Raw genomic sequence first — 47129 nt, 5'->3', positions numbered from 1 at the left:
ACCCAGGCGGCCGGGGCCACCCTCGGCTATGACGCCAACGGCAACCTCACCGGGGACGGGGTGTGGAGCTATGCGTACGACCTCGACAACCGTCTGAAGACCGCCAACAAGACCGGCCTCTCGGCGACACTCGTCTATGATGGGGAAGGGCGGCTTCGGCAGACCGCGATCGCCGGGGTGACCACCAACCTCCTCTACGACAGCCAGGACCTCTTGGCCGAGTACGACGGCTCGGGCAATCTCCTCCGCCGCTACGTCCACGGCCCCGGGGTCGACGAGCCGCTGGTCTGGTACGAAGGGACCGGCACGACCCAGAAGACCTGGCTGTATGGCGATCACCTGGGGAGCCTCGTCGCCACGGCGGATAGCTCCGGTGCTTCGACCGCCATCTACAGCTACGGCCCCTGGGGCGAGCCCAACGTCGCGACCGGCGTCCGGTTCCGCTACACCGGCCAGCAGCTCCTCGGCCAATTGAACCTGTACCACTACAAGGCCCGGATGTACTCGCCGGCGATCGGACGGTTCCTGCAGACCGACCCCATCGGCTATCAGGACGACTTGAACCTCTATGCCTATGTCGGGAATGATCCGGTTAACGAGGTTGACCCCACTGGTGAATTTGGTCTGGCAGGGGCAATCATCGGCGGTGGAATCGATCTGGGTATCCAGTTGGCGATGAGCGGTGGCGATATCTCATCGGTTAATTGGCGGGATGTTGGGCTGTCTATGGTTGCAGGTGCGCTCACGGGTGGATTGGCAAATGGCAATTTCGCTTGGAAGGCTGGCTCAAACGCCTGGAATGCGACACGAAAGTGGCTTGGTAAGGAAGTGTGGAATTTAGCCAAGGGGCAACATGTCCATCACGCCATCATCGAACGTAATAGCACCATCGGAAAAATGATCCCGGATGTGATTAAGAATCAGCCTTGGAATCTCACTCCTATGCCAAGCAGACAGTTTCATGAGTTTTTACATCGGTTAGACCCGATAACCCGGACCATCGTCGGTGCGCCGGGTTATGTGCAAGGAACAGCCGCAGGCATTGCAGTAGCGAATAAGTAATGGATACCAGTAAGGAGGTCCTGATAATTATCGGTGCTGGATCGTCGCAGCAGGTTCACCAGTTCGACGTCCTGGAAAGCGGAGCAGTCATTGTTCCGCTTCACTGGGCCCTTAGAAAGCGGCTTACTGGTGGAACGTTGTGCTTGCCTGACATGACATGTGCGACCGTATCTGATGGTAGGTTTGCCGGTCTAGCGAGTGTGGAGGAGTTGGGAGCGCCGCTCGGCAGCTATATAATTCTGATGTTGATCGGGTTATTCACCTTATCTATTCCAGTTCGAATAAAACTCGTACTAACCGATATCCGACCGATTGACTTGAATGGTTTGTGTGAACTTCTAAAAGAAGCAGTTCATCGAAACCCAAGTCACTATACGCGCGCCAGTGCATCCGACATTGAGCGCCGGTTAAGCCGAGCCAGAACCTTCGCACATGTAAGGAGGGCTTTTGATTGAGTTCTTGGCGCGAATTCAATTTCTGCGTACTGAAATAAAAGAAGCCGAAGTCAGATAAAAAGACTGATCCAACTGGGTACTGACCCAGGCGGCCGGGGCGACCCTCGGTTACGACGCCAACGGCAACCTCACCGGGGACGGGGTGTGGAGCTATGCGTACGACCTCGACAACCGTCTCAAGACCGCCAACAAGACCGGCCTCTCGGCGACACTCGTCTATGATGGGGAAGGGCGGCTTCGGCAGACCGCGATCGCCGGGGTGACCACCAACCTCCTCTACGACAGCCAGGACCTCTTGGCCGAGTACGACGGCTCGGGCACTCTCCTCCGCCGCTACGTCCACGGCCCCGGCGTCGACGAGCCGCTGGTCTGGTACGAAGGGACCGGCACCGCCACCAAGACCTGGCTCTACGGCGACCATTTAGGCTCCATCGTCGCCACCGCCAACGCCTCCGGCACGTCCACCGCGGTCTACAGCTACGGCCCCTGGGGCGAGCCCAACGTCGCGACCGGCGTCCGGTTCCGCTACACCGGCCAGCAGCTCCTCGGCCAATTGAACCTGTATCATTACAAGGCCCGCATGTACTCCCCGGCCTTGGGCCGGTTCCTGCAGACCGATCCGATCGGCTACCAGGATGACTTGAACCTGTATGCTTATGTCGGGAATGATCCGGTCAATTTGACCGATCCGTCGGGGAATTGTCCATGGTGTGCCGGAGCATTGATTGGTGGCGGGATTGATCTTGGAGTTCAGCTAATTTCGAATGGAGGTGATATTTCTAACGTGAATTGGACCAGCGTAGGCGTCGCTGCAGCGTTTGGCGCGGTCGGTAATATTGGAGGTGGCAAGGCAACGAGTGTCATTTTGAATAACGCCTCCAATGCAACAAAAGGAACAATAGGAGAAGTTGCAGCGGCCATAAAGGGATTGGGACAAGGAAGAATACCGTACGCATTCCAGGTCGACAAATCATTAAGTAAGTCTTTTACCAGGGTTGACCAAGTACAGTACGACTTGCTTAAAGGCCAGAGTGTTCTTGTCGAAGCAAAGTACGGTAAAAGTACATTGACTGCACCTCAAAGACTGGCGTTGAAGGAATTGGACAACTATCAGGTGGTGAGGACCTCTCCGGCGGAAATTGTTAACGCTGGTCGGATAGGAGGAAGTGTAGCCGGAGGAGGGGTGGGGTCGGCTCTAAAATAAGGTAAATAGCATCAGGGTATACTGAGTTATGGCAACTCTTACGGTGCTGCTCAAGCGAGCGATAGCTAAGGATTTTGCAGATTACCTTATCTGGCTCGGATTTCGGCCTGAGAAAGAGAACCGCGGAATCCTTCCCTTTCGACGCTCCGGATCGGAACGTGATGATTTAGTCGAGGTACAATTCGATAAATATAATCGTCCGAAGTTTGTCATAAATTTCGGAGTTGCTCCGTCTCACGGAATTATCGATGCTTATGGTCGGTTTTTGCCCACCGCCAAAGTTCAGGTGGCTCATTTGGTCCACAACGGCCGGCTTCACCGCTGGCCGTATTCAGTTGCTTGGTTTAGGCCAAACACCTTTATGGGATTACGGTCGCCGGAATCTTCTGTCAAAAGAGAACTAGCGCATTTGATTCACGTGTTCCAACAAGTAGAGCACTGGTTTAAAACCGGGAAATCTGGACCAAACATATGGATATATATGAATCCAGAGAACGCCCCCGGTGTAAGAAGAAAGTCGATGCAAGAAAGAGGAGTTTGGCCGCCTGACGGATGGACGGAGGAAGACGAGGAAGCAGTAAAAAAGGCAGAATCCCTACCTTTGAGGCCACCATAAACTCAGTCGCGTAAGCTGGGCTAATGTAGGAAACCTAGTGTTTTAAGGCTCTGATGGGCTGCGTTTCCGCAAAACTCCAATCCAGACTACACCTATAACCTCGATAACCGCCTGACCAGCGCCAGCAAGACCGGCCTCGCGGCGGCGCTCGCCTATGACGGCGAGGGGCGGCTTCGGCAGACCGCGATCGCCGGGGTGACCACCCATCTCCTCTACGACGGCCAGGACCTCTTGGCCGAGTACGACGGCTCGGGCACTCTCCTCCGCCGCTACGTCCACGGCCCCGGCGTCGACGAGCCGCTGGTCTGGTACGAGGGCACGGGCACCGCCACCAAGACCTGGCTGTATGGCGATCACCTGGGGAGCCTCGTCGCCACCGCCAACGGTTCAGGCGCCTCGACCGCCCTCTACAGCTACGGCCCCTGGGGCGAGCCGAACGTCGCGACCGGCGTCCGGTTCCGCTACACCGGCCAGCAGTTCCTGGGGCAATTGAACCTGTATCATTACAAGGCGAGGCTGTACTCCCCGGCCCTCGGGCGGTTCCTGCAGACCGATCCCATCGGCTACCAGGATGACTTGAACCTCTATGCCTATGTGGGGAATGATCCGGTTAACTTGATGGATCCCGGTGGCTTGGCGAAGACCACGCTACGGAACTGGGGGGCGGAGTTTCTCACCACGGCGGAGGCGGCGCTCAGCACGCCCGGCGTGCGGACCACTCTGGCCGGCGGGCTGATCGGCGGGGGAGCGGGCTATCTCGCAGCCAGTCCTGCAGGTCCTGCCGTAACGGGCGCTGCTGCTACAATACTGGAACTGCAAGCTGCGGCGGATGGGGTACCATCAGTATGGCGGCTAGGACCCGCACAACGGGGATTTGCGATCGAAGAACAACTGGGCAGTAACCTGCCGCGGAATTTTCCGGTAATCGATCGATTTGAGAATGGTGTAGCGACGAGTATCAAGTCAATCGATCTTGGGGCCGCAACCTATCAGAATTCGGCAACGTTGACCCGTACGCTGAACGGCTATGTCGATTCGGTTGCCGCGTTTAATGGAAGAACGTGGGCCGGTGTAACCGTTGACGCTTCGCAGATCACTGCCCGACAGCTTCAAGTTGTTGTTCCGAATTCGGGCTCAGTAGCTCAGCAAGCGGCAATCAACGCGGCTGTGTCTCGTGCTCAAGGATTAGGCGTTCAATTAGTAGTGAGTCGATTTCCATGATGCTTTGGCACGTCTATCTTAGGAAAGGAATAGTCTTTGTCCCAACTGTGGCTAAGACTGAGGCAGGTTTCTTTCTTGACATTGATCCTGTCGCCGTATTGGAAAGCTCGGATCGCCAACAGGTTAGTGAAGCGATCAAGGCCGCGATCTTGAAGGGAAATCCAACGGTTCCGACGCCGACGCGGGCAGCGTTTCCGAAGCCAGTCGTTTTGAATTATGCCAATGTCAAATCGTGGGCGACATTCGAGAGGAATGCGTATTGCTGGAAGGTCACAGGAAAGGACTCTGCCTTCCAACTTTGTCCACAACGGAAAAATCCATCTGGAGGCTGGGAAGATGATCCTACTAATGCTGAGACCTTTAATGGTCGGACAGCAATTGACGAACTTGCAAACGCCGTCGCTGACAAAGTTCAGAGCGCAGCTTGAATCGACGCTTGACCCACTGCCCATGCAGGGACGTCCATCACCTCTGAGGCAGCTTCAGTTCGGTCGGGCGGGTTAGCCGGTTGCCGTCACCCGCCTTTCGAGGCTACCACGAGCTACGGCTACAGCGCCCGGGGAGGCCTGGCGAGCCTCGGCCACAACCTCGCCGGCACCGCCCAGGACCTCACCTTCAGCTACACCCGCAATCAGGCCCAGGCCATCACCGCCTTAAGCTTCAGCAACGACGCCTACGCCTGGGGCGGGGCGACCAACGGCACCCAGACCTACGCGAGCAACGGCCTCAACCAGTACACCAGCGCGGCCGGGGCGACCCTGAGCTACGACCCCAACGGCAACCTCACCGGGGACGGGGTGTGGAGTTATGCGTACGACCTCGACAACCGTCTCAAGACCGCCAACAAGACCGGCCTCGCGGCGGCGCTCGCCTATGACGGCGAGGGGCGGCTTCGGCAGACCGCGATCGCCGGGGTGACCTCGAACCTCCTCTACGACGGCCAGGACCTCTTGGCCGAGTACGACGGCTCGGGCAATCTCCTCCGCCGCTACGTCCACGGCCCCGGGATCAACGAGTCAAACGTCGCCACGGGCTTAAATTGCTATGTTTCAGTACAAAAACGATCGAGAATTCAGTGGTATTATCTAAGTACTAAGAGCCTATCCCAGTAGGTCCCAAGAAACCTTCGACTGGCTCAGGGTGAACGGCCTACTGAGATAGACCCTAAATACCTAGCGATACCTTAGTGCCATTTGGTCATTTAAATATGGGTGAGCATCATCGTTAGTATCGCGGTGGCCAGTTAAAACGTCAAAAAACGAGCCGGCCAATCGGGTTGGCTTCGAGCTGCAAGGCAATTGGAAGCTTAATTCAACATGGCAGTCACTACCGCTGTTTCGGCATCTTCCACCGATTCTACCGACAGGCTGGTGGAGATCTTGCTGCGAAGACGGCTGATGAGTGCTGAATCCGTAGAGCGGGTTCAGGCGGCGGCACGGTCGTCGGAAACCCCTTTTTCAGCCGTCGCCACTCGGCTCGGATTGGTAACGGAAGACCAGATGGCCGAGATTTTTGCGGAAATGCTGGCCATCGAGGTCGCTAAACGTGCCCGTTTCCCTGCCCGCCTGCCCGAGATCGACGGCGTCAATCTCCATTTTTTTCGAACCAAACGGGCTCTCCCACTGGTAATCGATCAGGACGAAGTGCATCTCGCCATGGCGGATCCGACCGATGATGTAACAGCGGCCGGCGTGGAGTTCCTTTTGGGAAAACCCGTTAAACGTTATGCAGCGCTCGAATCCGAGTTGGAGGATTACTTCTACAAGCTCGACGCCGCCCAGGCGGAAGCGGAGGAGGCAATTTCCCTGGCTTCGATCGGGACGGCCGAGGTCAACGACGATGATGTGGCCAAGCTCAGTGATCACGCCTCTGACGCACCGGTGATTCGCTTGGTACATCGGCTCATCATGTCGGCGAGCGATCTCGGCGCCTCGGATGTGCACGTCGAGCCAGCCGCAAACGCATTGATCATCCGCTACCGGATCGACGGATTGCTGCAGGAAGCCGATGTCCTGTCGGCCCGCTGGGCAGAACCGGTAGCCTCCCGCATCAAACTGATGGCTAGACTCGACATCGCCGAAAGGCGGGTACCTCAAGACGGAAGAATCCGGTTTTCCGCGCGCGGGCGAAGCCTCGATCTGCGGGTGGCGACGTTCCCTACACTGCATGGGGAGTCGATCGTGCTTCGGTTGCTTGGACAAGTATCGGTCAAGCTCGAGCTCGACCAACTCGGGCTATCCGACCACGGCCTGAACGGGCTGCGGAAGGCCTTAAAGAAACCGCACGGGATCGTCCTCATTACAGGACCTACGGGTAGCGGCAAAACGACGACGCTGTACGCCTCGTTGAACGCGATTCTCAACCCCGAGCTCAAGATCGTCACCGTCGAGGACCCTATCGAATACGTATTGACCGGTGTCTCTCAACTTCAAGTCAAACCGGAAATCGGACTAACTTACGCCACCTCGTTGCGCTCCATTCTGCGCAACGATCCCGACATCATCATGATCGGCGAAATACGGGATCGCGAGACCGCTGACATCGCGATTCGCGCCGCGTTGACCGGCCACCTGGTCTTGTCGACGCTGCACACGAATACGGCCGCCGGAGCGGTCACCCGCTTGTTGGACTTGGGGGTGGAAGCCTACCTTCTAGCATCCACGCTCGAGCTTGCCGCAGCCCAGCGCCTGGTCAGGCGGTTATGTCCGCACTGCAAGATACGGCGGTCAGTTACGAAGTCAGAAGCCGAGATGATCGGGCATGGGCTTGGAAAGCATGGCGTTCCGGAAGCGATTTATGGTCCTAAAGGCTGCGAGCATTGCAACGGTCGCGGTTATTGGGGACGCACTCCTTTGTTCGAGGCTATCGAAATCGAGGAAGAAGAGCGGGAAATCATTCGAATGAAACAGGATGAGCGGATGCTCGTCGATGCCTCGGTGCGGCGTGGCGGACGCAATCTCTGGCAACACGGGCTTGCCAAGGTGGTTGCGGGGGAAACCGCCATCGATGAAGTGCTTCGGGTCATGGAATGGCGCGAGCACTGAGCAAGTTCACCGTGAAAGCAGTCACCGGCGACGGCGAGCTGCGGGACCTCCAAATCGAAGCCGTGTCCGAGGAAACGGCGGCGCTTGAGCTCTTTCGGTCCGGGCTGACGCCCCTTTCGATTACCCGCGACGCCAACACCTGGCGCGATGTGCTCAACCGCCCGATCAAGTTAAGCCGGAGCGTGCCGTTAGCCGATCTTGCGCTGTTCGCGGAACAGCTCGCGGAGATGCTCAAAGCCGGCTTGACCGTTGAGCAGGCCCTCAAGGTCTTAGGCCGGCAGCAGGATCGCGAGGTTATGACCGATTTGGTCCAGAGGCTTCTTAGAAGGGTGTGCGAGGGCGCCACGCTGTCCCATGCCCTGGAAGCCGAGCGGAATTTGCCGCGGTATTTGATCGGCATCGTGCGCGCCTCCGAACAAGGAGGGCGCATGGGCGATGGACTGACCGACGCCGCCCGCTATCTGCAACGGCAACTGGCAGCTCAGCGCGGCTTGGTGAACGCGCTGATCTACCCCGTGGTGGTTCTTGTCACGGTCTTCGCCGCGCTGCTTTTCGTGCTGGGTTATGTCATTCCGGAATTCGAGCCGATATTCGCGGGTGAGGAACATCGGCTTCCCAAGATGACCCGTGTAGTATTGACGTTGTCCCACCTGGTCACGCGACAGGGCGCTGGCATTGTCGTGCTCCCGATCACAGGCATGTTCTTGCTGTGGTGGATCGTTCGAAAAAACCCCACCATCGGGGAGGCCATGGCGAAAATGGCTTTGCGACTGCCTGTAGTCCGGTTGATTGCTCAAATCGACGTGGCCAAGACCTTGGGTGTGATGGGGGCGTTGATCGATAATGGCGTCGAGGTGTCGGAATCCGTCCAACTCGCCGCTCAAGCCGCCTCATCGAAACGTCTACGCGAGGCGATGGGCAAGGCATCGCGGGAACTGCGGGAAGGGGCCTCTGTGTCCGCGGCGCTTCGCCGAATCGATCTTATCCCGGAAGCGACCGTATCCATTATCGAAGTCGGTGAACATACCGGCACGCTTGGACACGCCAGCATGCGAGCCGCGCATTTGCTCGAAACGGATTCGACCTTCCGAATCGATCGGCTTATCGCTCTCCTGAACCCGATTGCAATCGCCGTCCTGGGGTTGATCGTCGGATTCGTTATTGCAGGCGTGATGTTGGGGATCATGAGCATTAACCAAATGGCGGTACGATAAGGAAAAATGGTGAATAATCGAACAACACAACGTAGTCGGCATCTTCATCGCCACCAGAGGGCTGGCATGGGGGGCTTCACACTTTTGGAATTGATGGTCGTACTGGTCATCATGGGGCTGCTTTCGGCGGTCGTGGCGCCACAGATCATGAACATGTTCTCCGGGGCAAAGACGGATGCCGCGGCCCTTCAAGTGGACACCTTGACGACGGCTCTGCACTATTATCAGATCGACACCGGCTCCTATCCTACGCCGGAACAAGGGTTGGAAGTCCTGTGGAAGGCCCCCCCAGATGTCGCGCGATGGCGAGGACCCTACATCCGCAAACATGAGCACCTACTGGATCCTTGGGGCCGGCCTTTCCGTTATCGTGTTCCGGGACAGCGCGGTCCTTTTGACATCTACTCTTTCGGGGCGGATGACCGCGAAGGCGGAGAGGGCGAAAATGCCGACGTCGGGCTCTCGAAGGCGCCGTGAACGGGGCGTGACCTTGCTGGAGCTCCTGGTGGTAATCGCCTTGTTGGGGATGCTGGCCGCCGCGGGCGCAGGCGCGTACCGGGGAGGAAACAGCACCCGTTGGGCGGAGGCGGCTCTGACGGCATTGGAAAACGCCAAGTGGTTGGCCCTCTCGCGGGGCCACGCTGTTACGCTTCCGTGTGCGGAGATCGTCTCGGGCGGCGGGAGCAAGGATACGAGCAATGTCGCCGATCAGCCGGACGTGACTTGTACAAGCACGATTCCGTCACCGGCGAGTGGCAGCGCGATCACGTTTTTTCCCGATGGCTCATCCTCTGGGGGCTCGATTATTATTCGACACGACGGCTGGGACGATCGGATTCAGGTCGACTGGCTCACCGGGGCGTTGTCTCGCAACTAGAGGGCCGGAATTGCGGTCGCAGGCTGGATTTTCACTGCTCGAGGTCGTTCTGGCGTTCGTGATGGCGGGATTGGTCCTCGGAATTGCGCTCCCGGCGATGTCACAAACCATACCAAGATTGATCGAGCTACGCTCACACTCGACCGCCGTGTTGCTTGCGCATTCCAAACTGGAGGAGTATTCGATTGATGGTGTGGACATTCCTAGGAATAATGAAGGCACTCAAGGCGAATTTTTCTGGCGAGTCGACGTCGAGGACATCCTACCGGACGGCATGGAAGGCCCCATGACGGGTATCTATGGCTTGCAAAGGATCAGCGTAACCATCGCGCGCGACGCACATTCGGCGCCACTGGTGCGTATGTCGGCCCATAGGTTTAGGAAATGACAGTGGGGTGCGGGCGGATATATAGGCCCCAAAGCGGGTTTACCTTGCTCGAGGTACTCGTGTCTATGGCCGCCGGGGCCTTGCTGATCGGCACGTTATCCCAAGTCCTGATAACGATCAGGGACGGGTGGAGGCTTGCTTCGCGGATTGATCGGCAATGGGCCGAGGAAGCCACGGCGGTTCGACTCGTTTCCCGTCTTCTCCGCGCCAGCCTTCCACCGGAGCGCGGCGGATTCGGAGCCCGCTTCAAAGGCGATGGGGACACCGTGGAGTTCACTTCGATTCCGTCGCAGTCCGCGTTCTCCTCCGGGCGCATGGATGGACGCTTGTATCTTGAAAGCCGTCAGAACGGCTCTCTTGCGCTTCTTTTGGATCTCGTGCCGCGTCCGGCATCGCCGGTATCGGAAAAGCTCGTTCGCACGAATTGGGTTGTACTCGAAGACCTCGAAAAGGTCGAATTTTCATATTTCGCGGGAAGTTCCGGGCGAGCCAGCCGATCTTGGAACGACGCCGAGAAACTGCCCGATGTGATCCAACTTCACGCTGATTTCGTCGACAAGACACGGCCGTCATTAAGGATGGCGATTCGGCTACACCAGACGCTTAGCGGAAGCTGTGTGATCGAATGGACAAGCTTAGCCTGCAGACCAGCGTAACCGATGCGATTTGGCGGTCGACGAATCTCGCGGCCATCGTCCGCCCCGCGTTCCTATGGTGGTGGGTGGGACTTACAGACCTCTTCCCTGGGCTTGGACGACTGGTCTCGAAGCGCGAAAAATCCGTGCTTCTATTGGTTGAACGAGATCGGACGACGCTCGTTCGTCCTCACAATGAGGTCCAAGATCATGGCACGCCACCGGAAGAACTCCATTTTCCCAGTGTTTTTGGAGGGCGTTCGTCGCAGGCGATGGAAGCGTTGCGGCCACTATGCGCAGAGGCCACGACACAGGTTGCGTTAGGTTTGCAAGAGGTGTTTCTCCTGCGGATGAGCTTTCCGAAAAGCGCACAGGCTCGGTTACGAGATGCGGTCGCCTTCAAGCTCATTACGGAATCGCCACTTGAGAAGGCGGCGATTTATTTCGATGTTCGATCGAAAAAGGATCACGATTCCGGGACCCTCGACGTCGAGGTTGCGCTTTGCCGCCGGGAAACCGTACTTCAAGCGCTTAAGAATCTCGATCAGGTCGGGATTTCCGTGGAAGCCGTGGGGTTTCGCCCGTCCTCGTCGGGTATCTTGGATTTTGTTTTTTACACTTCGCCGGGCAGAGAGGCGGCTCGTTCTCGATTCAAGCGACGCTTGATGTTGGTGCTAAGCTTGGCATTGGTGGCGACGTTGCTTATTCCCGCAACTTACCTTTCGGCTTTATGGCTTGAGCACAAGGTAAGGCGGGATATCGAGGCAACTCAGAAAACGGTGAATGCCAGTGCACCCTTGCTGGCGCAACGCGCCCTTCTACAATCCGTAAAAAACGATCTGTCACGTCAAGCCCCCGCATACCGCATTACGCATGTCTTGAACGAGGTGGCGGGCGCGTTGCCGAAAACGGCCTGGATTACGTCCTTGCGGTACGACCACGGCGTGGTGCATATAGCCGGTCACGCCTCAAATCCCCCCGAAATGATGAGGGAACTCGGTAAACTCTCGAAAATCGGCAATGCCAAATTGATTTCGGTCGCCGGTAATAACGGCACGGAAACTCCGCCGCAGTTCGAGGTGGCCCTGGAGCTTAAAAGGCCCTTGCCGTGACCGCTGCACTGTCTCCCCGAGTCCATCGAATCGCGTCTCTCGGCCTGTTGGTGGTCGCTGTATTCGCGGTTTGGGGAGGATTTTTCAAGCCGCTATTGAATCTAGCGGGGCAGGCGATCAGCCAATTGCACGACGCCCGCTTCGAATTAAGCCGGGCACGGCGGCTTTCCTTTGAAGTCGAAACCCTTTCTGAGGCGCAAGTCGCGGCCGATGCCGAGACATTGAAGCCGCTATTGATTTGGACAGATAGCAACTCGGGGACAGAAACCAAATTTCAGGAAATCATCGATCAAATTATTCGCTCGACCCGATTTAATCTGGAATCCATGCGTACCGCGACAACAGTCCGTCAAGGCAATCTCAGCCGTATATCCATCGATTTGAAAGGCGAGGGGCCGGAGGCCTCCGTCATGGGAATGCTCGCCGAGTTCGAGCGGCACAGGCCGTTGATCGTGGTCGATCAGTTGACGATACGCTCGTTGGACAGCGTTCCCACGGAAGCCGGCGGGACTGCGATTTCCAAGGTGATGGCCGAGCTCCGCATTTCGGGATTCGGAGCTGATTTGGCGTCGTTTGAAAGCAGGCCATAAATGACCGACAGGTTTCCTCGAACGCTATGGTTGATTGGGTTCAACACTGTTGTATTCATTGCGGGATTGACGATCGTTTTCTCGCTGCTCTTGGCCGAATCGTCCGAGAACTACACCAATGCAGAACTGAATGAAACCAAGCCCGACTTAAACGTCTATACCCTTATCGAAATCGACGCCTTGACGACAAGTCCATTGTTTCAACCTAGTCGAACCGCGTTCATCGAAAAACCGGAGGAACCGGACAAGTCGACTGAGATTTCGGGGCCGCCTCCGCTTCTGGTCGGCGTCATCCGTGTTGGCAGTGAAAGTATGGCCTTGCTAGAGGATCGAGAGAGAAAAACCTGGCGGTTGGTCCGGCCTGGGGAGAGTTTCGGCGACTGGAGCGTGCAAAGGATCAATCGCAAGTCCGTCACGGTCGGAATCAAAAACGAAGACCAAACTCTCGAAATGCATCTGAACGCCGAGCAACTGTCGGTGAACTCTTCCGCGATTCCACTGCCAGAAAACCATCGATAGCGTATCGCCAACCACTCGATCAGGTCTGAGCCTCACAATTTGGAACCCAAATCCAAGACCTTATCAAATAAGGCATATCGCGCCTGCCTGTAAGGAGCACCTCGGCAGACAAGCGATTGGTCTTGGGAGAATCGGAATGAACCGCAGCCGTAATTCTGAAGACCTCGCCAGCTACCGATAGCCCACCTTCCATCGCCGAAAGCTGTTCCTCGTCGCGCTTTGCTTGGCCTATCATTTTCTTCAAGCGGTCCGACGTTAGCGCCGCACTAGGCTCCAACCGTCCCGAAAACAGCGTGATGTACGGATAAAGGCAGGCAAAATCTTCCAGTGATAGGCTCAAGATAGCGCTGAGATCGGAATAGGTCGTCAACCGGTTATCTTCTTTTCCGTTTTGCTTGTGGACTTGAATACGGCCTGCGATGACAGCGGGAACATCGATTCCCGGCAGATTTGCCAAGAGTCTCTCCAGTAACCGCTGGTCAGCCGTATTGATGTCCACGATACCGTGCACATTCGTGACTGCTAAATCAACCGTCTGTTCGTCGATATAGAGAGTCCGTACCTTCCCGTGGTCACGGACCCATCGGCTCTGCGTCCCTTGCTCCAGCAATTCGAAAACCGCGTCGTAAATGGCCGACTCGGCCGCCAAATCGAGGCGCAAACGGGTTTCATAAGCCGTTATATTGTCAGCTGCTCGACGGCCGATAAGCGATGTCCCCATGACGATAGCGATGACCAGTAGCAACAGCCACAACGTGTGCAAAAGAACGAAGCCGCTACTTCCGGAGCGATGGCCAGAGGGGTTTAGCACGTTCGGTAACCTGCCCTGCCGCATTCAGACCTTCCAGCAGTGCATCGACGACCGCTCGGGTCTCGGCTTGATTTCTCATGACGTGCGGCACGAGCAAGACGATGAGCTCGGTGCGCCTGTTTTCGAATACGTTGTTGCGAAATAGATTACCAATGATCGGGATATCCTTGATGAAGGGCAATCCACTATTGTTTTCACGACCGTTTTCCCGGATCAAACCGCCCAATGCCACGGTGAAGCCATCATTGGTCAAAACGAACGTTCGAATCTTTCGTCGCTGAATGGTCGGAGAATCAATCCCGGATGAGGTGGTTTGTGTGACATCGCTCACTTCCTGAGATACGTCGAGGATGAGGCTGCCATTCTCATTGATTCTTGGCGTTATCTCGAGAATGACCCCGGTGTCCCGCATCTGGACCTGGTTGACGATCGGGGCGTTCGGAGAAATGGTCGCTTGAGAGGTCTGAGTGACGATTGGAACTTGATCGCCGACCTGAAGCATCGCTTTTTGATTATTCAGTACGGACAGCTTAGGCGCGGATAACACGCGCACATCGGTTCGTTCCTGAAGTGCATTGAGCACGACCCGCACATCCGCGCCTCCGGAATAGACGTAAGAAAAGCCGGGGAATAACGATGCGATCGCACCGGTATCGGAAGCACTTAGGGTAACGGTATTTTCTCCGGCGTCGAAGAACCATTGCACGCCGTATCTTAGGCTGTCGTTAAGCGTAACCTCCGCCAGTATGGCCTCGATCATCACTTGGCGCGGAACGATATCGAGCTGCTGCAAGGCGTCTTTGATCACCCGATATTCGTCTTCGGTTCCATAATAAAGCAGCGAATTGGTTTCCTCCACAGCGACCAGCTTGCTGGCGCGGCCCTCGCCTTGCCCTTGGACAGTGCCGACAAGTGGTCTATTCTCGGATTTCTCCATTGACAAACCGTCGGGTCCATAACCTTCTGTGCCTGTCGGCAAAGGGGACGTAGTATCGGTATTGGTCTGCTCGCTTCCCACTTTTTCACCCAACAACTGACGGAGCGCTTTAGCGAGATCCTTAGCGTTGCCGTTTTGGACGTTGTACACGAAAACACGGCGTTCGCTAGTCTTGGTGACGTCTAGGCGCTTAATCCAATCTTCAATGAGTTCAAGATCAGTGCGATCGCGAGCGATGCCAAGTATCGAATGAATGCGGTCCAATCCGACAAAGCGAACCCGGCTGCCGATCACCCCGATGGGAGGTTGAAAGATTTCTTTCAGTTCCGTGATGATCTGGCTGGGACTGGAATTTTCCACCTGATACAGGGCGAAATTCATGCCTTCCAGCCAGTCCACATCGAAACCTTCGACCGTTTGCTGCACTGCGGCTCTGTCCTGACTGGAGCCGGCTATGACCAAGTGATTATGTACGTCGTCCGCTTGTAGAACGGTTCCCTTCGGGACCACGGCTTCGAGAATGTTCTGCATTTCCCTCGCTGGGATATACTTAAGAGGCAGAATTTCCACCGCGAAACCGGGTGAAATGGGACCATAAGCCCTGACTTGGCTCACTCCTTTTACCCACTGCTGAGCCGCATCCAGGGGAATCACGTGATAGGCGCCGTCCTGTTCAATAATTGTGGCGGAAACCGAGTGCAAGGCCGCCTCTAATGCCGGAAGAAGAGCCTCCTTGGTAAGCGGCTTTCGGGTCCGCAAAGTAATCTTGCCCTGTACCGCGGGGGCGATCGTGTAGTCCAGTTTGAGCTCTTCGCCAAGGATCGCGTCAATCACGGCATGAATGTCGGCATCGCGGAATTGGAGGTCAATGTTCCCATTTTCGCCATGGCGTCCTGCCGCCCCAACTTTTTTCACAACGGGCCGGGGTGCTTTCTCCTTGGTAAAAAATATGGCCCGATTTTTAGCCGCGTCAGTCTCTGCGTTAACCGGTTCTGCTTGATCAACGGCCGGCAACGTATTTGATACACCACTGGCTTGCCACGCTAACTTCAGGTGCCGAGCAGGCGGGGCAGTTGTCGAACAACCGATACTGAAACTGGCGAAAATTAAAGAATAGAGAGCATGGAGATTACGCCGTTTTTTAAGCTTCATTTTGCAAGCCCGCATCCAACTTATCCTGATGTCGAAATGAGCCTGAAAATCAGCGTTGAGCGGGCTTCTGGTCAGGGAGCTTAAAACAGTTGCAACGTTCGAAAGGATTAGTTCTTTGTGAAACGGAATTATTATGCGGCGCTGTCATGAGGGTGAGGAATAATCGGGCAAGTAAAATGAATAGTCGAAGTCAAACTTGATCCGTTTTGGAAAGAATGATCTAACTTTCGAAACAAAAAGATTGAAGAACTGGATAAACTCGACCCTCAGCCAACCGATCTCTTTTTTCCACTACCTTGTTTAATATAGTTTGAATATTTACCCCTGCCGAAACAATGCCGCGATTGACTCAACTGGCAATTAGTCCAGCTCCGGATCTTTGCGTAGTACCTGGCTTCCTTCTCGGTAAAAAAAGAGACAGGGCTTTTCGTGGAAATGAGCAAATGAAGAAGTAAATCGCGTTACGCTTTGGGTCGCAAGTCGGAAAATGCGGAAAAAGTTGTAAGCATAAGCTTACAGTTAAAATTTTATACGCATGGCGCCCTAGCAGGCTGGTGAAAGTGTGCCGCAGGCATGCGAAGAATGGAATCTCTGTGCAAAAGCTGTATGGGAGATGAGGGAAGGCCCCTCGGGATCGGTTTTCAGGAGCAGGTCTCAAACCACCTCAAGCCGCTGTGGTTAAGAGCCATGGTGGTGAGCGTTGAGGTAAAGCGAGGGGAAAGAACCCGGAGTAGGTACGGATCAGAGAGACGAACGCAAGTGAACCTTCGATGGGGCGTCGTAACCTGTGAAATTGCTGTCGAAACCAGGGGTGTTTCACCCCTCTGGGATGAGCTTGTCGGGCACCTGATTACTGGACAAGTGGCAGCCGGCGTATAGAGGGCGTGAATCTGATCCAGGCTTCTGTATGGAACTGCGGGAACCAGTCGTTCCGATGCTAAGGGAGACGCGCAAGTGGCAGAACCCACGAGGCAAGAGTACCGATGCGGAGCACTGGGGCGGATCGACCTGTAGTAGTGGCGATGGCCGGTAATGCAGCTGGAGCGAAGAGGTCGAATCAAGCGGTTGTATTCGGCGTTCAACTGGAGACAGGAGGAAACGGGTGGGTGCAACGAAACCCTTTGCCATTGATAAGTGGCGGGTGTACGAAGTGTATCGAGCGGTGAAAGCCAACGCCGGCGCAGCCGGGGTTGATCATCAGAGCCTTGAGGCATTCGAGGAGGATCTAAAGGACAATCTGTACAAGCTTTGGAATCGGATGTCTTCGGGCAGCTATTTTCCACCGCCGGTAAAAGGGGTGACTATCCCGAAGAAGAGTGGTGGCGTAAGGTTACTGGGCGTGCCGACGGTGGCGGATCGGGTGGCGCAGATGGTGGTCAAGCGGGAAATTGAGCCAGAGATCGAGGCGACGTTTTTACAGGACTCGTATGGCTATAGGTCGGGCAAGTCCGCGTTGGATGCCGTAGGGGCGTCACGCGAGCTCGCTGTTGGCGATACGATTGGGTCTTGGAGTTTGACATCAAGGGGTTGTTCGACAATATCGACCATGCGCTGTTGAGTCGGGCGCTGGCGAAACACGTGAAGTGTGATTGGGCCATGCTGTATATCAGCCGATGGCTGACCGGGTGCGCGATAAGCCCCGCCGTTCAGGGCGGGGAAGGATAGCGCGGACGGCGGAGCCGTCCTTGTCTTTGGTTTCAGTGCGGAGTCTGCTGCTGCTCGATGTACTGGCGCACGATGGAGATTGGTGCGCCGCCGCAGCTTGAGGCGAAATAGGACGGCGACCATAGCACGCCTTTCCAGTACCGCTTCTGAATATCGGGCCGTTCCTTGCGCAGCAGGCGGCTGGACACGCCCTTGAGGCTGTTCACAAGGTTCGAGACGGCGACCTTGGGCGGGTACTCGACCAGCAAATGCACATGGTCGTCCTCGCCGTCCATCTCTATCAGTTGCGCCTCGAAGTCGGCGCAGACCTTGGCGAAGATCGTGCGCAGTCGGTCAATGGCGTCGCTGTCGAACACGTTGCGACGGTGTTTCGCCACAAAGACCAAATGGACGTGCATCTTGAAAACGCAGTGCCTTCCATGCCGAATATCGTTGTTATCGCTCATAGACCAAACTATACTGCTCGCATGCGGCGACTCCAAGCCTACCAGTACGAACTCAGACCAGACGGCCAGCAAGAGCGGCAAATGCGCCGCTTCGCCGGCTCGTGCCGGGTCGTGTTCAATGAGGCGCTGAACTTGCAGAAGCGGCGTTACGAGCAAGGCGAGAAGAAGCTCGGCTACGCCGGGCTGTGCAAGGAACTCACGGCGTGGCGCAACGGCACGCCGCTGCCCTCCGGTCGTACCGCGCCTTGGCTGGCCGATGCCCCCGTCCATCCGCTGCAACAGGCATTCAAGGACCTGGAGCGGGCTTACGCCAACTTCTTCGCCAAGCGCGCCGCGTTTCCGCGCTTCAAGAAGAAAGGCCGGTCCGACAGCTTACGCTACCCCGACCCGAAACAGATCAAGCTCGATCAGGGAAATAGCCGCATCTTCCTGCCTAAGCTCGGCTGGTTGCGCTACCGCAACAGCCGCAAGGCTCTGGGCACGGTGAAAAACGTCACCGTATCGGCCATTGGTGGCAAATGGTTCGTATCCATCCAGACCGAGCGCGAGGTGCCGGAACCTGTCCATCCATCGACGAGCATCGTCGGCGTGGATTTGGGCGTAGCAAATTTCGCCGCCCTGTCCACCGGCGAGATCATCGCCCCAGTGGATGCGATGAAGCGCCATGCACAACGATTGGCCCGGTATCAACGAGCCATGAGCCGCAAACAGAAGTTTTCCAAAAACTGGATCAAGGCGAAGGCCCGTATCCAGAAGCTCCACACCCGGATCGGCAACATCCGGCGCGACCATCTGCATAAACTCTCCACCACCATCAGCAAAAACCACGCGGCGGTCGTGATTGAGGACTTGCAGATACGGAATATGTCCAGGTCAGCGTCGGGGACGGTCGAACAGCCGGGGAAAAACACCCGCGCCAAGGCGGGACTGAACCGATCCATCCTCGATCAGGGGTGGTTCGAGTTCCGTCGCCAGCTTGAGTACAAACAGGCTTGGCGCGGCGGGATCGTGGTGGCGGTCGATCCACGCAACACCAGCCTGGGCTGTCCGGTGTGTGGGCATGTGGCAAAAGAAAACCGAATCACCCAATCCCGGTTTGAATGTGCCCACTGCGGCCACACGGCGCATGCCGATGTGAATGCCGCCGTGACCATATTGGCGGCAGGGCATGCCGTCATGGCCTGTGGAGGGGATGTAAGACCCTGCCTGCATCTCGGTGCAGGCAGGGCAGCTCCGGCGAAGCAGGAACCCGCCGAAGCGACTCACGCTGCATACGCAGCATGAGCGCCGTAGGAATCTCCGGCCTTCAGGCCGGGGAGGATGTCAAGTGTTCCCAGAGTTTCACGAATTGTTCACTATTGTTGCGTAATAACACTGCCACCAAACACACCTTTTTTCAACGTAGAATATTGATCGGTGTCATGACGCCTTTCCGTATATCCACATAGGCACCGTGGTGGTTTAATCCACCATGTCTCAGCAGTGACCAGACCAGTTGCATGACGACGTTGGCGATGGCGCGGTTGACCGGCAAGTCCTGGTTAGCCAGCGCTTCCTCCATGCTGCACGACGGCAAGTTGTCATCGGCCATGCCGTCCAGCTCGGGATAGAAATCAAACACGGATGGCAAAGCCACGGCACCGTCTTTTGCTTGCCCCAGCCACCCGAGGATGACTTGCCCGGAGTGCAAACCGTTTCCGGCATCCAACCAGAGCACCCTTTGCGGATCGTCCGCAAACGACTTGGCGAGGTCAGCGCGAAACTGAGCGACATCCACGCAGGTAATCAGCAAATCACGCTGGCCTGCGTTTCCGTCTCGGTTGATATCGAACATGCGCGGCTCGGCGTTCCAATCCAGGCCGAACAAATAATTGATTCGCTGCACCGAAACCAGCGCCTTGTTGTGCCCCAGGTCCGCCGGATAGAACGCCTGTCGGCCGATGTTGGGACGCTCCACCCGATCTCCATCCCAGGCCCGGACATACAGCCCAGGATGGCCGAGTTCGCGGATGGCGTAATCGATACGGGCAAGGCTGGAGAGAACCTCCGAGCCGGTTCCGCCGATGCCGATGACCTCGATTCGAACCCGGCGAGTGAACCATTCGGATGGGGTGCAAAATTTGTAAGGTCGGATATGGGTATCCATAGGGTTCACTATCTTCTGTCCCATTGACATCCTCCCCGGCCTGAAGGCCGAGGATTCCTGGTTGTCGCCTTCCAGGTTCCTGCTTCATCGCCCGGTGCCTCTTTGGCTCAACCGCCGAGGACTTACCCAAGCTCCACAGGCTTCTAAGCTCCCGCGTGCCCCGCGGTACTTTTCTCGTGCAGCCTGAGCGCGTCGGCTCCGGCGAGTATTGCCAGTCCTGCACTCAGGATATTCTTGGCGGCGTTGACATCCCGGCAATGCTCGGCCCCGCACTCCGGACAGGTCCATGAACGAACGTCCAGCGTGAGCGTGTCGAGGATGTGACCGCAGGTCGAGCAGCGTTTGCTCGACGGATAAAACTTGTCGATCTGAACAAAGGTCCTCCCGTACCAATTGGCTTTGTACTCCAATAGCCGGGTTATATCGGCCCAGCCCACATCCGATATGGCCTTTGCGAGATTTGGATTCTTGACCATGTTCTTGACTTGCAAACTCTCCACGGCCAGCACTTGGTTCTCGTTCACCAGCCGTGATGTGAGTTTGTGCGCCCAGTCCTTGCGACTGTCGGCGATCTTCGCGTGAAGCCTGGCCACTTTGAGGCGAGCTTTAGCGCGGTTCTTGGACCCCTTTTGCTTCTTCGCCAAACGCCTCTGAGCACGGGCCAGCTTGCGTTCTGCTTTGCGCAGATAGCTGGGATTGGGGATTTTCTCCTCCTCGCTCAGGATGACAGCATCCTTCAGCCCCAAGTCGATACCGACCATCTTGTTGACGACCGGTAACGGCTTGATCTCTTCCTCGACCAAAATCGATATGAAATACCGACCCACCGTGTCTTTGCTGACCGTAACGGACGATGGTTCCCCTTTGAATGAACGGCTCCAACGGATATTCAGAGGCTCATCCATCTTTGCGAGATAAATCTGTCCGTCCTTCCAGCGAAACCCCGATCTCGTGTAGCGAACGGATTGCTTGCCGTGCTTCTTCTTGAAAGTCGGATATTGCGCCCGACCTTGTAGGAAGTTTTTGAATGCCGCGTCGAGATTTCGCAGCGATTGCTGCAAGACGACATTCGAGACTTCTTGCAGAAAGGCCATGTCCGGTTGCTGCTTCAATTTCGTGAGCAACTTGGCGGTCTCGTTGTACCCAATCCGCCTCTGTTCCTGATAGAACGCATCCGTCCGAGCCCGCAGGAAATGGTTGTATACGAACCTGGCGCACCCGAACGTTTGCGACAGGATGGTTTCCTGTTCTGCAGTCGGATAAAAACGATAGCGGTAGGCGCGCTGAACGACATTCATGATGTGCTAATTTAAAAAATCCTTAAGCCTCTCCTTGGCGTTCCGCCGACATTGCGTCCGCTCAACGCCGCGCTATCCTTCCCCGCCCTGAACGGCGGGGTCTGACGCGCAGACGGATCAAACAGACCAACAAATGTTCTTGCGGAGTCATCGGGCATGCGTCCGAATAAATTCATCGACGGTCATGCCCATCGGCACCAATCGCTCGACGGGGAACGTTTCAACCTTCTTCCTGGCCAGGGCAGCCCAGAATCGAAAGTGCGTCCTGTCATCCACGGGCGCGTCGTTCTCCTGGAATAGCGTCAATCGGTTATTGACGTGGGAAAACGCGGTATCGAACAGTACCGCTTCCCAACCCGCCATGTCCTCGATGCCGCACCCGCCGGGCAGGGTTGCGGTCCCTGTACAAACCACGCCATCACAGCCCACGTTCATCAACGGCGCGTTGTAGAGCCGGGTTTTCGCCATGGGTCGAGCACGTCCCTTCAAGGCGGCTACCGCGAGACGCCTATTTGCGGTGGCGACCAGCAAGAGCCTCGGCCACGGCACAACAAGCGTTTGCAAGGACGACCCGACCATATTGAACAGCATCGGTCGCACCCGCGCGGGCACGGTCCAAGCAAGATGTGTCCCCGAAATCGACACCACCTGGGCGGGGAGTACGCCGGTACCGCCTCCTTGTTGTCCAAGGACCGAGCGCAAGAGCGCTTCTATATCCTTCATGGACAGCAAGCGCCCCGCTCCAATGACGGGAGCGCCGTCTGCGCCGGTCGTAAGGTCATGCAAAGAGGCAACGCACTTCGGAACCAGATAACGATCCCCTAAATTCGTGACGTCGTGGAACATTAACGCGACGCGCGGTGAGATGGACGGTTCCTGCGGGATACTAGCCTCGAAAAAATCGGTGTGGTTTGTCATAGAGACCTTTCAATGACTTCAGCCAAACGCAACAGCCCACGTGCCTGGGCTATCGATTCGAGTTTCTCAGCAACCTTTGAAATCGCAACAGGGTGCAGCTTCAAGCGTAGGACTGGCGTTTCTCCCGTCTGATAGAGCTGGTTGTAGAAGTCGTCGGCAACGCCGCCTTCCCAGGGCAGACCGAAACCGACGATATGGGCGTAATCCAGGAGCGCTTCCATGTCGCCGCATTCGGCTTCGATCACAACGAACTCCGAGTTAGCTGTGTTACGACGATGTCTTTTAAAGACAAGGACGGTCTTCTGGATAAACCTTGTCCAGGGATGACAGTACAGATCGGGTGATCGACGCCGCCACTCAACGACCGCCGCTCGGATTTCCGACATGTCCGGCGGATTGCCCCACCAAAGGTCAGCCCTCTCGTCCAAAACGGACTGCAGGAAATCCAGACGACAGACGAGGTCCTCAATGTTGTCCGTGAACTCGCAGAACGGCAAAAGGTGAGTGGCGAGGGCCTCGCGGGCGAACTGACGGTGATCTTTATGGGGATGTTCCTTTCTGTACTCCTCGTAAGCCTCCAATTCCTCTTCAAGGCCAAACCACATGTCCAATGCGTCCTGGGCCAGCAGGCCGAAACCCAACCGATTGACGATCCAGTGGAGGCAGCCGTAGACCATGCGGCCAAGTTCGCGGGGAAGCTCGCACAGAGAGACTTGCGTGAAGCGGAAACCGGCCCATAACAGGAGCCAAAACTCTCCTTCGAACCGATCCAGCGCCATACCGATCGATTCGAAATCACCGTGAGGCCAATCGCTCCCTGCGAGGGCGCGGGCCTGGGCTTCGAGATGGGCCGCGATGCGGCTAAGAGCCTCGCAATGCAAGCGGTAAAAGTCTCGCCAGCCGTCTGAAACGGCGCGGTCGATCTCGCCTTCCGAGACCACGCCCATGTGGTGCGCAAGCAGGATAAGGCTGGCAATGCCAGGGCGATGCTCGTCGAAATAGGCCCTGGCTCGCCGTTCCCGGATGCTCTCCAGCGGTTCATCCAGCGCGACGCCAAGGCGGGGTAATGTGAACAGGGTCAGATCAGGGGCAGACGGGCTGAATCGATGCCCGTAAGCGCCTGCCGCCTGAATTTCGGCAGCGTCAGCCTGAATCGATAGCATCCGTCGTCCTCCTGGTCTCTCTTTTCCTGCTCCGGGGCAGGCTCACTCCCCCATTGGCGCAGAAAGGCTAAACCGTTCGTTTCACCCTTTTGTTTTGACGGGTTCGAGCTTGACGGCATAGTGCAACTCTTCCCCTATAAGTTGAGGCTCGTCGAGTTCCGCTTGGGCTAGATGCGGGTAGGACGCCGCATACAAGCGCAGTGCCTCAAGAGGCGGGAGTTCAGGGGCGGGATCGGCCAAGCGGACTGAACCCATCTTGAACACCCGAACAGGGCGAATAACGGTGGAAGCTGTGGGTGGTTGTTGAGAACTCATCGGCACGATCCTCAAAAAAGCGATTTCTCGGTGACAGACACGGCGACGTTACTCTGAGCAGGAGCGGAATCAGCGGCCCCTTCGTTCGCACGGGTGCCCGACGATGCTTGTGCGGCAGAAGTTGCGTTGTCGGTAGCCACGCGGGCCTGTTTACCGGCCTCCTTTAGGCGGTTCAAAGCGTCCCGCAAATCGTTGCAGATCGTTTCCCGCGTTCCAGCGAATTCAGCTAGGGATCGTGGAAAATCCCGGTCCAGCACCGCCGGACTGGTTTCCACGTACAGCGGCATGGACAATGCGCCCCGCAAGGTCTGGATATATTCCGGTGCCTTATCGTCAACGCTACCGCGCAACACAGGCTGCACCAGGACACTCAACTGGTCGCCCTTGCGGGCGACCGTGAATTGAATGCGCTCGTCGTATTCGAGCATTTCGAAAAAAGTTTCAAATATCATCGGTTTCCTCTTCGGCGTATTCGAACTCGGATGGTTCTGGACCGTCGCGTTCGGGGCCAAGCCGTTCCGAGCCTTTTGCCTGGGCGCTGGTCCTTGCCGTCACCGGCGACGAGGCTGTCTCTTCGCGTACGTTCCGATCCTTATCCTCTCGCGGGTATCCCGAAACGCAACTCGGCACGAAACCGCTGAAATCGAATCCGTACCCGAAAACCTCGTCGAGAATCTCGCCGTGCTTCTTCTTCATCAGCGTCGCGAATGTCTGTTTATCGCCGTGCGATTCGTAGTGCTCGACGAATCGCTCGCCCTTGCCATTGACCGCTTCGCGCAGCACCGCCTCGATGCCCGCCTTCGTGAACGCGCCGAGGAAGTCCTTGTCGAGCACGAAGCGATCGCTGAGCTTGGTCCCCGAGTGCTTGACCAGCGCCGCAGCGCCTTTGGCGAAGGGCTTGTTGAAGCAGGACGTTTTTTCGTGCTCGCTCAGCAAGTGAACCAACAGCCGCCGATGAAACGCCCGCAGATCGTCGAGTGCGAGCGGGTAAAGCGCGTTGACGAACGCATCCAAATTCGTCAGTTGAAACGCCTTGTCCCGGACGGCGTCGGGGAGCAGCGTGCTTGGGGCGCTGGCCGCGAGGAATCGGTACAGGGCAAACGTGTCGAGGCATAGAACGGCTCTTGGGTCGTCCGGCGCGATCTTCGCGCTCAGGGTGCGATAAAACGTTTCGATCGCCTCGACGACTTTGCCCGGCAACGCCGAGGCACTGGCGGCTTTCGCCTTGGGATTGCCCGAGTCGGCTGTACCGCTTGCGGCGGTTGCGCCTTTCGCGATACGGCCCGTTGTTCTCGACGGCATCCCGGACTGATCTTGCCTTCGAACCTGCGTGGCCACACTCGAAGTCGCCCGGTACTCATCCACTTTTTTCTGGTGGCAGCCGAGGTCAAAACAGCAATCCTCCTTGACCTCGCCCAGGCGATCAGGAGATGTCATGAGCAGTGCCCCATAATGGGCGCATTGGCGGCATCCGCGCTCGAACTGGTGTTTCCCGACGCCCTGGGGACCTTGCTGGCAAAGGATCGTATAGGAATTCGGCGGACGCTCGGTGTCGAGGTAGACGACCGCGTACTGTTCGGACAGAGTGCGTTTTTTCTCGTCGAGAGCAGACTGACTTTTGGCCTGGAAGCACTCGCGGTTCGCGCATTTGCCGGACGCTATGTGCTCTTCGAACAAGCTCGCCTGCATCGTCGAGTTATGGGGACAGTTGGCGCACCCGGAAATGTCAAAGATGGCCTTGGAGAGGTCAAGGGCAAACGCCGCCAGCCGGTCCCTAAGATCGGCAACCGAATATCCATGCTCAATGATCTTCGCTAGCGTCGCGGTCTGGAAGTCGCGCGGCAGTTGCGATAGGAGTTCCGCGTGTCCAAGCTTGATCTTGCGTTGGGCCAAAGCCTCTAGTACCTCAGGGTCTGCATGAAGTAGGAGCAGACGGGATTCAAACTTCTTTTGGCTCCATCCCAGAAGTCGCATCGCTTCCTGGCGATCGTTGCCGCAGCCCATAAGCACCGTTCGGGCCGCCTCGGCTTCTTCCGCAGGCGACATATTCGCCCTTTGCGTGTTCTCGATGGTGGCGACCACCATCGCCTCGTGGTCAGTCAGATCGCGAACGGCAGCGGGAATCAAGACGAGATTGGCATCTTTGGCAGCGCGGTAACGCCGTTCTCCGGCGACAATCCAGTAGTTGTCGGGGCGATCTGGAATAGGACGCACCACAACGGGCTGGAGGACGCCATTCTGCCGGACCGATTCGGTCAATTCGCGGTACTCCGCGTCGTCGAAGAACTTACGAGGATTGAAACCCGGTTGAACGTGGACTCGGTCAAGAGGGAGGTAACGTAGAAATTTGTTTTCGGTCTCGGTTTGCACGATCTTGTCTCCGTAGTACAAGTCCCATAAATGCAGCAGCGTGAAAAACCACGGAGTCAGAATCTCAGGGAAGTGCGGATATGCAAGCCGAAAGAGGAAGTTTGCGGATTAATATCGCAACCCGGTTTACCGCGTCCGGATTGCGATTACCGAACGACCGGGCTGGTTACGGTGTCGAGCCCTTGGTCGGGACCGGTGTTGTACGTTGGAGCAGCCGAGCTACAGGGTGTCGTCCAGACGCTAAAAAGCGAAAAAGCCTGTCCGACCACGACAGCCAACTTTCGACGACAAGCGTCGGTACGTTTTGTGCCGGCGTTGTGCTGATATCCATACGTGCCTTTGTATAGGCAAGGCTAACTAATAGTGCAGCCGTCCTCCAAGAAGCCGGATGATGATCTTCAAAGCACGGAAAATGACCTTGGTCAGCGGGATAATCAAGTGACCGGAATTAAGAAAGGGTTATAAACTTTGATCATCAACCCCCTTTAACCACCCGCCGGATGGGTCTTCCGACCGGGTGAAGTGGTGTCCCTACCAAGATAAGGAGCATGACCCATGAACGTTCCCCTGACTGGGGGTGCCAGTATTTCCGCGCGCACCCGAACGCCATCTATCTGGCTTTCCCGGCTCGCGGAATTACTCGTTGCCGCACTTTCGACGGACGATTCAGAACCGGTTGGCTTCGCCCGCTATAGCGGGCAACGTCAACGTATCCGGTTCAACCTAGCCACAGTGCTTCGCCGCTTATATCAGTTTCCTGAGTTCAAGGATGATTTTGCGCATGGCAGCGACACTGGCTTCCTGTTTGATCTTGAATCGCCTCCCAGAGGAACGACCAGCAAGATGGGCGGGCGGCTCCTACCGGGCTCGGAGGCCAAAACGACAGCCGCCCTGGAAAGACTTCACCAGGCGATCGCACGTGAGATCGACACCGTATTGCAGTCGGCACCGCTGCAATCCCTTGTCATTCCATCATCCAACCAGGCGTTGGAGTTATTCGCTCGGAATCTGAATGTCCCGCTGTATCCTTCGCCAGGCATCGCGGCCGTGGTGCCGGTCGGCTTCGCCGCTCCAAGCCGCAAAGCAGCCGAACAGGAAAAAGACGTCGCGAGGGTATTGTCAGCAATTGAAACGGTGGATGGTCGGGACTGGTTGGAACGTCTCCTAAAAGGCATCGAAAATTATTTGCGCCATGAGGACCTGGATAACGACGAAATCCAGCCCATTCTTGCCAGCATCCGTATGCAGCGTGGCCAGCCGGGGAGTCAAATCCAGCGCTTTCTCGATTTCCTGGATGATGACGCGTTAGCAAGGGTTCGCCTTCAGGTCACCTTCAAATCGATGGCGTCTATCGCGACCCGAAGTTCGGATCCCTCCCTGAAGGCCTACGTCGACCGGGTGCTCGCGTGTTTCCGGACCTACGCCAGTACGGCCGGACGAACACTCCCGCTCGATGTCAGTACGGTGTATGGGCAACGCAGCTGCACCGATTTGTCGGACCACCTGCGCAAAGCGCTGTTTTATAGCTGCCTCCCGGTTTGGGCGGAGTGGGCCGTGCAAATTTTCGAGGCTCGTACCGATCCCGAACACGGTTTTGCGACCCGGCGAGAGGTCTCCTACCGATTCCGCGTCAACGGCAAAAGCCCCGATTCCGGCAAAAGTGCCTTCGCGGCTCGGCTGGACCGAATTGAAGAACGCCTGGTGGAAGACCCTGTAATCAACGGCCATACCGGACGCCATATCGCCGAACTCGTGTTTCTGTACCTGGTCATTCCAAGTTCGCTTGATTCACCCGGCAGCGAAGACATCGAGACGGAAGCTGACGGCATTGCACGGGCCTTGAAAACCGACCCGCTCGGAACGGTCAAAGAACTCATCGCCAAGCTGCGCCTTCGGGAACCTGTGATGGAACGCATCGCGGAATCGCTCATCAAGGTGCTTCAAACGAAATCCGCCAAATTGGTCGAGGATGCGAATCGAATCGCGGACAAGTTCTATGTCGCCGTGCACAAGAGGATCGTCGACTGGGCCGTCGTTCGGACCATGGCCTCACACAACACGGAAATCTTGGTCAAGAATGACCAAGGCCATGACCACATTGCCTGGTTCCAGCACCTCGTCGTTACTGACAACCTGGCGGAAGTGCCGGGTTCCTTGGCTTCGTATGCGGTCGAAACGCACCTGATGGAGCGTTCGATAACGCCTGTGGGATTCCGGCACGAAATCCGGATGTCCCGCGATCTCACCCAACCGGTTTTACCGGTACGGTTCGTCCCGCTCAAGGAGGAAAAGGACGCGGCGGGCATCAAGCAATGGCGGCTAGCGGATACGGTGTCCACGAGCTTCGACACGGGCCGTGGCATCGATATCGAGTACGACGTCCGCTCATTGAGCCTTTCCAAGGGGGCGAAAGATCAGGACAAAGCGACTCGTGAGCAGCTTCGTACAGCCGGCTGCGCTGCGTTCACGCTGTTGAGCTACATCGTACTATTGGAACTTGCACGCCGCGCTCAGTCCATCGAGGGTCGGCAACGTCCAGCGATGTATCTAGTGCGCCTGCAACCTGGCGGGAAAGAATCCGACGCCACGGATGGGAATGCCGCCGTCTATGCCGCCTGTCAGGCCATCGAGCAGGCCCTGTCTCGGGAGCTCTTGGTCAAGATGCAGGGGTTCCACACCCAAGGAAAAGCCGAAACCATCCGCTATCGAAAGACGAATTCGTTGATGGCGATGCAGGGTCGCTTCCCGATCGTCACCACGGCGGGCGGCAGCCTGGAAAAGGTTGCGGTGCTTTCCTACGTGACCCGACCTTGCGATTCCCATCCGCTCTATCCGGATGCCGAAGGCTTTCTGTTCGTCTCCCGCAGCTATTACGGCGTCCGCCGGAAAGACGGTATGGCGATTTACGTCGGCCGGATGAACTCGCGCCTGGTCGAAAACCGCCGGGCTTTCCGCGAGCCGCAACTGATTCTCGAAGAAATTGCCCGGTTTCGAGAGCAGGAGTTTCGACATATCGTGCTGCTTTCGCATCACTTCGGCAACCGGCACATTGGCCGAGCCGCCGAGCGGCACGCCCCCCACGGCACGCATGAGTTCCTGGAATCCGCCGCCACAAAATTCCCCGATGTGTTCCTATACCCTCTCCGCCGGGACGTTTTTCCGGCGACCCGGCTGCATACAAGGGGCTCCAACGAGAGCGCCTTCGAGGTCGTAACTTTTGCCGATCACCAGCGGATGTACGAGGAATCCGAGCGGGAACTGATCCGCGGGCTGCAGCCGGTCTACACCTTCGCCACCTTGGCCGTAGTGACCGAAGAAGGTCGGCCGCAGTCCGGATTTTGCACGTATTTCTTCGACATCGAACAGCGTCTTTCCAACATCGAATGGAGTGAAGCGATCCGCCAAAACATCCTGGGTACGACACCCGAAGGCGAAGCGGTTCGCGCCTCCATCTTGGGTGTACTGAGGGGACTGCACTATTTGGAAAGCGAGCGAGCGGCCACCAAGCAGCAAGTACTGCCGGTGCTCGATCCCTTCGGGTGGGCGACGCCAGCGACCAATGCGGCCGCGGGCGAGTTGGAAGTGATGAGCCGGCGCGGCAAGGGCTCCGTCCTTCTGTCCTTTCCGGCGCTTTTGGCGCATGTCACAAAGGTGCTGCACAAGGACAAAACCGAATGGAGGAGTTGACCTTTCAGCAACAGGCCGTCATTTGGGGGCAGGCCTACGAAATCTTCGTCAAACGCGGCGTACTGGGCTGCCTGACAGATCACGGCTTGGTTTCTCTCGACGACCCGCATCTTAAGCCTTGGCGGGAAACGAGAACCTCGGAGGTATACAAAGCCGTGGTTCGGGCGCTTCAAGTCGTTGACGAGACGCTCAAGGAACACATCCACGCGGCGCTCCAACATCTGGCGACGGTTACCTATGGGCTCGGCTACACCGCAATGCGGGAATACCTCCGGAAACTCCGCCAGCCGCTTGCCAACCAGGCGCTTACCCGGCGCGCACTCTGGTGTCCCTTGACGCTTCCGAGCCAGAAAGATTTCGACGCCGAACGAGAGCGGTCCTGTGCCGAAATTCACCGATTGCTCGGCTTAAAGGGGCCGGTTGACCCGGCCTTGGCGGATAAGGGCCGACCGGCGCGCGCCGATTTCCTCCTGTGGCTGTCAGGTACCCACAAGGAGGACCATATCCTGGTCCAGGAATACTCCTACGATTGTCCCGCCACACTGGAAGACTTTAGCGAGGAGACGGCGCACCTCGAAGAACTGCTGCGCTACCGCCGGTACGTGGACTCACGCGGCGTATTTGCGCGAGTTTCCGCGGAAGTCGAGGAAGAGCGCTTCGAGCTGTCCGACGATATCAAGGCTCATCTCGGCGCGTTCACATCCGACAACAAGCCGTTCTACAAGCTATGCCAGGCCGCAAGTTATGCCGAGTCCACCGTACAGGTATTGGAACGCTACGGCTTGTTGGTCAAACCGTGCGTCGTCCGGGCGCTCGCCATCACCCCCAACGGCCTGGAAAGTCTCGCCGCGCGTTATTTGCCCGGCGGGGTGAAGGATCCGCGCTTTGCTTTGATGCAACAGCTGGGAACGGCCTATCGTAAGGCGGTGAAGCGACAGGATGATGACGAAGCGGGGCTCACCCAGGAAGTCGACGCGGTTTTTCGTCAGATTCTCAGTCGTTTGCCTAAGAGCCTCAAATCCGGTCTAAAAGGCCTGCGCGAAATTCCAACGCCGGGCACGGATTACCGATTCGAATTCGAGGAAAAAGTGCCGGAATTTGCGAATCCAATGCAGAGGTATTCCACGGACGAAGCGCTGGCCTTAGTGGAGGAAAGTCCCGAGATCAATGATTACTTCGGCGGTTCGGCAAAGAATGCGATTACACGGGCGCTGGAGGACTTGCGCACCGGCGAGATAACCGTGGCGCTCCGCGACCTGCACGCGGCCGCCATCGTCGCGGGTCTCGGCGCAGCCAAACGGGGCAAGCTCAATGTCATCGGGCTCGAAGGCAATCCGGGGATTGGTAAAACCACTGCGGTGACTCGGTACCTCGCCCAACAGTCATCCGGCTATTTCTTTCTCTACGTCAGCCCGCGCGTTGTCATCAACCGTGATGTGACGGAAAAACTTGCGAGGAAGGACGGAGCCCCGTCCGGTATCCTGACGATCACGACCAACGCCCAAATCATTTCTGCCGCACCCCGATACCATCGTTCACAGGTCGAGCAGGGGTTGGATGGGGAGCGCCGTATCGACGGCGCCGTCGTGGTCGACGGCGTGAAAAATCTAAACGTTCCACGGAACAGCATCCTGTTCCTTTCGCCCGAGCAAGAGCACGAGATCGAGGCGAAGCACGCCGGATCCCGGTTGGGTAAGACGACACTGTCCGAACATGAAGATCAGGTCGAAGAGCGGCCGCTGCTCGGCGTGCTGTCCGCGATGTCCTTAACGACCCGGGAACTTCTGGCCCAAAACCCAGAGGTCAATCGCGTGGTTCTGACGGCAGCGCTCCAAGGATTCCGCGAGAAGGCAAACAGGCGCAACACGATCCAGTCGCTTTCTCAGCTCTTCCGCGAATCGGTCGCAAGGCGCGCCGGCATCGAAGAGCGCCGCCGCGTTGCCCAGCGGATGCCGACGGTCGTCGTGATGGTCGATGAGCTCGCGGGCGACGGGGCCGGCGCGCCGTTCGTCCATGCGGTTGCCCGTTGGCTGAAGGACGAATTCATTGAGCCTTTCGAGGCAGGAGAGTCGCCCTTTACGGTCATCCTCGTCATATCCGATGCCTCTCTCGGCAACGAGCTGGTCCTCGACCGCTATCTGAATGCGGGCGACAGGGCGCCGGACAAAATCCTCATTTCCAAATCACGGGGCCGTAAGCCTTTTGCGCTAGCCGTCACCAAAGTGGCGATCGACGCCGGCAAGCCTAAAGTCCTGCATGTCATGACCAACAGCTACCCGGCCAGCGAGCTGACCGTTCGTTACCGAGTCAACCTGTCAACCGTTCGCCTGATCGAAAAACAGCCCGGTCTGCTTGAAACACCCCGGCAGGCTGTCCGCCGTGTTGCGGAGGAGGCGCTTTTTGAGAATGCCGCTCAAGAAATTCGGAACGCCGTTGCCGGAGGCGCCAAGCAGGTCATCTATTTCGCGCAGGACAAGCTTTTCCTGCGGTCGCTCCGAAATACGCTCACGCAGGACACCGAGCTCGGCTTGAACGAACACAACGTCCAGATTCTCGATTCATCGATTCCGGGATCCCGACGCAAGAAACTGGTAGAGGAGAAAACCCGCGACAGCATCAAGGTATTCTTGATGACGTCGTCAGGGGCGCGGGGAGTTTCATTCCCGAAGACCGACTGGATCATCGCGGCCGTACCGCGCTTCAATGTCGAGGCCGCATTGATGGAAATCGCACAGCTCATCTATCGTGGTCGGGGGAAGTACCATGATGAAGAGGGCAATGAAATTCCCGGGGACTCGGTCCCTCGGAGGCTCGTCATGCTGGTCGACGACTTCCTGGTGCACGGGGAAACGTTGGACAAACGGCAATGGCTCCGCCAGTCACTGGATCTCATGACCTTGCTGGTCATGCTGCGTGCCACGATCTTTACCCGGATCACTGGTGATGCTGGCCTGAACCAAAATCTGGCCTTGGTGCCGGTCGGAAGCGTCGGTTTGGAGGAATTGTTGAACCTGATGTCCCAGTACGTGTTGGAGTTTTTGGCGGAGGCGGATACCTACGTAAAAGGGGAGGGAAATTCGGAACTGGCTGGGCTCGTCGGTTCAGCCAGAAACCACTGCTACGACCTGTTTGCACGGTTTCGTCTGCAAGCCACCGCTTGCAAGAACGCGGATGGCGCCTCCTTTGTGAAAAGCGAGGACGCCCGTGAGTTCTTTGACCAAGCCAGTACAGCCCTTGCCCCGCTTCTGCCCGATGCCGAGGGGAGGCCTCGCTTGCCGGCGCATATCTATTTCGCCGGCCCGTTGGTGCTCGAACACTGGGCAGATTTCGACAAACGCGAGCTGTTTTCATTTGAAGGGCAGCTGACCAATGTCGAGCAGATGACCCGCCGACTGTACTGGGAACTGAAGAGTATCGATGAGACTGATGCTTTGCCGAGCAGCCTGAGAGTCCCTGCGGCCAACCTTCTCCGTCTCCTTGCCCGTGAGAAGCCAGATGCCGCAATCGAGTTCAACACGCTGAAGGAGCTGAAATCGCCTGATACCTGGGTAGCTCTACCGGCGGGTTACGTTCAGTTTGTTCGACCGTCCCGAGCGCATGACGACAAGCCGAAGGCCGTGGAAGAGCCGGAATTGTGGCGGAATGGCCTTGGCCGGGCACTTTCTGCCAGTAATGCCGTGATGCCAGCGATACCTCGCTACGAAGCGATGCCTTGGGCGGCAGGTGTGGGTCAGACCAATCCTCTGAAATTCGATATGGTTTTCGACGACCGTTACTTCATGGCATCGAGCGAGTTGAACCTCCTCAATATGCTGCTTTTGTCAGAGGGTACCGCGTGAAGCTTGATGGGGATCAGGTGCGTTAAGAAATCCCGAGCCCCCTAGTTTGTCATGACGCTGGACGGCTTAGCGGTACTGAAATAGATCGTCTCGAAAACAGCCGTTTGCTCATCCGAGCGGCACAGTTTACCGGGCATTGGCATATAGGCCGCGACTGTTAGAGATGCAGGGACATACATACTGGCGAGCCACCCGTTCATGGTTTTCTTCGGTTTCTGCCTGCGTTGTTGCATTTTTCCGTAACGACATGGCTAAGCTCGACTTTATCCATTTACTGAGATGATTAAACGGAAACCCGGTCAACGCAGTCTATTGATGACTTCTCCAGCACAAGAGGGGCATCATGTCGACCTTGCCAACCGGGTTTACCCATTTGATCACGGCGTTCGCCCCTTTGTTCTCGAAACGGGTGTTCTCATCGATACCGGTGCTGGTCGTCGGGGCCATACTTGCCACCGGCAAACGCACCGTGACGGCCGTGCTGCGCGTCATGGGCCTGGACCAGCAATCCCCTTTTCAAACCTACCATCGGGTCTTGAACCGGGCCGCCTGGTCTCCTCTGGCGGCCAGCCGCATCTTGTTATCCCTTCTGGTGCGCACCTTTGCGCCACAGGGGCCGCTGCTTTTCGGTCTGGACGACACCATCGAGCGGCGCTGGGGCGCCAAGATTGCCGCGCGCGGCATCTACCGCGATCCGGTGCGTTCTTCCCACAGCCACTTCGTCAAGGTCAGCGGCTTGCGCTGGCTGTGCCTGATGCTGCTCGTGCCCATCCCGTGGGCGATGCGGGTGTGGGCGCTGCCTTTCTTGACGGCGCTATGCCCCTCCGAACGCTATCACGAGCGGCAAGGCAAACGGCACAAGACCCTGACCGACTGGTCGCGCCAAATGGTCAAACAAGTGGCGCGCTGGTTGCCGGGACGACAGATCGTCATCGTGGCCGACAGCACCTTCGCCGCCTTGGATTTTCTCGGTGCGGCGAGACCGTATGCCACCGTCATCACCCGCTTGCGCCTGGATGCCGCACTGTATGCGCCGGCGCCCGCCCGCTGCGCCGGGCAACGCGGGCGCACGCGCCGCAAGGGCAAACGACTCCCGACGCTGGCCGAGGTGCTGGTCAATCCGGCCACCCGATGGACCCCGTTGACCATTCCCTTCTGGTACGGCGAGCACGACCGCCAAGTCGAACTCGCCAGCGCCACGGCCGTGTGGTACCACTCCGGCATGCCGGTCATCCCCCTGCGCTGGGTCTTGATTCGCGATCCGCTGAGGCAATTCGAAACTCAGGCCTTGTTATGCACGGATGGGCATGCCACGCCGGCTTTCATTCTCGAGTGTTTCGTGCAGCGCTGGCAGATGGAAGTCACCTTCGAAGAAGCCCGCGCCCACCTCGGCATGGAAACCCAGCGCCAATGGTCGGACCAAGCCATTGCCCGGACCACGCCTTGCCTGTTGGGACTGTATGCCATCGTGACCTTGCTGGCGCAACATCTGTTCTCGACCGGGCAGGTGTATCTGCGCAGCACTGCCTGGTATGCCAAACCGCAAGCCACTTTTTCCGACACCATCGCTTCCGTGCGCCGATGGTTATGGAGCCACGAGTATTTTTCAACCTCGCCAAACGAGGCCGACATGATAAAAATCCCGCGCCCTTTACTGGATCGCTTTATCGATTCACTCTGTTATGCGGCTTGAATGGATAAAGTTGAGCTAAGGAACCTCTGAAAAATTCATTGTGGTACGCTGGTCTCACCGGTCTTGTGGAATGAACCGATGAAGCAGACGACTTTTGCCTCGCTGAGCTACGACAGTGGTATGGTCTGTCCGATCCGGCCGCCGAGGAGGCCCTATACGAGATCGAGTCCATGCGCCGGTTTGCCGGCGTGGAACTGAGCGAGGATGCCATTCCCGACGAAACGACGATTCTCCACTTCCGCCGCCTCCTGGAGCAGCACGATCTGACGGCCCAGCTGATGAACACGATTAATGATGTATTGGAAGAGAAGGGACTGCTGCTTAAGGGCGGCACGATGGTCGATGCCACGATCATTCATGCAGCGCCTTCGACGAAAAACAAAGGGAAAGCTCGGGACCCGGAGATGCATCAGACGAAGAAAGGGAACCAGTGGTTTTTCGGCATGAAGGTGCACGTGGGGGCGGACGTGAACAGCGGGTTGGCGCATACGGTTTCGGTGACGCCGGCCAACGCCTCCGACCTCAGCCAATTGCCGGACCTGCTTCGCGAGGACGATCGGGCGGTGTTCGGGGACTGGGGCTATGTGGACAATCGGCTGAAGCGGGCCGCACGGGCGGCCGGCGTGTTCTGGGGAATCAACTTGAAGGCGCCGCCGCAGCGTGCGCTGGGAGCGGGACAGAAAGCCAGGAACCGGCGCTTGTCTTCGGTGCGAAGCCGGGTCGAGCACTTGTTCCGGATCATCAAACGGCAGTTCGGGTATGTGAAGGTGCGCTACCGGGGCTTGGCCAAGAATGCCGCTCAGGTGTTCGCGCTGGTCGGGCTGGCGAACCTCTACCTCAAGCGGCGAGCCTTGCTCGCCTGAGGGGGAGATCTGTCCGGTGGATGCTAGATGGCCCTCGGATTGCCATGTCCTCAAGGTAAACCGCGAGCAAATCTCCCAAAGGCGCTTTTAGATCCGTCTTTGAATGACTGTGAGTACCGCTTTTGCCATCTCCGGATTTGTTCAGAGCTTCCCTAATGCCGCAGCCGCGCCCACAGTACCCGAATTATCATCATCGAAGCGTCGTCCGGATCTATGGACAAGTAACTATCCGCGGCATCTCCGTATTTGATCCCTTGGCAGTTCATCAGCAGGTCGCTATTGTCATGCCACAGGCTAAATTCGTTTCGAATCCGCATACCAGGACCGAAATGCAGGCCGATCAAATCGCCCTCGGTCAGCGCCGCGATTTCCTCCTTTTCGGTATGGCTCAGCATGCGCGCCAATCGGTCTACCGCTTCGTTGAGGGTGCGCGGCCAGTCCTGGCCGGAGCCGGCTGGATCTGTGGGCGTGGATGGTTTCGTCATTGCGGCAATGTTCTCCTATCGGTTGTCTGCTTTTGCTTATGGCGTTGGCGTCGGTACTCCCGCATCCAGTCGAGATACTCCCGGTGCCGGGCGGGATTCGCTTTGAGCTCCTGCCGCCAGCGCTGCCGGTAGGCTCGCCCGTACCGCCGCATCCGTTCCAGCCAGGGCTCCCGCTGTTCGAGTGTCATCGCATCCAATCGCGCTCGGCGCCTAGCCTGAATCTCGGCCGCATGCTTGGCGTAGTAGTTCCGCTGCCGGGCCAGAACAGTTTCGCGACAGGCGGGGTCGGTTTTGATTCGGGCTTTCCGCCGCTCCTGGGCCGCTTTGGTCTGTTCCGCAAGCCGTGCGGCGAAAACCGGATCGGCCTTGGCCCGCGCCTTTACCCGTGCGGCTCGGCGCTTGTTCAGGTCCGGATTGCGGGCCACCCGGCGGTGATAGCTGGCGTTCTGGATTTGCTTGCGGCGCGCTTTCGCGCAGGCCTCGGAACAGGTCTCGCGGGTCAGCGAGCCTTGCCGGACAACTTCCCCGCAGATGACGCAACGCGGCCGCCGGCATTCCGGGCAGGCGGTGACGGCATGGCGGGAACTGATTGAAGCTCGATGTGGAAACCGGTTTTGCGGCACGGTAATCTCGGTGCCGCAGTCGCACCGGCAGAGCCAGGCGGTTTGCTCGTGTCCGAATTTCAGCCGGCCGTTGGGTCTCAACACGGTGAGTTGACCATATCGACATCCGGCAAGGTCAAGCAGCGCGGGCATGGCAGGGATTTTGTCTCCTTGATCAGAATCATCCAAGCTTTGGGATTATTGTAGGCTCTTTGAAATAATGCTGGGTCTCCTCTGATAGAGTTCGAGATTTCCTTTATTGTGATGACCATCGACTATCCAGACCAGAAAAAGGGTGTGATTTGCCGCTGCAGCGGGACGACGACGGGACAGATCAGGCGACTTGTCGATAAGTGCGTCAACGACCTGGACAGCCTATCGAGAGCGACCGGCGCGTGTTCAGGTTGCGGGGCCTGCGATTCCGACATTCTGGCCTTGCTAGCCGAATACACTTCGTCTGTTTCGCACAGTGCCCGATAGCCTTGCGCTGTTTTGCCCCAGAAGACCGCTCACACTGTCGATACGGGATTCCCGCGCGCTCACGAGACCCCTGGCGGCTGCTGCTCGGATTCGCCGACCCGGCCTATCCGTAACAGGTGACTGCCACGGATGAGGGGAGGGTATACGCACGACTCGGCCCTTATCTGGATCGGTTCGCGAGCGCTATCGAAACCGCAAGCTGGCGGTCGCCGGATAAATTTCGTGCAGGAAGCAATAAAGACCGATGATCAGGGCGGCCATCGCAGCGATGAAGAGAATCGCGATGGCGCTCGAAACATCCAGGCTTAGAAAGGCGCCGACGAACAGAATGACAATCAGCGTGCAGATGAGTAGCGCACAGGCGGTACAGAGGCTGATGGCCCAGTACGCCACGCGGGCGCTGAGGACTGACGTAGCGCGCCGATGCCGGTCAGGAGAAAGACCGGCGCCACCGCAAGTTGTATGACATGAGCGATATCGGTGGCTTGCATGGTCAGCCTCACTGAAACAATGGTCGGATAAAAGGACGATTCGGCGGAAGACCGCGCATTATGAGCGTGATCCCCTTCTTCAGGAAGGTAGCAAGCTGCGCTCACACCACACACGGGATCAGCGCCGCAATCTGGCCCACAGCTCCCGGATAATCACGGTTGACGCGTCCTCGGGATTGAGGGCGCCGCAGGACACCATCAGCGCCTTGTTCCCGCGCCAAAGACCAAACACCTTCCGGACATAAGCCCCCAAACTGAAGTGGACGATGATGGCATCCGCGTCGGGCGCTGCGGCAATTTTGTCTTTTTCAGTCTGACTCAACAGGACGATCAACTGGTCTACGGCTTCTTGAAGGGTGCGAGGCCATTCTTGATCGGCCTTTGAATCGGACGACTGTAACGGATTGTTCATTTTCTTTACAGAGAACGTAAGCTGGTGGAAATCAAGTCAAAAGCGCGAATGTTGACGGTCTAGCCACAAAGTTGTCCACAGAAATTGTGGATAAGCTTAGGTGTTTGCTGCGTCCAGACGTGCTTACCAGACTGTTGAGAGGATTTTAGACCGTGCGTAAAATCGATTTATTAATAATACGGTTGCAAAGCCCATGAAAGCCATTACCGCGAACGATCTAAAATCGAAGGGCGTCTCCGCCTTGGAAGCCGCTTTGGAAGACCAGGACGAAGCCATCATCAGTGTGCGGGGCAAGCCGCGCTTTGTGGTTATGGACATCGAGCATTACGAGCGGCTGCGCGAGGCGGAAATTCATTCCGCCTGGCAAGAGGCGCGTGCAGCCATCGATCAAGGCGACTATGTAGAAGCCACCGCCGAGGAGCACATCGCGCGCTTGCAAAAGGAATTGGACGAGAATGCCCTATAAACTGATATTCCCTGGTTCTTACCAGAAAAGAGAAAAGGCATTCCTCAAAAAGCACCCGGACCTTCGGGAACGCTACTTCAAAACCCTATTACTGCTGGAGCAGAATCCGATGCACCCGTCCTTGCGCCTGCACCCGATACAAGGGCGGCTGGCCGGCCTGCATTCGGTCTCGATCTCCCTACAATACCGCATCACGCTGGAATTGGAGATCAGGGAACAGGAAATTGTCTTCGTCGATGTCGGCAGCCACGGCGAAGTGTATTGAATCCATGGTCGGGGAACCATGGCACTTCGCAACATCTGTCACAGCGGCGATAGGTAGGTTGGACGCTATGGAAGATTGGGGCTACGGGGGAGGAGAGGGCGCAGCCAATGACTCGAACGGTTGGCTTTTGATATAGACGTTTTTGTTTTCACCGCCGGACTGGGACGACCTGGCCCTACTCCGCAGAAAATTTAAGAAGAACGAAAATTTCATGCGCCGTATTTCTATCCTGCCTCTGCTCCTTTGCGTTTCCCTTACCGCTTGTAACGGCGACCACCTCGCCAAAACAAAAGACCATGCGCCGGCGGCTCCGATTATCCAACTCCGGGCCGAGACTCCATCCACCGGCAAGGTGGTCCTTCCGCCCACCCAAATCAGCGATGAAGGCAAGCTGCTTCGCCTTGACTACGAAGGCTTCACCGTGTGGCTCGACTGCGAGCAACGCGGCGCCGTGAAGTGGCGGTACAATGCTCAGCGTGACGGCGGCAACGAGGCGCGAGCCAATGACTTCAGGCTTGATCCCTACGTCCCGAAGGAGTGCCAGCAGACCAGCCCGAAAGGCTACGGCCACGTCTATGACCGAGGCCATCAAGTGCCAGCAAATCATCTCGACCATTCGCCGGTGGCGATCCAGCAGTCGAACTACATGAGCAATATCCTGCCGCAGGCCTCGCAGATGAACCGGGGGGGCATGGAAGCTGACCGAGGACATCGTCGAGTGCTACCGGGATATCGATGAACTGCTGGTGATCGGCGGTGTGATTTGGGGCAGCAACCTGGCCGATGATTACTTTATCAAGAGCCACGGCGTGAAAACACCGGATGCGTTCTGGAAAGTGGTGATCCGCGGCGATGGCAGAACGATCGCGTGGATCGTGCCGAATTCAAAGGAAGCTACAGCGAAAAGGCTGGACGACTACCTCGTGACGGTGGAGGAGATCGAGCAACTGACGGGGGAAATGCTGCCGGTCACCGGAGATGCGAGAACGACGAAGCCTGTGGGAAGTTGGGTCGTGCCGATCGGGTGTGATAAGGGCTAAGCCCCTCTCGCGGCGCAGCGCGTAAGCTCCAGAACGGAATCCTGCCTTTGAACGAATTTGCGAATTTTTTGTAAAGTGACTTTACACTATTGGGTTATACCGTATTACTTTACTTTATGCTGAATGCAGTGCAACCATGTACGCTGAGATCCTGCCGGTTTTAACATGAGCCCCAAAAAACCCGGCCGCAGGGTGCAAAGCCGGGTTTGTCCGCGTTGCCGTCAGATACGGTTTGGCCTCCGGTTGAAAACCGTGGCTGTCGTGATCGTTGAAAGTGCTGCATGGCGATATCGGCGCCGCCTTCTACAGACCAGCCAATCTCCGCCACGCGGACTTATCAGCTTCAGTCGTAGATGTTTCAAGAGATTCAGTTTCGGGGCTCTCCGCATCCGGTCCACTTGGGTCGGATTCCGCTTCGGCGGATGACGCATCGCCACCATCGCCGGGAGCGTTTGGTCCCTCCGGATCAAGGATCGCTTCGGGTTCAATCGCCAATCCGGAGTTTTCACGCGCCGCTTGGACTTCCTCGCCATGGCCCTTTGCATAGGCGGCCCGATGGGCGCGCCGTTCGATGGTAATGATGCGCCGACCGAGTCGCAGCAATCGCTGCTGCCATTGATAGTGCGCCTGTCCGCATTGCTTGTTGGTGAGCACACCGCAGAGCCAGAGGGCGTCCATAGCGATCATGAGTTCATCGAGCATTTGGATCAGCGCCACGAACTGGGAGACCTGGGGCGATACGATGCGCGCGTTAAAGTCCATGGGATGGGTGTAACGCGGCTTTTCGGTCACGCCGTTATCGGTACACAGTTTTTCCATTCGGGACTTCTCGCGTTCCAGTTCGCTGGCACAGTCGCCGATCATCTTGCTGACGGTGCCTTCCACTGCATCGATCTCGGCTTCCTCCCCGATGATCCGGAGGATGACGTCGATAGCGTACAAGGATCGCACCAGCGTGGGAAAGACGCGGCGGACGACGCGCAACGCCTGTTCGCTATGAACCGTTATGGTACGTTCAAAAACCGGGCGACTGATCGCGGGAGGGGTTCGTTCAGCCATCGGCGTATTCCTCTGTGTGATTCTGTGGAATGAAGTCCTGGGGACGTCGCCCCGAGCGCCAAATCGACATATCCATGAGCATAACGTCGTTGGCCGAAGCCGGCGTTGCAATAAATGGCCGAAATCGGAACTTTGAGCGCGAAATCAGAAGGAACGCAGTGAGCGGATCAAAAATAGCGATGTGCCGCGCGAGGCGGTCACGCCATGGTAGCGGGAGTCGTTCGCGGGCAACCAACAAAAATCCGGCTGTGGGGTTCAACCTGGATCGACCGCCGGCAGATCAGCCTAATCTTGGCAGGCGATGACGGCCATCCCGTGGAATGGATGTCGTGACACGATTAGTGTTCGCGGCGTAAACTGATTCCGTCACAAAATCATCGGATGCGAGATGACACAAGGCGGAAAACGAATCGGCGCTGGCCGGAAATCGAAGTGGAACTGTGAAACCCGAACAATGCGAGTCCCGGTGCACTTGGTCGGGGAGATCGAGCAATTTATCGAAAAGCGCATGGGCGAAGCTTTGGAAGTAGTGCCCGAGACCCCGCCCGCACCCGCACTGCTCGAATTGTGGCAGGGCGACAAGCGGTGTCAGGCTCGAACGACAAAAGGTGGTCGATGCCGGTTGCCCTCGGCGATCGTCCACAAGCTCCAGCATGCCGGGCGATCCATCGAAATTGGACTGTGCCAGCGGCATTGCGACCAAATCCGCCAGGGGATCGAGCCGCGGGTTCATCCGTCTGTATTTGATTCCGCGACAAAATCAAATGGATAACCCCGTCGCATTCTGTTGCACACGCCGTTCGCTGGCGAGACGCGCCGCCGGTTCGTCGTCGTACCACATTTCCCGAAGAGCATCGGGACTGCTGATCCGGCCCACTTCCGGACCAGCGCCCAGTCCCTAAACCACAGACCGCCAAATCTGGGCACCGATGTTCTATCTGGTGATCCCGGAGATCGAGAATAAAGGAATTACCTATTTACTCCGTCCGGTAGCGGTGCACGCGTATTGCTGGCAAGAAAGGTCGAACTTCCACTTGAAGGTCGACCCGGCGAAGGCGCTGGCGCTTCTGACCTTGTTCGGGCAAGGCCACCACCTCCGGGGTTCTCGCCAAGGGTTCGGCCGGATAGAAAATCGGTGAAAGTGCCATGACTTGCTTTCGAACCGTTCGCCGATGGCGGAGATCACCGGAATCTCCCGGGAAGACGAGATTGACCCGGGGGTAATCCTTGAGCTGCTGAACCTGCGCCAAAGGCTCATGCTCCGGAAGATTCAACAGGCACTCGTATTGATAGCGTAGCGCAGGGTCCCGATCGTCCGATTCGGCCAGACGTTTTTCCAACATGGCCTGCGCTTGAGCGCGGGTGATTTTCACGATTTTGCGGACGCGCCCCCAGAAAAAGGAGGCGGCGATCGGGCGCTGATCCAGCACCACCAGGTGTCGCGTTGCCTGGCGCCGATTGAACCGCGCCCGGCCGATGGCGGTCAATAGCTTGCTCGTCCAAGCGCGTTGCGTGGCCGCGCCGCGAGGTGGTTCCAAAACCCCCGAATCGAGGCACATCAAGAAATCATGGAGCCTATCCTTGAGCTGGTTGACCTCCGCGACCGCCGACAAGGTCTCCTCGGATGACCCCAAAAGCCCCTGCAGCTGCTCCGTCCCGCCCGGATCCCGATCATCGGTGTAATCGATCCGCTGAATGAACGCGGCACACCGTTCTCGGGCTTTCGAAAGCCCACTCCGCTCATGCCCTTCGACCCAACAGGGCCTTTCCTGATCCGCCACGATAAGCCCGGCGAGCTGCTGCAACGCCGCTTCAAGCTGACCAATCCGATCCAACAGCAATACTTGGGCGCGGGACTCTAAACCCGGCATTCGGCTCTCCCTTGGCTAGGTTGCCGGTACGATAGCAGAAGACACACTCTGATAACAGTATCTTAATGATTACGACCAATTCCCACGGTCACCCCGCCCCATCCCACCTAGCGGCCGTCAAACCGAGAGAGAACGAGAGAGGAGAGAAAAGAAGAGGCTTAACAGGTGGGGTTATGATGCGGGTGCTATGTCCATCGGAGGGCTTGGGTCGTGTTGGGTTGGATATTAAGATACTGTTATCAGAATAGAATATTTGAAGAACAATCGAGGGGTGTTCATGGAGCATTGGGCGTGGCATGTTTACGGGAAAACCGCGGCGATTTCGTTCGAAGCGGAGGTCACCCGAAAGAATCAGCCGACGGTCGGGGTGCATGGCGCCGTCGCCACCGCAGACGGCTCGCATGATTGGGACAACAAAATTCAGATGCAGCTGACGCCACGTGAGCTCCCCCGGCTCGCCGCCGTGTTGTTAGGCTATGCTTCTCACATGGAGGCGCGCTTCCATGGTGATCGCAAGGACAAACAGTTCAAAATTGAGCGCCAGCCGCAGAACCTTTACGTCATCCTCCAGCAAGCGGGGCTGCCGGTCAGGGCGGTCCCAATGCCCTTTGAAGATGCGGTTTTCGTGAGCCAGCTTGTGCTTCGCCAACTGGCGCGCTTTTCAGGCACCAATCCCGCCGCGGTGCTGGCGGCGATCCAGGGGAATGCCGAGCTTTTGGGGCACGCTCATAACACACGGGGAGCGCCAACGGCATCGCCATTCAAACGAACCGAACATCTATGAGCTACGCCAAATGACCCTCTGCGGGCACTGAAATGACCGATCGGCTAACCGTAAGGATTTCTTCGTCCGCATGGATAACCGCTCCATTCCGATCTTTCTCTCCGAAAAAGAGGCGGATCATAGTTGAGGTTGCCCCTGTGTCGCCCCCGCCCATGGGGGTGGTCGAATGCGGTCGGAATACGCAATCAGTGGATGGATGCCAATACCGTAAGCCGATACATCAAGAACCGGAAAACCAAATCGGGAAGTAAGTGATCATGCGTAACCATTTTTCGGTTTGGGCGAGGTCTTACTGAGTTCACCCTCGTGTAAATAGATGCCCCGCGATCGGATCAAGCGGCTTTCAGCACAAAATCCACATGCACGGCGTCGTATGGAAAGACCACCCTGCCATCTTCGGCTTTATCCAGCAGTCCCGCGTTGAGCAAGGCATGAACGTCGCCATGCACCGCCTTGACATCCCGGCCGACGCGCCGCGCGATTTCGCGGATGGCCAGGGGACCTGCGCCGGTCATGGTCTTGAGGATTTCCCAGCGCTTCGCGGTCAGCACCTTCCATAACAGCTCCGGCGTTTCGAAGCTGATGCGCGGCTCGGAAGGCGTCAGGGTATCCATGGCTTCCGCCACGTCCGACAGCGTGTCCGCCAAAGTCCTTACATCAATCGTCACTGTTTTCATCACGCCACCTCGTTATGTCATCGTTGAAGTCCTTCAGCAATTGGCGCGGGGTCGAGAAGCGATAGGGCTCTTCGAGATTGCCCTGATGCCGATGGTCGCCCTTGCCGGCTTCGTTGTCGTAGCGCAAGACGCATTCACCTCTGACCACAAAAGCCAGCCGATATTTGAACAGGTGCCGACTGCCAGGAACGGGCTTAGGTAATTGCCAAATCACGAGCTCGGCGAAGGCGTTCTCGGAAATGATGACCCGTCGCCTGATCAGTTCTTGCGCTTTCATGTTGGACATAATAACAACACCTATAGGTGTTGTAAATAAATCCAACAGATCGGCGGAAAATTCCTGGCCTGGAATTTCCGGATGATTCCTATAGCAATCGATCCACATTTTCTGTGGATGAATGGCCGCCGAGCTGGACGCCGAACGAAAACGCCATGAGTCGACCACCGCCAAACTCGAGGCCACGCTTACCGAGTTGGCGACCGTGAGAGCCAAGGCGGAAGCAGAGCGTGAGACACACGCCGAACAGCGGAAGCGGATGGCCGAGGAAACCCACCGCACGGCCGAGCGATTAACCCGTATCCATACGGAACGCGATGAGGCCCAGAAAAAAGCCGGCACCGCACAAGCGGCGGCGGCTAACCTTCGGGGACAGATCGAGGCTCTGAATGGGCGAATGGCAAAGCAGGAGGCCGAAATCAAGCGGCTTCAAGCCGAACTGGATACCACAAGAGCGAGAATTCTTGAGCTCACAACCGAAAACGGTAAGGCCAACGGCCAATTAGAAGCGCTTCGTGCGCAGATTGCCGGGCAGCAGGAGCTGATTAAGGACTTTTCCACGTCGCGGGCTAGAGGTGGCAAAACAGACCCGATAGGGTAGGTTACTTAAGGTCTCTTGTTGGCGATACCAGGCCTTTGTTGAAGTAATGGTGCAGGCCTGCGGCGATCGCGTCCGCGATGACGGCTTGCCGTCCTTCCTTTTTTCGCGACCGCAAACATCTGTTCCCAGCCCTGCGGCACCCAACTGACCCGGCCGAAGCCGACCGGCAGAAATGGGTCGGTGGCTGTCTGGTTGCTCATCGGTATCGTGATCCCTGGAACACACTATATGGCCCTGACCGTAGGCAGTTCCGTCCAGCGGGTGGTGTAGTTCGGGGATTTCAGCCGGGTGCGCAGGTGCCACCGTTCGCTGAGCCCTTCGCCCGCAAACCGGACCGTCTGGCGGCCGTGCCGCCGGTTGATCTGGTCGAGCGCCTGCATCAGCCGGGACGAGCGAACCGGATCCGACGCTTCGGATGGAAAGAGATCAGTCTGCGCCACGCCGGCCGGAACCAGGTCGAGGAGCATGACCCCGGCTTTCTGATAGGCATAACCGTCGCGAAAGAGCCGCTCCAGTCCCTGGAGCGCCTGGCGGATCAGGTGTCCGGAATCCTGGCTCGGACCATCGAAGGCCAGGCTCACGGCATTGGCGTAATAGGGCTGGGCCGTGTCGAACGGGCTGGTCTGGATGAAGACGCTGAGCGCCTGCGCGGAGAGCCCCTGCGCACGAAGCTTTTCGCCGGCGCGCGCCGCAAAGCGGGTGACCGCGGCGCGCAGATCCTCGAGGCGGGTGACCTTCTCCCCGAAGCTGCGCGAGGTGAGAATCTGCTTCCGGGGCGGGGGAACGGTTTCCAGAGATAGGCACGACACACCACGCAGTTCCAGAGCGATGCGTTCCATCACCACGCCGAAGTGCCGGCGCAGCCACTTCGGATCGGGTTGTCTCAGAAAACGGAAAAAATCGTACGCTAAGAGCCGAAGTGGGCCCTTTAGCAGCAATGCAAAGCTGCGATCAACGGGCAGGAAACATTGCCGTGGTGCGCGTTGCACTCTCTCACTAGCGTCGACAGGGCCTCTTCCATCCGCGCGAGGTCTGCCATGCGTGCGCGCACATCGGCCAGCCGGTGGGCGGCCAGGTCGGCCGCCTCGCTGCAATGGGTGCCGTCCTCCAGTTTCAGGAGCTGGCCGACTTCATCCAAGCTGAAGCCCAGGCGCTGGGCTGATTTCACGAACTTCACCCGCACCACGTCCGCCTGCCCGTAGCGGCGGATGCTCCCATAAGGCCGTTCCGGCTGGGGCAGCAAGCCCTTGAGCTGATAGAAGCGGATCGTCTCCACGTTGACCCCGGCTGCCTTGGCGAAGGCCCCGATGGTCAGATTCTCTTGAGCGTTTTCCATGGTGCTTGACTCCGTAGTTAACTACGGAAGTAACGTTACAGCA

47 protein-coding genes and 2 pseudogenes are annotated in these 47129 nt (G+C 57.5%); 28 read left to right on the top strand and 21 right to left on the bottom strand.

Annotated features, from left to right (window positions below; translation table 11 throughout):
- The 15 genes from JOD69_RS21990 to JOD69_RS21920 form a co-directional block, all read left to right on the top strand.
- On the top strand, positions 1–1062 hold a 1062-nt coding region (locus tag JOD69_RS21990), incomplete at its 5' end, for an RHS repeat-associated core domain-containing protein (RefSeq protein WP_210024290.1).
- A 597-nt stretch (positions 1063–1659) separates the two neighbouring features.
- Positions 1660–2721: an RHS repeat-associated core domain-containing protein gene (locus JOD69_RS21985; protein ID WP_348529978.1), complete on the top strand. Its 1062-nt coding sequence runs from the start codon at positions 1660–1662 to the stop codon at positions 2719–2721.
- A 28-nt stretch (positions 2722–2749) separates the two neighbouring features.
- A complete protein-coding gene (locus JOD69_RS21980; protein ID WP_139841192.1) occupies positions 2750–3337 on the top strand; it encodes a DUF4304 domain-containing protein in 588 nt (195 codons plus the stop codon).
- A gap of 195 nt (positions 3338–3532) precedes the next feature.
- Positions 3533–4558 (top strand): RHS repeat-associated core domain-containing protein, encoded by a 1026-nt coding sequence (locus tag JOD69_RS21975; RefSeq protein WP_210024289.1) that lies wholly within the window; start codon positions 3533–3535, stop codon positions 4556–4558.
- Entirely contained in the window at positions 4555–4986 is a 432-nt protein-coding gene (locus tag JOD69_RS21970; RefSeq protein ID WP_086135708.1) for a hypothetical protein, read from the top strand. Before JOD69_RS21975 ends, JOD69_RS21970 begins: the two co-directional genes overlap by 4 nt.
- A 369-nt stretch (positions 4987–5355) precedes the next feature.
- On the top strand, positions 5356–5670 hold the full coding sequence (locus JOD69_RS21965; RefSeq protein ID WP_156881736.1) for a hypothetical protein: 315 nt from the start codon (positions 5356–5358) through the stop codon (positions 5668–5670).
- A gap of 204 nt (positions 5671–5874) precedes the next feature.
- The gene (locus JOD69_RS21960) at positions 5875–7602 is read left to right on the top strand and encodes a GspE/PulE family protein (RefSeq protein ID WP_086133322.1); all 1728 of its coding nucleotides are present in this window, start codon (positions 5875–5877) and stop codon (positions 7600–7602) included.
- Complete coding sequence (locus tag JOD69_RS21955) at positions 7587–8816, top strand: type II secretion system F family protein (protein WP_086133323.1); 1230 nt, start codon at positions 7587–7589, stop codon at positions 8814–8816. Before JOD69_RS21960 ends, JOD69_RS21955 begins: the two co-directional genes overlap by 16 nt.
- 66 nt (positions 8817–8882) lie before the next feature.
- The gene (gene gspG, locus JOD69_RS21950) at positions 8883–9293 is read left to right on the top strand and encodes a type II secretion system major pseudopilin GspG (RefSeq protein ID WP_205780963.1); all 411 of its coding nucleotides are present in this window, start codon (positions 8883–8885) and stop codon (positions 9291–9293) included.
- Positions 9262–9693, top strand: a complete 432-nt coding sequence (locus JOD69_RS21945) for a GspH/FimT family pseudopilin (protein WP_168183741.1) — start codon at positions 9262–9264, stop codon at positions 9691–9693. The genes gspG and JOD69_RS21945 overlap by 32 nt, the downstream gene beginning before the upstream one ends.
- 10 nt (positions 9694–9703) lie before the next feature.
- Positions 9704–10081 carry a type II secretion system protein gene (locus JOD69_RS21940; protein ID WP_086133326.1) on the top strand — a complete coding sequence of 126 codons (378 nt, stop codon included), beginning with the start codon at positions 9704–9706 and terminating at the stop codon, positions 10079–10081.
- Positions 10078–10737, top strand: coding sequence for a prepilin-type N-terminal cleavage/methylation domain-containing protein (locus JOD69_RS21935; RefSeq protein WP_156881737.1), 660 nt, complete (start codon positions 10078–10080; stop codon positions 10735–10737). Before JOD69_RS21940 ends, JOD69_RS21935 begins: the two co-directional genes overlap by 4 nt.
- A complete protein-coding gene (locus JOD69_RS21930; protein ID WP_139841001.1) occupies positions 10707–11828 on the top strand; it encodes a PilN domain-containing protein in 1122 nt (373 codons plus the stop codon). The genes JOD69_RS21935 and JOD69_RS21930 overlap by 31 nt, the downstream gene beginning before the upstream one ends.
- Positions 11825–12418, top strand: a complete 594-nt coding sequence (gene gspM / locus JOD69_RS21925; protein WP_086133329.1) for a type II secretion system protein GspM — start codon at positions 11825–11827, stop codon at positions 12416–12418. Before JOD69_RS21930 ends, gspM begins: the two co-directional genes overlap by 4 nt.
- Positions 12419–12937 (top strand): hypothetical protein, encoded by a 519-nt coding sequence (locus tag JOD69_RS21920; protein ID WP_086133330.1) that lies wholly within the window; start codon positions 12419–12421, stop codon positions 12935–12937. It abuts the gene before it with no gap.
- Positions 12938–12956: 19 nt separating this feature from the next.
- Here the strand turns inward: JOD69_RS21920 and JOD69_RS21915 are convergent, their stop codons facing one another.
- Together JOD69_RS21915 and gspD are read right to left on the bottom strand one after the other, a co-directional pair.
- Positions 12957–13700 carry a hypothetical protein gene (locus JOD69_RS21915; RefSeq protein ID WP_210024287.1) on the bottom strand — a complete coding sequence of 248 codons (744 nt, stop codon included), beginning with the start codon at positions 13698–13700 and terminating at the stop codon, positions 12957–12959.
- 13 nt (positions 13701–13713) lie between these two features.
- Complete coding sequence (gspD, locus tag JOD69_RS21910; protein WP_210024286.1) at positions 13714–15837, bottom strand: type II secretion system secretin GspD; 2124 nt, start codon at positions 15835–15837, stop codon at positions 13714–13716.
- A gap of 1102 nt (positions 15838–16939) precedes the next feature.
- On the opposite strand from gspD, the gene JOD69_RS24950 reads away from it, so the two are divergent.
- Entirely contained in the window at positions 16940–17395 is a 456-nt protein-coding gene (locus JOD69_RS24950) for a reverse transcriptase domain-containing protein (RefSeq protein WP_240506800.1), read from the top strand.
- 139 nt (positions 17396–17534) lie between these two features.
- On the opposite strand, the gene tnpA is transcribed toward JOD69_RS24950, so the two are convergent.
- Complete coding sequence (tnpA, locus tag JOD69_RS21900; RefSeq protein WP_086133333.1) at positions 17535–17948, bottom strand: IS200/IS605 family transposase; 414 nt, start codon at positions 17946–17948, stop codon at positions 17535–17537.
- On the opposite strand from tnpA, the gene JOD69_RS21895 reads away from it, so the two are divergent.
- Positions 17889–19232, top strand: a complete 1344-nt coding sequence (locus tag JOD69_RS21895; protein WP_348529977.1) for a transposase — start codon at positions 17889–17891, stop codon at positions 19230–19232. The two genes, tnpA and JOD69_RS21895, sit on opposite strands and share 60 nt — an antisense overlap.
- A 112-nt stretch (positions 19233–19344) precedes the next feature.
- Here the strand turns inward: JOD69_RS21895 and JOD69_RS21890 are convergent, their stop codons facing one another.
- The 7 genes from JOD69_RS21890 to JOD69_RS21860 form a co-directional block, all read right to left on the bottom strand.
- On the bottom strand, positions 19345–20118 hold the full coding sequence (locus tag JOD69_RS21890) for a PRTRC system ThiF family protein (RefSeq protein ID WP_210024285.1): 774 nt from the start codon (positions 20116–20118) through the stop codon (positions 19345–19347).
- A gap of 119 nt (positions 20119–20237) precedes the next feature.
- Entirely contained in the window at positions 20238–21392 is a 1155-nt protein-coding gene (gene tnpB, locus JOD69_RS21885; RefSeq protein ID WP_156881740.1) for an IS200/IS605 family element RNA-guided endonuclease TnpB, read from the bottom strand.
- A 147-nt stretch (positions 21393–21539) separates the two neighbouring features.
- Positions 21540–22310 carry a PRTRC system protein B gene (locus JOD69_RS21880; RefSeq protein WP_086133335.1) on the bottom strand — a complete coding sequence of 257 codons (771 nt, stop codon included), beginning with the start codon at positions 22308–22310 and terminating at the stop codon, positions 21540–21542.
- Positions 22307–23473, bottom strand: coding sequence for a hypothetical protein (locus tag JOD69_RS21875; RefSeq protein ID WP_086133336.1), 1167 nt, complete (start codon positions 23471–23473; stop codon positions 22307–22309). The genes JOD69_RS21880 and JOD69_RS21875 overlap by 4 nt, the downstream gene beginning before the upstream one ends.
- Before the next feature lie 81 nt (positions 23474–23554).
- Positions 23555–23788 carry a PRTRC system protein C gene (locus tag JOD69_RS21870; protein WP_139841004.1) on the bottom strand — a complete coding sequence of 78 codons (234 nt, stop codon included), beginning with the start codon at positions 23786–23788 and terminating at the stop codon, positions 23555–23557.
- Between the two features lie 11 nt (positions 23789–23799).
- Positions 23800–24240 carry a PRTRC system protein E gene (locus tag JOD69_RS21865; protein ID WP_086133338.1) on the bottom strand — a complete coding sequence of 147 codons (441 nt, stop codon included), beginning with the start codon at positions 24238–24240 and terminating at the stop codon, positions 23800–23802.
- Positions 24230–26158 carry a PRTRC system ParB family protein gene (locus tag JOD69_RS21860; RefSeq protein WP_210024284.1) on the bottom strand — a complete coding sequence of 643 codons (1929 nt, stop codon included), beginning with the start codon at positions 26156–26158 and terminating at the stop codon, positions 24230–24232. Before JOD69_RS21860 ends, JOD69_RS21865 begins: the two co-directional genes overlap by 11 nt.
- Before the next feature lie 555 nt (positions 26159–26713).
- Here JOD69_RS21860 and JOD69_RS21855 point away from each other — a divergent pair.
- The 4 genes and pseudogenes from JOD69_RS21855 to JOD69_RS21840 all read left to right on the top strand — a co-directional run.
- On the top strand, positions 26714–29845 hold the full coding sequence (locus JOD69_RS21855; RefSeq protein WP_210024283.1) for a hypothetical protein: 3132 nt from the start codon (positions 26714–26716) through the stop codon (positions 29843–29845).
- The gene (locus tag JOD69_RS21850; protein WP_210024282.1) at positions 29833–33684 is read left to right on the top strand and encodes a helicase-related protein; all 3852 of its coding nucleotides are present in this window, start codon (positions 29833–29835) and stop codon (positions 33682–33684) included. The genes JOD69_RS21855 and JOD69_RS21850 overlap by 13 nt, the downstream gene beginning before the upstream one ends.
- A 343-nt stretch (positions 33685–34027) precedes the next feature.
- A complete protein-coding gene (locus tag JOD69_RS21845; protein ID WP_086133343.1) occupies positions 34028–35377 on the top strand; it encodes a transposase in 1350 nt (449 codons plus the stop codon).
- Positions 35378–35484: 107 nt separating this feature from the next.
- Positions 35485–36240 (top strand): annotated as a pseudogene (locus JOD69_RS21840) (IS5 family transposase); the annotation flags it as partial.
- Positions 36241–36392: 152 nt separating this feature from the next.
- Here the strand turns inward: JOD69_RS21840 and JOD69_RS21835 are convergent.
- Entirely contained in the window at positions 36393–36725 is a 333-nt protein-coding gene (locus tag JOD69_RS21835; protein ID WP_086133344.1) for a DUF6794 domain-containing protein, read from the bottom strand.
- Positions 36722–37480 carry a hypothetical protein gene (locus JOD69_RS21830; RefSeq protein ID WP_086133345.1) on the bottom strand — a complete coding sequence of 253 codons (759 nt, stop codon included), beginning with the start codon at positions 37478–37480 and terminating at the stop codon, positions 36722–36724. The genes JOD69_RS21835 and JOD69_RS21830 overlap by 4 nt, the downstream gene beginning before the upstream one ends.
- Before the next feature lie 111 nt (positions 37481–37591).
- Between JOD69_RS21830 and JOD69_RS21825 the strand changes: the two genes are divergently transcribed.
- Positions 37592–37807 (top strand): (2Fe-2S)-binding protein, encoded by a 216-nt coding sequence (locus JOD69_RS21825; RefSeq protein ID WP_086133346.1) that lies wholly within the window; start codon positions 37592–37594, stop codon positions 37805–37807.
- Positions 37808–37990: 183 nt separating this feature from the next.
- On the opposite strand, the gene JOD69_RS24945 is transcribed toward JOD69_RS21825, so the two are convergent.
- The gene (locus JOD69_RS24945; protein WP_240506804.1) at positions 37991–38200 is read right to left on the bottom strand and encodes a DUF2721 domain-containing protein; all 210 of its coding nucleotides are present in this window, start codon (positions 38198–38200) and stop codon (positions 37991–37993) included.
- A gap of 216 nt (positions 38201–38416) precedes the next feature.
- A complete protein-coding gene (locus JOD69_RS21815; protein WP_086133347.1) occupies positions 38417–38710 on the bottom strand; it encodes a DUF6794 domain-containing protein in 294 nt (97 codons plus the stop codon).
- A gap of 193 nt (positions 38711–38903) precedes the next feature.
- Here JOD69_RS21815 and JOD69_RS21810 point away from each other — a divergent pair, with 193 nt between their 5' ends.
- The 4 genes from JOD69_RS21810 (at position 38904) to JOD69_RS24935 (ending at position 40481) form a co-directional block, all read left to right on the top strand.
- Complete coding sequence (locus JOD69_RS21810) at positions 38904–39176, top strand: type II toxin-antitoxin system Phd/YefM family antitoxin (RefSeq protein WP_086133348.1); 273 nt, start codon at positions 38904–38906, stop codon at positions 39174–39176.
- Complete coding sequence (locus tag JOD69_RS21805) at positions 39166–39441, top strand: plasmid stabilization protein (RefSeq protein ID WP_086133349.1); 276 nt, start codon at positions 39166–39168, stop codon at positions 39439–39441. The genes JOD69_RS21810 and JOD69_RS21805 overlap by 11 nt, the downstream gene beginning before the upstream one ends.
- Before the next feature lie 142 nt (positions 39442–39583).
- A complete protein-coding gene (locus JOD69_RS24940) occupies positions 39584–40180 on the top strand; it encodes a DNA/RNA non-specific endonuclease (RefSeq protein ID WP_245245720.1) in 597 nt (198 codons plus the stop codon).
- Between the two features lie 7 nt (positions 40181–40187).
- A complete protein-coding gene (locus tag JOD69_RS24935; protein ID WP_347257607.1) occupies positions 40188–40481 on the top strand; it encodes a DNA/RNA non-specific endonuclease in 294 nt (97 codons plus the stop codon).
- A gap of 510 nt (positions 40482–40991) precedes the next feature.
- On the opposite strand, the pseudogene JOD69_RS21795 reads toward JOD69_RS24935, so the two are convergent.
- Both JOD69_RS21795 and JOD69_RS21790 read right to left on the bottom strand, forming a co-directional pair.
- Positions 40992–41540 (bottom strand): annotated as a pseudogene (locus JOD69_RS21795) (hypothetical protein); the annotation flags it as partial.
- A 977-nt stretch (positions 41541–42517) separates the two neighbouring features.
- The gene (locus tag JOD69_RS21790) at positions 42518–43411 is read right to left on the bottom strand and encodes a hypothetical protein (RefSeq protein WP_086133351.1); all 894 of its coding nucleotides are present in this window, start codon (positions 43409–43411) and stop codon (positions 42518–42520) included.
- Between the two features lie 277 nt (positions 43412–43688).
- Between JOD69_RS21790 and JOD69_RS21785 the strand changes: the two genes are divergently transcribed.
- Positions 43689–44195 (top strand): hypothetical protein, encoded by a 507-nt coding sequence (locus JOD69_RS21785; RefSeq protein ID WP_156881751.1) that lies wholly within the window; start codon positions 43689–43691, stop codon positions 44193–44195.
- A 332-nt stretch (positions 44196–44527) separates the two neighbouring features.
- Here JOD69_RS21785 and JOD69_RS21780 read toward each other — a convergent pair whose 3' ends face one another.
- Together JOD69_RS21780 and JOD69_RS21775 are read right to left on the bottom strand one after the other, a co-directional pair.
- Entirely contained in the window at positions 44528–44872 is a 345-nt protein-coding gene (locus JOD69_RS21780) for a transcriptional regulator (RefSeq protein ID WP_086133353.1), read from the bottom strand.
- Positions 44853–45365, bottom strand: coding sequence for a DUF6516 family protein (locus JOD69_RS21775; RefSeq protein WP_210024281.1), 513 nt, complete (start codon positions 45363–45365; stop codon positions 44853–44855). Before JOD69_RS21775 ends, JOD69_RS21780 begins: the two co-directional genes overlap by 20 nt.
- Before the next feature lie 43 nt (positions 45366–45408).
- On the opposite strand from JOD69_RS21775, the gene JOD69_RS21770 reads away from it, so the two are divergent.
- Positions 45409–45750: a hypothetical protein gene (locus JOD69_RS21770; protein WP_210024280.1), complete on the top strand. Its 342-nt coding sequence runs from the start codon at positions 45409–45411 to the stop codon at positions 45748–45750.
- Positions 45751–45755: 5 nt separating this feature from the next.
- On the opposite strand, the gene JOD69_RS21765 is transcribed toward JOD69_RS21770, so the two are convergent.
- Genes JOD69_RS21765 through merR form a run of 3 tightly spaced genes read right to left on the bottom strand, consistent with a single transcriptional unit; the run spans position 45756 to position 47086 of the window.
- Positions 45756–45950, bottom strand: a complete 195-nt coding sequence (locus JOD69_RS21765) for a hypothetical protein (RefSeq protein ID WP_210024279.1) — start codon at positions 45948–45950, stop codon at positions 45756–45758.
- A 24-nt stretch (positions 45951–45974) separates the two neighbouring features.
- Entirely contained in the window at positions 45975–46688 is a 714-nt protein-coding gene (locus JOD69_RS21760) for a DUF4113 domain-containing protein (RefSeq protein ID WP_205780965.1), read from the bottom strand.
- Complete coding sequence (gene merR, locus JOD69_RS21755) at positions 46679–47086, bottom strand: Hg(II)-responsive transcriptional regulator (RefSeq protein ID WP_086133355.1); 408 nt, start codon at positions 47084–47086, stop codon at positions 46679–46681. Before merR ends, JOD69_RS21760 begins: the two co-directional genes overlap by 10 nt.
- Between the last annotated feature and the right edge of the window lie 43 nt (positions 47087–47129).

It is taken from the genome of Methylocaldum sp. RMAD-M, assembly GCF_017832375.1.
Lineage (GTDB): Bacteria > Pseudomonadota > Gammaproteobacteria > Methylococcales > Methylococcaceae > Methylocaldum.
Note: the sequence above shows the minus strand (reverse complement) of the source record. Positions and strands in the feature narration are given on the sequence as shown.

Coding starts and splice junctions, on each gene's coding strand:
- JOD69_RS21980 (WP_139841192.1), top strand. CDS start 2,750: ATGGCAACTCTTACGGTGCTGCTCAAGCGAGCGATAGCTAAGGATTTT.
- JOD69_RS21970 (WP_086135708.1), top strand. CDS start 4,555: ATGATGCTTTGGCACGTCTATCTTAGGAAAGGAATAGTCTTTGTCCCA.
- JOD69_RS21960 (WP_086133322.1), top strand. CDS start 5,875: ATGGCAGTCACTACCGCTGTTTCGGCATCTTCCACCGATTCTACCGAC.
- JOD69_RS21955 (WP_086133323.1), top strand. CDS start 7,587: ATGGCGCGAGCACTGAGCAAGTTCACCGTGAAAGCAGTCACCGGCGAC.
- gspG (WP_205780963.1), top strand. CDS start 8,883: ATGGGGGGCTTCACACTTTTGGAATTGATGGTCGTACTGGTCATCATG.
- JOD69_RS21945 (WP_168183741.1), top strand. CDS start 9,262: ATGCCGACGTCGGGCTCTCGAAGGCGCCGTGAACGGGGCGTGACCTTG.
- JOD69_RS21935 (WP_156881737.1), top strand. CDS start 10,078: ATGACAGTGGGGTGCGGGCGGATATATAGGCCCCAAAGCGGGTTTACC.
- JOD69_RS21930 (WP_139841001.1), top strand. CDS start 10,707: ATGGACAAGCTTAGCCTGCAGACCAGCGTAACCGATGCGATTTGGCGG.
- JOD69_RS21920 (WP_086133330.1), top strand. CDS start 12,419: ATGACCGACAGGTTTCCTCGAACGCTATGGTTGATTGGGTTCAACACT.
- gspD (WP_210024286.1), bottom strand. CDS start 15,837: ATGAAGCTTAAAAAACGGCGTAATCTCCATGCTCTCTATTCTTTAATT.
- JOD69_RS21895 (WP_348529977.1), top strand. CDS start 17,889: ATGGACGTGCATCTTGAAAACGCAGTGCCTTCCATGCCGAATATCGTT.
- tnpA (WP_086133333.1), bottom strand. CDS start 17,948: ATGAGCGATAACAACGATATTCGGCATGGAAGGCACTGCGTTTTCAAG.
- JOD69_RS21890 (WP_210024285.1), bottom strand. CDS start 20,118: ATGGGACAGAAGATAGTGAACCCTATGGATACCCATATCCGACCTTAC.
- tnpB (WP_156881740.1), bottom strand. CDS start 21,392: ATGAATGTCGTTCAGCGCGCCTACCGCTATCGTTTTTATCCGACTGCA.
- JOD69_RS21880 (WP_086133335.1), bottom strand. CDS start 22,310: ATGACAAACCACACCGATTTTTTCGAGGCTAGTATCCCGCAGGAACCG.
- JOD69_RS21875 (WP_086133336.1), bottom strand. CDS start 23,473: ATGCTATCGATTCAGGCTGACGCTGCCGAAATTCAGGCGGCAGGCGCT.
- JOD69_RS21870 (WP_139841004.1), bottom strand. CDS start 23,788: ATGAGTTCTCAACAACCACCCACAGCTTCCACCGTTATTCGCCCTGTT.
- JOD69_RS21865 (WP_086133338.1), bottom strand. CDS start 24,240: ATGATATTTGAAACTTTTTTCGAAATGCTCGAATACGACGAGCGCATT.
- JOD69_RS21855 (WP_210024283.1), top strand. CDS start 26,714: ATGAACGTTCCCCTGACTGGGGGTGCCAGTATTTCCGCGCGCACCCGA.
- JOD69_RS21850 (WP_210024282.1), top strand. CDS start 29,833: ATGGAGGAGTTGACCTTTCAGCAACAGGCCGTCATTTGGGGGCAGGCC.
- JOD69_RS21845 (WP_086133343.1), top strand. CDS start 34,028: ATGTCGACCTTGCCAACCGGGTTTACCCATTTGATCACGGCGTTCGCC.
- JOD69_RS21835 (WP_086133344.1), bottom strand. CDS start 36,725: ATGACGAAACCATCCACGCCCACAGATCCAGCCGGCTCCGGCCAGGAC.
- JOD69_RS21830 (WP_086133345.1), bottom strand. CDS start 37,480: ATGCCCGCGCTGCTTGACCTTGCCGGATGTCGATATGGTCAACTCACC.
- JOD69_RS21825 (WP_086133346.1), top strand. CDS start 37,592: ATGACCATCGACTATCCAGACCAGAAAAAGGGTGTGATTTGCCGCTGC.
- JOD69_RS21815 (WP_086133347.1), bottom strand. CDS start 38,710: ATGAACAATCCGTTACAGTCGTCCGATTCAAAGGCCGATCAAGAATGG.
- JOD69_RS21810 (WP_086133348.1), top strand. CDS start 38,904: ATGAAAGCCATTACCGCGAACGATCTAAAATCGAAGGGCGTCTCCGCC.
- JOD69_RS21805 (WP_086133349.1), top strand. CDS start 39,166: ATGCCCTATAAACTGATATTCCCTGGTTCTTACCAGAAAAGAGAAAAG.
- JOD69_RS21790 (WP_086133351.1), bottom strand. CDS start 43,411: ATGCCGGGTTTAGAGTCCCGCGCCCAAGTATTGCTGTTGGATCGGATT.
- JOD69_RS21785 (WP_156881751.1), top strand. CDS start 43,689: ATGGAGCATTGGGCGTGGCATGTTTACGGGAAAACCGCGGCGATTTCG.
- JOD69_RS21780 (WP_086133353.1), bottom strand. CDS start 44,872: ATGAAAACAGTGACGATTGATGTAAGGACTTTGGCGGACACGCTGTCG.
- JOD69_RS21770 (WP_210024280.1), top strand. CDS start 45,409: ATGGCCGAGGAAACCCACCGCACGGCCGAGCGATTAACCCGTATCCAT.
- JOD69_RS21765 (WP_210024279.1), bottom strand. CDS start 45,950: ATGAGCAACCAGACAGCCACCGACCCATTTCTGCCGGTCGGCTTCGGC.
- merR (WP_086133355.1), bottom strand. CDS start 47,086: ATGGAAAACGCTCAAGAGAATCTGACCATCGGGGCCTTCGCCAAGGCA.